The sequence below is a fragment of the uncultured Tateyamaria sp. genome, from assembly GCF_947504105.1.
In the GTDB taxonomy this organism is placed as follows: domain Bacteria; phylum Pseudomonadota; class Alphaproteobacteria; order Rhodobacterales; family Rhodobacteraceae; genus Tateyamaria.
Genome location: NZ_CANNGP010000016.1, coordinates 1 through 57671 on the forward strand (window position 1 = coordinate 1; position 57671 = coordinate 57671).

Annotated in this window: 48 protein-coding genes, 2 tRNA genes and 1 pseudogene (1 of these 51 running past the window's edge); 13 read left to right on the forward strand and 38 right to left on the reverse strand. The window is 60.0% G+C overall.

The window, feature by feature from the left end; all coding sequences use genetic code 11:
- Window positions 1–340 precede the first annotated feature (340 nt).
- Window positions 341–2161, forward strand: a complete 1821-nt coding sequence (locus Q1A75_RS11450) for a M3 family oligoendopeptidase (protein WP_299554888.1) — start codon at window positions 341–343, stop codon at window positions 2159–2161.
- 21 nt (window positions 2162–2182) lie between these two features.
- Here Q1A75_RS11450 and Q1A75_RS11455 read toward each other — a convergent pair whose 3' ends face one another.
- The 3 genes from Q1A75_RS11455 to Q1A75_RS11465 form a co-directional block, all read right to left on the reverse strand.
- The gene (locus Q1A75_RS11455; protein WP_299592340.1) at window positions 2183–3037 is read right to left on the reverse strand and encodes an alpha/beta hydrolase; all 855 of its coding nucleotides are present in this window, start codon (window positions 3035–3037) and stop codon (window positions 2183–2185) included.
- 84 nt (window positions 3038–3121) lie between these two features.
- Complete coding sequence (locus Q1A75_RS11460; protein WP_299554882.1) at window positions 3122–3391, reverse strand: DksA/TraR family C4-type zinc finger protein; 270 nt, start codon at window positions 3389–3391, stop codon at window positions 3122–3124.
- A gap of 47 nt (window positions 3392–3438) precedes the next feature.
- Window positions 3439–4440, reverse strand: coding sequence for a Gfo/Idh/MocA family oxidoreductase (locus Q1A75_RS11465; RefSeq protein ID WP_299554879.1), 1002 nt, complete (start codon window positions 4438–4440; stop codon window positions 3439–3441).
- Between the two features lie 154 nt (window positions 4441–4594).
- On the opposite strand from Q1A75_RS11465, the gene Q1A75_RS11470 reads away from it, so the two are divergent.
- Window positions 4595–4798, forward strand: coding sequence for a membrane dipeptidase (locus tag Q1A75_RS11470; protein WP_299554874.1), 204 nt, complete (start codon window positions 4595–4597; stop codon window positions 4796–4798).
- On the opposite strand, the gene Q1A75_RS11475 is transcribed toward Q1A75_RS11470, so the two are convergent.
- From Q1A75_RS11475 to Q1A75_RS11490, 4 genes are all read right to left on the reverse strand, one after another.
- Entirely contained in the window at window positions 4799–6877 is a 2079-nt protein-coding gene (locus Q1A75_RS11475; RefSeq protein ID WP_299554869.1) for an SUMF1/EgtB/PvdO family nonheme iron enzyme, read from the reverse strand.
- Complete coding sequence (locus Q1A75_RS11480) at window positions 6874–7185, reverse strand: hypothetical protein (RefSeq protein WP_299554866.1); 312 nt, start codon at window positions 7183–7185, stop codon at window positions 6874–6876. Before Q1A75_RS11480 ends, Q1A75_RS11475 begins: the two co-directional genes overlap by 4 nt.
- Window positions 7186–7334: 149 nt before the next feature.
- Window positions 7335–8231, reverse strand: coding sequence for an RNA polymerase sigma factor RpoH (gene rpoH, locus Q1A75_RS11485; RefSeq protein WP_299554863.1), 897 nt, complete (start codon window positions 8229–8231; stop codon window positions 7335–7337).
- Window positions 8232–8442: 211 nt separating this feature from the next.
- The gene (locus tag Q1A75_RS11490) at window positions 8443–9468 is read right to left on the reverse strand and encodes an RluA family pseudouridine synthase (protein ID WP_299554860.1); all 1026 of its coding nucleotides are present in this window, start codon (window positions 9466–9468) and stop codon (window positions 8443–8445) included.
- Between Q1A75_RS11490 and Q1A75_RS11495 the strand changes: the two genes are divergently transcribed.
- Window positions 9440–9769: a DUF6476 family protein gene (locus Q1A75_RS11495; protein WP_299554857.1), complete on the forward strand. Its 330-nt coding sequence runs from the start codon at window positions 9440–9442 to the stop codon at window positions 9767–9769. The genes Q1A75_RS11490 and Q1A75_RS11495 overlap by 29 nt on opposite strands.
- A gap of 51 nt (window positions 9770–9820) precedes the next feature.
- On the opposite strand, the gene Q1A75_RS11500 is transcribed toward Q1A75_RS11495, so the two are convergent.
- From Q1A75_RS11500 to Q1A75_RS11510, 3 genes are all read right to left on the reverse strand, one after another.
- Window positions 9821–11338, reverse strand: a complete 1518-nt coding sequence (locus Q1A75_RS11500; protein WP_299554854.1) for an ABC-F family ATP-binding cassette domain-containing protein — start codon at window positions 11336–11338, stop codon at window positions 9821–9823.
- Window positions 11339–11623: 285 nt separating this feature from the next.
- A tRNA-His gene (locus tag Q1A75_RS11505) sits at window positions 11624–11700 on the reverse strand.
- A 43-nt stretch (window positions 11701–11743) separates the two neighbouring features.
- Window positions 11744–12226, reverse strand: coding sequence for a GNAT family N-acetyltransferase (locus Q1A75_RS11510; protein WP_299554851.1), 483 nt, complete (start codon window positions 12224–12226; stop codon window positions 11744–11746).
- Window positions 12227–12307: 81 nt separating this feature from the next.
- Here Q1A75_RS11510 and Q1A75_RS11515 point away from each other — a divergent pair, with 81 nt between their 5' ends.
- Entirely contained in the window at window positions 12308–12496 is a 189-nt protein-coding gene (locus tag Q1A75_RS11515) for a DUF6324 family protein (protein WP_299554849.1), read from the forward strand.
- Between the two features lie 287 nt (window positions 12497–12783).
- Here the strand turns inward: Q1A75_RS11515 and Q1A75_RS11520 are convergent, their stop codons facing one another.
- The 6 genes from Q1A75_RS11520 to Q1A75_RS11545 form a co-directional block, all read right to left on the reverse strand.
- On the reverse strand, window positions 12784–14505 hold the full coding sequence (locus Q1A75_RS11520; RefSeq protein WP_299554847.1) for a flavodoxin domain-containing protein: 1722 nt from the start codon (window positions 14503–14505) through the stop codon (window positions 12784–12786).
- A gap of 15 nt (window positions 14506–14520) precedes the next feature.
- Window positions 14521–16188 (reverse strand): NirA family protein, encoded by a 1668-nt coding sequence (locus Q1A75_RS11525; RefSeq protein ID WP_299554845.1) that lies wholly within the window; start codon window positions 16186–16188, stop codon window positions 14521–14523.
- Window positions 16189–16243: 55 nt separating this feature from the next.
- Window positions 16244–16714, reverse strand: a complete 471-nt coding sequence (gene cynS / locus Q1A75_RS11530; protein ID WP_299554843.1) for a cyanase — start codon at window positions 16712–16714, stop codon at window positions 16244–16246.
- 13 nt (window positions 16715–16727) lie between these two features.
- Entirely contained in the window at window positions 16728–18431 is a 1704-nt protein-coding gene (locus Q1A75_RS11535) for a bifunctional protein-serine/threonine kinase/phosphatase (protein WP_299554840.1), read from the reverse strand.
- A 67-nt stretch (window positions 18432–18498) separates the two neighbouring features.
- Window positions 18499–19338: a formate/nitrite transporter family protein gene (locus Q1A75_RS11540; protein WP_299554837.1), complete on the reverse strand. Its 840-nt coding sequence runs from the start codon at window positions 19336–19338 to the stop codon at window positions 18499–18501.
- Between the two features lie 24 nt (window positions 19339–19362).
- The gene (locus Q1A75_RS11545; protein ID WP_299554834.1) at window positions 19363–20355 is read right to left on the reverse strand and encodes an NAD(P)-dependent oxidoreductase; all 993 of its coding nucleotides are present in this window, start codon (window positions 20353–20355) and stop codon (window positions 19363–19365) included.
- Between the two features lie 180 nt (window positions 20356–20535).
- Between Q1A75_RS11545 and Q1A75_RS11550 the strand changes: the two genes are divergently transcribed.
- Window positions 20536–21438, forward strand: a complete 903-nt coding sequence (locus tag Q1A75_RS11550; protein ID WP_299554831.1) for a LysR family transcriptional regulator — start codon at window positions 20536–20538, stop codon at window positions 21436–21438.
- A 107-nt stretch (window positions 21439–21545) separates the two neighbouring features.
- Here Q1A75_RS11550 and Q1A75_RS11555 read toward each other — a convergent pair whose 3' ends face one another.
- The 6 genes from Q1A75_RS11555 to Q1A75_RS11580 form a co-directional block, all read right to left on the reverse strand.
- On the reverse strand, window positions 21546–21797 hold the full coding sequence (locus tag Q1A75_RS11555; RefSeq protein WP_299554828.1) for a helix-turn-helix domain-containing protein: 252 nt from the start codon (window positions 21795–21797) through the stop codon (window positions 21546–21548).
- A gap of 136 nt (window positions 21798–21933) precedes the next feature.
- Entirely contained in the window at window positions 21934–22125 is a 192-nt protein-coding gene (locus tag Q1A75_RS11560) for a hypothetical protein (RefSeq protein WP_299592332.1), read from the reverse strand.
- A gap of 380 nt (window positions 22126–22505) precedes the next feature.
- Entirely contained in the window at window positions 22506–23687 is a 1182-nt protein-coding gene (locus tag Q1A75_RS11565; RefSeq protein WP_299554825.1) for an HlyD family type I secretion periplasmic adaptor subunit, read from the reverse strand.
- Window positions 23684–25918, reverse strand: a complete 2235-nt coding sequence (locus Q1A75_RS11570) for an ATP-binding cassette domain-containing protein (RefSeq protein ID WP_299554822.1) — start codon at window positions 25916–25918, stop codon at window positions 23684–23686. The genes Q1A75_RS11565 and Q1A75_RS11570 overlap by 4 nt, the downstream gene beginning before the upstream one ends.
- Window positions 25915–27252 carry a TolC family protein gene (locus Q1A75_RS11575; RefSeq protein WP_299554819.1) on the reverse strand — a complete coding sequence of 446 codons (1338 nt, stop codon included), beginning with the start codon at window positions 27250–27252 and terminating at the stop codon, window positions 25915–25917. The genes Q1A75_RS11570 and Q1A75_RS11575 overlap by 4 nt, the downstream gene beginning before the upstream one ends.
- Window positions 27253–27395: 143 nt before the next feature.
- The gene (locus tag Q1A75_RS11580) at window positions 27396–30575 is read right to left on the reverse strand and encodes an Ig-like domain-containing protein (protein WP_299554816.1); all 3180 of its coding nucleotides are present in this window, start codon (window positions 30573–30575) and stop codon (window positions 27396–27398) included.
- 219 nt (window positions 30576–30794) lie between these two features.
- Between Q1A75_RS11580 and Q1A75_RS11585 the strand changes: the two genes are divergently transcribed.
- The 7 genes from Q1A75_RS11585 (at window position 30795) to Q1A75_RS11615 (ending at window position 40597) form a co-directional block, all read left to right on the forward strand.
- Window positions 30795–31898: a DUF4147 domain-containing protein gene (locus tag Q1A75_RS11585; protein ID WP_299554813.1), complete on the forward strand. Its 1104-nt coding sequence runs from the start codon at window positions 30795–30797 to the stop codon at window positions 31896–31898.
- A gap of 309 nt (window positions 31899–32207) precedes the next feature.
- Window positions 32208–34160 (forward strand): CocE/NonD family hydrolase, encoded by a 1953-nt coding sequence (locus Q1A75_RS11590; RefSeq protein ID WP_299554810.1) that lies wholly within the window; start codon window positions 32208–32210, stop codon window positions 34158–34160.
- 137 nt (window positions 34161–34297) lie between these two features.
- Complete coding sequence (locus Q1A75_RS11595; RefSeq protein ID WP_299554807.1) at window positions 34298–35890, forward strand: ABC transporter substrate-binding protein; 1593 nt, start codon at window positions 34298–34300, stop codon at window positions 35888–35890.
- A 103-nt stretch (window positions 35891–35993) separates the two neighbouring features.
- The gene (locus Q1A75_RS11600) at window positions 35994–36950 is read left to right on the forward strand and encodes an ABC transporter permease (protein WP_299554804.1); all 957 of its coding nucleotides are present in this window, start codon (window positions 35994–35996) and stop codon (window positions 36948–36950) included.
- 124 nt (window positions 36951–37074) lie between these two features.
- Window positions 37075–37893 carry an ABC transporter permease gene (locus tag Q1A75_RS11605; protein ID WP_299202281.1) on the forward strand — a complete coding sequence of 273 codons (819 nt, stop codon included), beginning with the start codon at window positions 37075–37077 and terminating at the stop codon, window positions 37891–37893.
- Between the two features lie 70 nt (window positions 37894–37963).
- Window positions 37964–39598 carry an ABC transporter ATP-binding protein gene (locus Q1A75_RS11610; protein WP_299554800.1) on the forward strand — a complete coding sequence of 545 codons (1635 nt, stop codon included), beginning with the start codon at window positions 37964–37966 and terminating at the stop codon, window positions 39596–39598.
- A 162-nt stretch (window positions 39599–39760) separates the two neighbouring features.
- The gene (locus tag Q1A75_RS11615) at window positions 39761–40597 is read left to right on the forward strand and encodes an alkaline phosphatase family protein (RefSeq protein WP_299554797.1); all 837 of its coding nucleotides are present in this window, start codon (window positions 39761–39763) and stop codon (window positions 40595–40597) included.
- 181 nt (window positions 40598–40778) lie between these two features.
- On the opposite strand, the gene Q1A75_RS11620 is transcribed toward Q1A75_RS11615, so the two are convergent.
- From Q1A75_RS11620 to Q1A75_RS11690, 15 genes and pseudogenes are all read right to left on the reverse strand, one after another.
- Complete coding sequence (locus tag Q1A75_RS11620) at window positions 40779–41246, reverse strand: hypothetical protein (RefSeq protein ID WP_299554795.1); 468 nt, start codon at window positions 41244–41246, stop codon at window positions 40779–40781.
- Window positions 41247–41569: 323 nt separating this feature from the next.
- Window positions 41570–43468 (reverse strand): acyl-CoA synthetase, encoded by a 1899-nt coding sequence (locus Q1A75_RS11625; protein ID WP_299554897.1) that lies wholly within the window; start codon window positions 43466–43468, stop codon window positions 41570–41572.
- Between the two features lie 160 nt (window positions 43469–43628).
- Window positions 43629–45440, reverse strand: coding sequence for an ABC transporter transmembrane domain-containing protein (locus Q1A75_RS11630; protein WP_299554792.1), 1812 nt, complete (start codon window positions 45438–45440; stop codon window positions 43629–43631).
- Between the two features lie 85 nt (window positions 45441–45525).
- Window positions 45526–45599, reverse strand: a tRNA-Gly gene (locus Q1A75_RS11635).
- 63 nt (window positions 45600–45662) lie between these two features.
- A complete protein-coding gene (locus tag Q1A75_RS11640) occupies window positions 45663–46796 on the reverse strand; it encodes a Gfo/Idh/MocA family oxidoreductase (protein ID WP_299554789.1) in 1134 nt (377 codons plus the stop codon).
- On the reverse strand, window positions 46796–47851 hold the full coding sequence (locus Q1A75_RS11645) for a sugar phosphate isomerase/epimerase (RefSeq protein ID WP_299554786.1): 1056 nt from the start codon (window positions 47849–47851) through the stop codon (window positions 46796–46798). The genes Q1A75_RS11640 and Q1A75_RS11645 overlap by 1 nt, the downstream gene beginning before the upstream one ends.
- Window positions 47852–47874: 23 nt before the next feature.
- A complete protein-coding gene (locus Q1A75_RS11650) occupies window positions 47875–48927 on the reverse strand; it encodes a LacI family DNA-binding transcriptional regulator (protein WP_299554783.1) in 1053 nt (350 codons plus the stop codon).
- A gap of 6 nt (window positions 48928–48933) precedes the next feature.
- Window positions 48934–50572 (reverse strand): annotated as a pseudogene (locus tag Q1A75_RS11655) (dihydroxyacetone kinase subunit DhaK).
- Between the two features lie 14 nt (window positions 50573–50586).
- The gene (locus Q1A75_RS11660; RefSeq protein ID WP_299554780.1) at window positions 50587–51585 is read right to left on the reverse strand and encodes an ABC transporter ATP-binding protein; all 999 of its coding nucleotides are present in this window, start codon (window positions 51583–51585) and stop codon (window positions 50587–50589) included.
- Entirely contained in the window at window positions 51578–52675 is a 1098-nt protein-coding gene (locus Q1A75_RS11665) for an ABC transporter ATP-binding protein (RefSeq protein ID WP_299554777.1), read from the reverse strand. The genes Q1A75_RS11660 and Q1A75_RS11665 overlap by 8 nt, the downstream gene beginning before the upstream one ends.
- Complete coding sequence (locus Q1A75_RS11670; RefSeq protein ID WP_299554774.1) at window positions 52668–53036, reverse strand: VOC family protein; 369 nt, start codon at window positions 53034–53036, stop codon at window positions 52668–52670. The genes Q1A75_RS11665 and Q1A75_RS11670 overlap by 8 nt, the downstream gene beginning before the upstream one ends.
- Window positions 53037–53231 carry a hypothetical protein gene (locus Q1A75_RS11675; protein WP_299554772.1) on the reverse strand — a complete coding sequence of 65 codons (195 nt, stop codon included), beginning with the start codon at window positions 53229–53231 and terminating at the stop codon, window positions 53037–53039.
- Window positions 53232–53343: 112 nt separating this feature from the next.
- Window positions 53344–54282, reverse strand: a complete 939-nt coding sequence (locus tag Q1A75_RS11680; RefSeq protein ID WP_299554769.1) for a carbohydrate ABC transporter permease — start codon at window positions 54280–54282, stop codon at window positions 53344–53346.
- Window positions 54283–54397: 115 nt separating this feature from the next.
- Window positions 54398–55345: a sugar ABC transporter permease gene (locus Q1A75_RS11685; protein WP_299554766.1), complete on the reverse strand. Its 948-nt coding sequence runs from the start codon at window positions 55343–55345 to the stop codon at window positions 54398–54400.
- Between the two features lie 103 nt (window positions 55346–55448).
- Window positions 55449–56729, reverse strand: a complete 1281-nt coding sequence (locus Q1A75_RS11690; protein WP_299554894.1) for an extracellular solute-binding protein — start codon at window positions 56727–56729, stop codon at window positions 55449–55451.
- 500 nt (window positions 56730–57229) lie between these two features.
- Between Q1A75_RS11690 and Q1A75_RS11695 the strand changes: the two genes are divergently transcribed.
- Window positions 57230–57529: a hypothetical protein gene (locus Q1A75_RS11695; protein ID WP_299554763.1), complete on the forward strand. Its 300-nt coding sequence runs from the start codon at window positions 57230–57232 to the stop codon at window positions 57527–57529.
- A gap of 75 nt (window positions 57530–57604) precedes the next feature.
- Here the strand turns inward: Q1A75_RS11695 and Q1A75_RS11700 are convergent, their stop codons facing one another.
- Window positions 57605–57671, reverse strand: the final stretch of a protein-coding gene (locus tag Q1A75_RS11700) for an HTTM domain-containing protein (protein ID WP_299554760.1). Its footprint extends 1364 nt past the window's final position; only the last 67 of its 1431 coding nucleotides appear in the window; the start codon falls outside the window, past its right edge; the stop codon is at window positions 57605–57607.

The window sequence follows — 57671 nt, forward strand, 5'->3', positions numbered from 1 at the left end:
CCTGCGGGTCTGGTGGGGGGGTTGTGTTGTCCCCCACCCCCCCCCGGTCGCCCCCCCGCCCCCCCCCACCCCCAAACTCCTCTTCGGGGGGGGCCCCCCCCCCCCCCCCCGCCCCCCCCCCCCCCCCCCCCCCCGCCCCCCCCCCCCCCCCCCCCCCCCCCCCCCCCCCCCCCCCCCCCCCCCCCCCCCCCCCCCCCCCCCCCCCCCCCCCCCCCCCCCCCCCCCCCCCCCCCCCCCCCCCCCCCCCCCCGGGCGCCGCGCATAGGCGCGGCGACCCCCTTGCTCCTCCCGACGACGCCCCATACCTATGGGCGCGACACGCAACCAAAGGTGCTGACACATGTTCCAACTCCCGTTCCCCGTCCGTGATGCCAACGCAAGCACGGGGGATCAGCCCTTGGGCGACCTGCCCGAATGGAACCTCGATGACCTCTACACCGGCGAAAATGCCGCCGAACTCAAACGCGACCTCGACTGGCTGGAAGACGCATGCAAGAGCTTTGCCGCCGACTACGAAGGCAAGCTCGACCAGTTGGACGCCAAGGAACTGTTGGACTGCATCCAGCGCCAAGAGCGGATCAACCAGGTTGCCGGGCGCGTCATGTCCTATGCGGGCCTGCGCTATTACCAACTGACCACCGATGCGGGTCGGGCGAAGTTCATGTCGGACATGCAGGAGAAGATCACCAACTTCACCACCCCGCTTGTGTTCTTCACGCTCGAACTCAACCGGCTCGAAGACGACCACCTGACCGGGCTGCTCGGCCAGAACGCCGATCTCGCTCGCTACAAACCCGTGTTCGACAAGATCCGCGCGATGAAGCCCTACCAGCTCAGCGATGAGCTGGAAAAATTCCTCCACGACCTGGGCGTTGTGGGCGACGCATGGGAGCGGCTCTTTGACGAAACCATCGCGGGCCTGACCTTCGACATCGACGGCCAAGCGCTGAATATCGAGGGCACGTTGAACTTCCTCACCGACCCCGACCGCAAGAAACGCGAGACGGCGGCGCGCGAGTTGGCCGAGGTCTTCTCGGGCAACATCAAAACCTTCGCCCGCGTCCACAACACGCAGGCCAAGGAAAAGGAAATCCTCGACCGCTGGCGGGGGATGCCCACAGCCCAGACCGGGCGGCACCTCAGCAATCAGGTCGAACCGGAAGTGGTCGAAGCACTGCGCAACGCCGTCGTCGATGCCTATCCCAAACTCAGTCACCGCTATTATGAACTGAAACGCAAATGGCTGGGTCTGGAAAAGATGCAGGTCTGGGACCGCAACGCGCCGCTGCCCATGGAAGACCCCCGCATCGTCAATTGGGACGAAGCGGAAAAGACGGTGATGGACGCCTATAACGCCTTCGATACGCGCATGGGTGAGCTGGCAAACCCGTTCTTCAAGAAGGGCTGGATTGATGCAGGCGTAAAACCCGGCAAAGCCCCCGGTGCCTTCGCCCACCCCACGGTGACAGACGTGCACCCCTACGTGATGCTCAACTACCTGGGCAAACCGCGCGACGTGATGACCTTGGCGCACGAGCTTGGCCATGGCGTCCACCAGGTGCTGGCCGCCGGTCAGGGCGAAATGCTGTCCTCAACGCCCCTGACGCTGGCAGAAACCGCCTCTGTCTTTGGCGAAATGCTGACCTTCCGCAAAATGCTCGATGGCGCCAAGGACGACGCCCAGCGCAAGGTCATGCTGGCAGGCAAGGTTGAGGACATGATCAACACGGTCGTGCGCCAGATCGCCTTCTATGACTTCGAATGCAAACTGCACGAAGCGCGCCGGGGTGGCGAGCTGACCCCCGAAGACATTAATGCGCTCTGGATGAGCGTGCAGGCAGAATCCCTTGGCCCAGCCTTCGAATTCATGGACGGGTACGAAACCTTCTGGGCCTACATCCCCCACTTCGTGCACTCGCCCTTCTACGTCTACGCCTACGCCTTCGGCGACGGCCTGGTGAACGCGCTCTACTCGGTTTACGCCGAGGGCGCGGCAGGCTTTGAAGACAAGTATTTCGACATGCTGAAAGCAGGCGGCTCCAAACACCACAAGGAACTGCTTGCCCCCTTCGGCCTCGACGCCTCGGACCCGAAATTCTGGGACAAAGGGCTCAGCATGATCTCGGGCTTCATCGACGAACTCGAAGCGATGGAAGACTGACAATGCCCCGGTGGGCGGCCCTCAGCCGCCCGCCAGAAACGCCCGCATCACGCGCTCAGCACCATCAGGGTCATCGCGGTGCACCCCGTGTCCGCACCCTTCGAACATCTCAAGCGTGGCGTTGTCACCGACCGCCTGCGCAATCTCCTGCGAACAAACCGGCGGCGTGACGGGATCAAGCGCCCCGCCAAGAACAAGGGTCGGGCATGTGATGCTAGCCACCTCGCTGCGCATGTCCATGTCCTTCATTTCGTGACCAAAGAAATGGACCGCAACCTCCGGGCGCTGGATGGCGCGGTTTCGAAAGCCTGCGGCATTGGGATCATCCGTTTGGCTGTAAAGCGGTTGGCAAATCTTGGCATAAGCATCGAACCGCGCCTGTGATGGTTTGGAAAAGAAATCCCGCGCCATCTCGGCTGCTGCATCGCCCCCAAGCTGGCGCATCATCTTCATGGTTTCGTCCAGGTGGAACTGCGCAGCCGTGGACGACAGGATCAGTTTGGACGGCCCATCCAGATGACGCGCCCCGTAATGCATGGCGACCATGCCGCCAAACGATTGGCCAAAGACCACCGGGCTCTGGATGCCAAGCACGTCACAGAATGCAGCAATGTCATCGGCCCATTGATCAAGCGCCCATGTCTCGGGATCACCGGTCGACCGCCCACTGCCACGATGATCGACATAGATGACCTGAAAATCATCGGCAAAACGGTCGAAATAGGGGCGCAAGGTCGAGTGGTCGAACCCAGGTCCCCCATGGAGTACCAGCAGCGTGGCACGCTCCTGCATGCTGTCCGGGCCCGGCTCCAGCTTTGCTCCGACTGTATCAAAAAAAATCTGGGCAGTATCGAGTTGAATATACACGCGAACCATACTCTCTAATCGTTTGAAATTACAGATTGCCGCCTGCCGTGCGGCACAAAAAATCCCCTTTTCCCCGTGATACTAAATACGTTCTTACTTCAATTGGCTGTCCTTCGACCCGCGCCGGTTTATCCCGCCGCGCTGAACTCGCATGGCATCCCGCTCGGCAACACACTCCACGCACAGTTTGACCCCGGGCACGGCAATGCATCGTGCTTCCGGGATCGGTTCATCACATTCGGCACAATGGGTCAGACTGTCGCCGACAGGCGTTTTGCGGGCCTGCATCCGTGCAAGCTCGTCCGAGATCGAAGCCTCGATCTGCTCGGAAACCGCACCATCCTTGGCCCATCCCCCTGCCATGATCCCGCTCCTTCATCCGACCCGAAAGAATCCCCCAAATGGGTCGATCAAACACCGACAGTTTTGGCTTTGGAAAGGACCGCGTCAATGATGGACTGCGTCCCGCGCGCATCTTCGAGGTGCCAAGGGTATGGCGCACCATCCCGAACATGCGCCGTAAACGCCTCGACCTGCAGCACATAGTGATCCACTCCGGGAAACCGTTCCTCGGTCACCGTTGCACCGCCCGCGCCGCCATGCACGTTGCGCTGCAGCTCAAGCCGCGCCGTGGCAAAGCGCGCCGGGTTGAACGGCGCCGTCAACTTGATCACCCCTTCTGAACCAACAAAGGTCATCTCCTGAACGGGATGCATGCGCATCGAGTTGACCCAATGAGCAGAAAAGCCGGGGAACCGGGCCGACACGCGGGCCAGCACGTCCACGCCATTCTCGAAATCCACATCAGCATGGGTGATTTCGTCCGGTTCCTGACCCGTCAGCCAGCGGGTGCAGCCATAGGTGTAAACGCCAATGTCGGGAATACCGCCGCCGCCCGTCTCGGGCCGGTTCCGCACGTTGCCGGGTTCGCTCGAATTGTCATAGCCAAACAGCCCCTCAACATGGATCAAACGCCCGATGGCCCCGTCTTCGTACAAGGCGCGTGCACGCTGCCATTGGGGGTGATGCACGATCATGTAGGCCTCGGTCGCAAAACAGCCCGACGCCTCGCGCGCCTCAATCAGCGCCTCATACTCAGCGGCGGCCATCGCCATAGGCTTTTCGCACAACACAGGTTTGCCAGCCTCCAGCGCTTTCAACGACCATTCCACATGCAGGTGGTTGGGCAACGGGATATAGACGGCATCAATCGCAGGATCAGCCAGCAACGCATCATAGCTGTCATGCACACGCAGCCCCGGACAAAAGGCGGAAAAGCCCTCGGCCTTCGCCGGCGATGAGGTGGCAAGGGCCGTCAGCTCGGCCCCTTTGGCGGCATGAATGGCCGGGGCCATGTCCCGACGCGCAAAGTCGCTGGCCCCCAGAATACCCCACCTGATCGGATCCGCCATCGCCATACCCTTCCTTGTGCCGTTTGCGCTACCATACCGCGCCGCGTTTCCCGCACAAGGCAGTGCTGCCGTACTATCAGCTTGGCAGTCGGCGACTGGCATGCCGACAGCCTGCTGTGGAAACGCAGCATCGAAGAACGCGCCGACCGCAGCCATGATCGTCAAGGTGGTGGACACCGTTGGCGCCGATCACGTCTCGCTCAGGTCCGACTTCGACGGCTCGGTGAAAACCGCCTGCGACCCATCCAAGCTATCAAGCCTGACTCACGCGTTGCTCGAGGCGGGCCTAGACACCGAAACCATCGGCAAGGTCATGGGCGGCAACATGGTGCGGGTGCTGCGGGCACGCTTGAACTGATCACTCCAGATCGCGCGCCACGCGGAACCCTATGTTGGTCTGGCGGCGGTCCACGGGCACGGGCTGCCGTGTCTCGGGCGCAGCATTCTTGATCGGGTCATCAAACGACCCACCTTTGAGCGTCCCGCTCTCGCACCCATCCAGTTTGCGCGGCAGGGACAGGTTGCCCCGCCAGCAATCCGCCACCCATTCCCACAGATTACCCGCCAGATCATGCACCCCATATTCATCCGCCGGATAGGATGCCGCCAGCGCGACACCCGGGTTGCCATCATTGCAGGACAGGTTGCGCCAGCTGAATTGCGACGTGGCATCACCAAAATTGCCAAGCACACAGACCACATCTGCGTCGTTGTTCAGATCGCGGCTAAACTCCTCTTCGGCGATCCGGTGTTTCAACTGGCGTTCCAGCAGCAGCTCGAACTCAGCCTCGGTCGGCAGGCGGTAGCGCGGCCCATCGGTCTGCTCGTTCAACCAATCAACATACCCCATCGCATCCCTGCGACTGACGCAAGACACGGGATGATCGCTGCTCAGGTCACTTCCCTGGTTAAAGGCCTGTGCAGTCTTGCGCAGCTTGTCGCCTTCCTGCCAGTCAAAGCAACTGGGCCCCTCGGACGTCTTGCCATCGACAAAGGCAACGCCGGTGTCCTCCGCATAGGCCCGCAACTGGCCAATGGTGACCTCGGTGGCCGAGATAAAGAACGGCGCGACCTCCTCTGTGATCGGTGGGATCGGATCGTCCACAGGACGCGGGCCATATGCCATCGTTCCGCCCGGCACGCGGATTAACTCAGGGCACGTCTCACAGGGTCGGACACGTATATCCTGCGGCGGAAGGGGCGCCGGTGTCGCGGGCTCTATTGCAGCCCGCTCCGTACGCTCGATCGCCATCACTGTCTCGGGCAGGCTGTCCTCCTCGGACACATCCCCATCACCCTGCGGCTGCGCCAACCCGGCAAGGGCGGCAATGATCGCGCGCCGCGTGACGTCATCGGCCTGACCGGTTTCCTCCAGCCCCTGATCACGCTGGAACAGAACCAAGGCCACCTGCGTCCGCAGGTTCAAAACGCCTGTGACACCGCCAGTGTCATAGCCAAGATCAATCAGCGCCTGCTGCATCTCGGCAACGCCGTCTGACACGGGCGGATCAGGCTCGGGATCATCTCCCTCGGGGGCGAACGCAGCAGGAACGGGAAAGAAGAATGCCCCATCTGATCCGGTCAAATCCCGGATCTGCGGCGTGATCGACCGCTGCCAGCCAAAGCGCGTGCGCAGACGCGTGACCTCCTGACCCAGATAGGATTTCAACTCACCGACCGAGACGAGGTTGTCCTTGCCCAGCGCGTTTGTCGCATCCGCCGCCCCGCGCAACCCGTTCAGCAGCGCGTGGGTAAAGACCGAACCGCCCAACTGGTCTACCGCGATGGTCTGCTCATCTGCACGCCCGGCCGTGATCACATGGCGCGCAGGCCCGCCCAACTGGGCGCGGGTGATATCCGCCAGATCGGACTGCGGGGCCGACCCCACCAAACCGGAAAAGCAGCTGTCCATCAGGTACAGCACCTGATGCGCGATGATGTAGCTGTCCCAATCGGCGATATCATCCATCGACACCATGGTCGAAAACCGGCCCCTGCGGCTGGTTTTCAAGGGCAGAAAGCCGCGAGCACCCGGCCCCTGGCCCAATGTCTCTCCATGTCCGGACCAATAGAACAGGAACCGGTCATTCGGCCCGACAAGCTGGCGGAAATCATCCAGCATCAACTCTTCCAACCGGTCCTTGGTGACCTTGTCGCCGGTCAGGATATGCACGTGGTCAAAGCCCGCCTCGTCGACAAGGTAGTCCCGCATGCGCAACGGGTCCTTGGCGGTCGGCAGGTCGGTGAATTCATCAAAATCGCTGACACCAACAATCAGGGCATAGCTTTTCTGCAGTTCCCCGAACCCGGCGCGCACCAGCAACCGCTCGGTAACGGACCGGTCGTCCGGGCGTATCGTGGCCTCGTCCAGACCATTCGTTTCCGCCCAAAGCGGTGCGGCCAACAGGGCCAGACCAACCGCCAGCCGCCAGATCATTCGGCCTTGGCTGCCTGGCGCTTCTGCTCCAGCTCCTTGGCCGCAACCTCAAGCTGCGCTTTGCGATAATCGGTCCACTTGCCCAACAGGCCAAAGACTGCCGCACCCAGCGTTGTGACAGCGCCTGCCACAGCTGTGATGGCCCCCGCGATATCTCCACTGTCGCCTGGCCCTTGTGGCACAACGCCGTTTGAGGGCTCGGACAGTAAAAGAGCATCTCCTGCATCCGAACCGATCACATATGATAACAAAGCCAACCCGATCAGGCCCAGAACTACAATAACGCTCCATCGCTTAAAAAAAATCATGGCGCCCCCGCCTTTTGATGAATGAACTCAAACAATGGGCAAAGCCTACCTCAAGTTGCTCTGTTCTCAAAGCACGGCAAGAAATGGGGCCGAAACGAAAACACCCCGCCGAACCCGGCGGGGTGTCTCAATCATGTGTTTGCCAAGGATCAGGCCGGGGTCATAAGCCCCTTGGCCTTGGCGATCTCGCGCATCTTCTTTTGCAGCTTTTCAAAAGCGCGCACCTCGATCTGGCGAATACGTTCACGGCTCACGCCATACTCACCCGACAGATCCTCAAGCGTCACAGGCGCATCTGCCAGGCGGCGCTGGGTCAGGATGTCCTTTTCGCGCTCATTCAGCACGTCCAGCGCTTCGGTCAGCATCTCGCGGCGCACTTCCAACTCGTCGCGGGCCTCGTAATCGCCTGCCTGATCCGCCGTTTCGTCTTCCAGCCAATCCTGCCACTGCATGGTGCCTTCGCCTTCGGACCCGACGGTCGCGTTCAGCGACGCATCACCGCCCGACAGGCGCCGGTTCATGGAAATGACCTCGGCCTCGGTGACGCCCAGATCCGTCGCAATACGCTTGACGTTTTCCGGCCTCAGGTCGCCCTCTTCCAATGCACCAATCTTGGCCTTGGCCTTGCGCAGGTTGAAGAACAGCTTTTTCTGGGCGGATGTCGTGCCCAACTTCACCAGCGACCACGACCGCAGGATGTATTCCTGGATAGACGCGCGAATCCACCACATCGCATAGGTGGCAAGGCGGAAACCCTTTTCCGGGTCAAAGCGTTTGACGGCCTGCATCAGGCCCACATTGGCCTCTGAAATCACTTCGGCCTGTGGCAATCCATAGCCGCGATAGCCCATTGCGATCTTGGCTGCGAGCCGCAGGTGGCTTGTCACCATCCTGTGCGCGGCACCAGTGTCTTCTTTTTCGACCCAGGCTTTTGCCAGCATGTATTCCTCTTCCGGCTCGAGCAGGGGAAATTTGCGGATTTCCTGCATGTACCGGTTCAGACCACCCTCAGGCGTCGGTGCGGGAAGATTTGCATAATTAGCCATAATGTCCCTCCAGTATCCCCGTTTCATGTTTAGGGGCTTAACATTCAATATGGGACGGCGACCGCCCGCATACAAGAGGCGGGTGTCGTCGCAGGTTGAGTATGGCACGCGATCAGGGAGCTTGGCAGGGCCCGACCCGTGCAGTCACGCGCATGTGCTGTTCATTACAAAGAGATGTAAAGATGGCGTGGCCGGATGCGCAGTTCCGCGCTTAGCCGTCCAAAACAGCCAGCAGATCGGCAAAATCCTGCGGTAAAGGCGCCTCGAACCGTAACATCTGACCGGTGACGGGGTGCTCGAACCCCAAAACGGCCGCATGCAGCGCCTGACGTGCGAAGCCAGCCACAGCCGCTGCCGCAGCTTCGGACAGTGCGCCACGCGCCAGTTTGCGCTTGCCGCCATAGGTTGGATCGCCCACCAGACCATGCCCGGCATGCGCCATATGAACGCGGATCTGGTGCGTGCGCCCGGTTTCCAACCAGCATTCGACCTGCGCCAGAACGGGCGGCGTGCCGTATCGGGCCACCAGACGTGCCCGCGTCACCGCGTGACGCCCGCCCTGAAACAGCACGGCCTGCCGCTGGCGGTCGGTCTTGTGACGGGCCAACTGGGTAGTCAATTTCAACACATTGCCGCTTTCAAAGGATGCGCCGCGCACACCGCGCAGGCGCGGATCACTTGCCTCAGGCGCGCCGTAGACCAGCGCACGATAGTATCGCTCGACACTGTGGGCCGCGAACTGTGCTGCCAGCCCGTGATGCGCCGCATCGCTCTTGGCCACCACAAGCAACCCGCTTGTATCCTTGTCGATCCGGTGCACGATGCCCGGGCGCTTCATGCCACCGACACCAGACAGTTCATCGCCGCAATGGTGCATAAGCGCATTGACCAAGGTGCCCGAGGGCGAACCCGGTGCCGGATGCACCACCATCCCCGCAGGCTTGTTGACGACAATCAGATCGTCATCCTCGAATACCACGTCCAAGGGGATGTCCTCCGCCCCGATATGGCTGTCCTCGGCCGCCGCAACGGTCACCTCGACCACGGCCCCCTCTACAATGCGGGCCTTGGGATCGGTCGCAATGACACCATCGACGGTTACGGCCCCATCCGCCAACAAGCGCGCCAGACGGGTGCGAGACAGGGCCGCGCCCTCTGGCACGTCGCGGGCGATGGCCTTATCAAGACGCGCGGGCGGATCAGCCGCAATGACAAAGGAGACGGACGTGGACGACATGGACACCCCAGAAATGCCGGCCAACCTGACCTTTCTGCGGCGGCTGGTGACGGTGTTGACGATCATCATGATCGGGGGCGTTGTAACGGTGGTCGCCCTGCTTGTCATCCGGCTGAATGCCGACCCCGCACCGCTCCCCCTGCCCGATCAGGTCACGCTACCTGACGGCACCACGGCCACGGCCTTTACGGTCGGGTCCGACTGGTACGCGGTCGTGACCGCCGATGATCGCATCCTGATCTATGACCAAGTGACGGGCACGCTACGGCAGTCCATCGCCGTCGAAACGGCGGCAGACTAAAACAAGGGGCCGCGCAAGCGCCATTGAGGCGTCAGAAACGACGCAGCGCACCTAACGCGGCTGCATTTCCGAAGACAGGAAAGCCTCCGGGCCATCGACCTCCTCCAGCTTCTGACCGTGGATGCACCAGAAACGGCTGCCCACATGTCGCAGGAAACTGCGGTCATGGCTGACCAGCAGGCAGGACGTGTCATGTGCAATCAATTCGTCCTCCAAGGCCTCCTGCCCCTCGATGTCCAGATGGTTTGTCGGCTCATCCAGCAAGTAGAAATTCGGGTTTTGCAAACGCAACACCAGCATGGCCAACCGGGCCTTCTGCCCGCCGGACAAGGCGCCAATCTGGGTATCCTGCATTTGATAGCTGACACCCGCCCCCGCCAGCACGCCGCGCGCCCGTTGATCACCAATATCGAATGTACGCGTCACGGCGCGCATGGGCGTATCCCGGTCAGAAAGCTGGCTGAGATGCTGATCCGAATACGCAGCGACGGCGGACAGCGCGCATTTGATCCCCGTGTCCTCTCCTCCCAGGGCGCGGGCAATCATCCTGACCAGACGGGTCTTGCCCGTGCCATTCGTCCCGAGCAAAACAACGCGATCACCGGGTGAAATCCATTTCTTTCCTGTCTTGTACAGCAACCGCCCATCAGGTGTTTTGACGTCCACATCATCAAGCGTGATCAATGCCCTGGCGTGGGTGCCACTATTCGACAGCTTGATGTCCCCCGCACTTCTCTCGGTGTGCGCAGGTTTGGCAGCGGCTTCCATCCTGTCCGCCCGTTCGGTCAACTGCCTGGTCTTGGTCAACAAAAGGTCAGAGCCCGAGTTGATACCGACATTTTTCAGCTTCGCCGCCTGTTTGCGCAGTTGCTGGGCCTTGTTGAGATCATTGGCAAACCGGCGCGCGTCCGCAGCGTCGGTCTCCTCCAGCGCCGCGCGGGCGGCCGAATATGGGAGTGCAAAGAACCGGGATTGCTCGGGCCGCAGAAACAACGTGCAATTGGTCACCGCGTCCAGAAATGCCCGGTCGTGCGAGGTCATGATCACCGGCAGATCGCCTGGCAAAGCCGCCATCCAGTTCTGCAGCAAGGCGATGCGATGCAGGTCCAGGTGATTGGTCGGCTCGTCCAGCAGCAGCAAACCGGGCTCATTGACCCAAGCCGCCGCCAGCAGCGCCATGCGTTGCCACCCACCGCTCAGGTCTGCGAGCCACTTGTGCTGAAACTCGTACGGTACGGAAAGGTCGCCCAACACGACATCGACGCGCCAGCTTTCGTAATCGGCCTGTTCGGGTGGCAGGGCTGCCAGCACCCACTCATACATGGTGCAGGACAGCGCCTCGGGCGGCAGGTCCTGCTTCACATGTCCGATGCGCAGGCCACGGGTGCGGGTGATATCTCCGCTGGTTTGATCAAACTCGCCCGCAAGACAGGACAGCAAAGTTGACTTCCCGCTGCCGTTCCGGGCCACCAGACCGATGCGGTTGCCCTTCGAGATTGTCAGGTTGAGGTCAGAAAAAAGCGGATGGCCCAGCGTTACCGCCAAAGCGTTGGTGTTCAGGATAGCCATAGGGATCTCGGGTCACAAAAAGGATGCCGCTACGCGGCTTTGGGCAGACCGGTGAAAGGATTACCTGTGGCCAGCCCTGCAAACGAATTTACAGGGCGCAGCGGGGGCCATGCTGAAGTCGGCGGATGATACGCATGCTCAGCTTGTGCCCTCCCGTTGTTGGTTGTGATCCTGAATGCAAAGCTATGACGCCTTGCCGGGTTTGGCAAATGCTTTGCCCAGGCAGAATGCGCACCGATCAGAAACGCAGCCACGTCTCACCAAACAGCGCTATTTTCGGAAGGGTGGTACCACCGCCCCGGCTCGAACGGGGGACCTCCTGATCCACAATCAGGCGCTCTAACCAACTGAGCTACGGCGGCACTGGGGGTCAAATACCTATGCCGCCGACCGATTGCAATACCGTCAGAAGCGATAAACCCACGTCTGTTCCACCAAATCCTGACCGAAGGAATGCACAGGTTTTGACGCCACCATATCCCACCCCGTGCGGGCATAAAGGGCGCAGGCGGCCGCGTGACTTTCATGGGTCCAAAGGGTCATCCCGGCATATCCCGCGTCGCGCGCAAATGACATGCATTGATCCAGCAGCATCCGGCCCGCGCCCCTGCCCCGTGCCTCCGGAACCAGCAGAAACAGACGCAGCTTTGCGGTCGTTTCGTCATGACGTACACAAAAGATCGACCCCAGAGGCTGCCCACCCGCCTCAGCCATCCATCCGCGCTCGCAGGTCACATCATGATCTGCGTTGAACACCTCAAGGATGGACCGGACCAGCGGACCAAAGCTGTCATCGAACCCCGCTTCACGCGCATAAAGCCCGCCATGCTGATCAACCAGCCAATCGGTATCCTCGGGGCGAAACGGGCGCAGGGTGACGTCATTCATCGGGCAACCATGGCCGACCCTGGCTTGCCTTTCAATACTGATCGGGCTAGCACCCGGCTTCAACTTCCGCCGGAGATGACCATGAGCATCAACAAAGAAAGCGACATCGAAGCCAACCTGCAAATTGGCCCGACCGACGCAGGCATGGTGCGCATCTATGTCGAGGCGAAGGGCGTTGAGATTCCCATGGATTTCGACCCCGAAGAGGCCGAGGAAATCGCAGACGAGATCAAGGCGGCCGCCAAGGCTGCCGGTGCGATGAAGCGATAGGCGCTCGCGCCTCCAACGTTGGACAGGCAATCCACGGACCTACCTCGTTCGCTACGCCAATCCTAAGCTTAAGCCTGGTGTCGGCTTCGCGGGACAAACCGGGCTCGTGCAAGTACAGCAATTGCTGACGCAGCATCGCCTCGCTCTTGCAGCATCACCAATATGCGGGAACGCTATTCTTTCGCCAAAACGGTCATTGGGGCCATCTTTTATATAGGGTCCTTCGGCCTTGTGCCATCACCAATAGATCGGTGTTGCACTATTGATCTGGGAGGAGGCCCGGCCATCTAGTAGACGTCCCGTTGGTAGCGGTTCGCTTGGCGAAGGCCCGCGACATAAGCTATTGCTCCATTCGCATCTAGGCCACTATGTTCCGCAACAATATCGTGGATCACGACGTCCACATCTGCGGCCATGCGCAAGGCGTCGCCGCAAACGTAGATAACGGCGCCCCGTTCCAGCCAGTCATAGAACGTGGCACCGCTTTGTTTAATCAGATGTTGAACGTAGCATTTCCGGTCACTGTCACGCGACCACGCCAGACTAAGCTTGGTCAAAAGACCGCCTTCGTGCCACGTCTCAATTGCGTCTTGGTAGAGGTAGTCGCTGGCTTGATGCTGATCTCCAAAGAACAGCCAATTCTCGCCCTTGGCTTGGCGTGCCTCGCGTTCTTCAAGAAACGCACGGAATGGGGCAATACCCGTACCCGGGCCGATCATGATGACCGGCACGCCGTCATCGTTTGGCAGTTTGAAATGGTGGGCCTTGTGGACATAAACGCCGACAGCCCCGCCCCTTTGCAAGCGGCCACCTAAATAATTCGAAGCGACACCTTTGCCATCCCGGCCATTATGCGTGTATTGTACCTCGCCAATCGTCAGGTGCACTTCGCCGGGATGCTTTTTAGGGCTGGATGAGATTGAGTAAAGGCGCGGCTGGAGGCCGCGAAGGCCGTCTGTTAGCGCCTGGGCCGTGAGGTCCCTGGTCCGGACCAGCGCATCCAGCACATGATCGCCCTCTTGCATCTCACATCCCCAGCTTTCTGCCGTTTTGGCTGTCAGGGTCGTCAAGTCCAATACCGTGAACAGGGCTTGGCGCAACGTAGAAGGCCCGGCCTTTAGAGCTACGATCTCTGAACCAGTATGGCCTGACGCGGCCAAAATTGCCTCGACCTCTGCTATATCATTCAGTGGCCAGACCCCAAGGGCATCGCCCACCTCATAGTCCAAATCGGCACCGCCGCCGCAGAGCGAAATCTCAATATGATTGACCCGTTTCGAGGATGTCTCGCCGCTCAGACAGATGGCTTGCATGAGCGTGCCTAAAAACGGATGGGATCTGTCGAACACGGCCTTTGGCGCCTCGGCCTCCGCCAAGATGGCGCCGCCCGCCGCCGACAGGAACGCATCTGTAGTGAACACGGTGTCGCACCAAAGTGCGAAATCATCTTCATAATCCAGATCGCAGGCGACCAGATCGGCGGCTCTTGTTGCACCAAGCTCAGCCAAGCGCGCATCCAGGTCTTTTGCAGCCTGATTGAATTGTGCATAGCTGCTGTCGCCTAACCCCAGAACCGAATAGTTCAGGCTTTCCGGAAGGGGCGGACAGTCATCTGACAAAAGCGCGTCCATGAAATTTGCGGCATTGTCGGCGGGATCGCCTTCCCCACAGGTGGCTGCGATGAACAACACATGTTTTGTGGACGCCAGATCCTCAGGCATGATGGAATTTAGGTCGGCAAGATCGGCCTTGAATCCTTTGGTGGCGGATTGTTTGCGCAGCTCCCTGCTTAGCGCCTCTGCCGTTCCTGTTTGGGAGCCGAAATATACTTTGAGCGGCGTCTGTTCGATTGTCGTGCTGCCTTTGGCAATCGCATGAATGCCTGAAAACAAGCCGTTGAGATAAGCCCGTTGTGCCTCGTCAAAGGGGCTGCCTTCGGGGATAAAATCGGAGGTTGTTTTTGTGTTGTTCAACGCCTCATCGGCGAAAATGGGGCCATGTTCGGTCATGGGGCGGTCCTTGGGTCAAGACGAAGGCTGGAAAAGCTTGGAAAGTGCAGTGTCAGGCATGGCCCGCACGAAGCTGAGGAAAGTCTCAGTCCCGTCGCGACAGTTGAGATACGTGGCGATGATCCGCTCGATAACGCTGTTCAACTCAGTCGCGGGAACAGGTCCACAGAGCGGGCGGCCAATCCCTTTGTCGTAGTCGCTACCGCCGCCAATCACGACTTGGTACCCCGGAGTACCATCTGCGGTGGTTGCGCCAACAAGGCCGATATCGCCAATATAATGCTGCGCGCAGGAGTTCGGGCATCCCGTCAGATGGATGTTGATGGGGCTATCAAGTGTGAAGCGGTCTTCCAGATGGCGCACCAGCGCTATACCGTCTTCCTTGGTATGGGCAAGGCCCAGTTTGCAAGCTGTTTTACCAGTGCATGCAACCGCGCCTGCGGCAAAGGCCGTGGCGTTCGTGCTCAACCCGGCTTCAGCGAGTTCTCGTTCAATCTGTTCGGTTTGCGTTGTCGGAATATGCGGGATCAGCACGTTCTGCCAGACGGTCAGGCGGATATCGTTGCGGCCATGCCGCGATGCGATCCGGCCCAGGGCGCGCATCTGATCAGACGACAAACGTCCCATTTCCAAGGCAACTCCGGCATAGTTGAGCGCGGGGTCAGATTGCGGATGGACCCCGATATGACCCTGCCGGTTCACTGCGGGTCGGGGCAAGTCGTGCGCTGCGTTCACCAGCAGTAGCTGAAAGCCCGCCTCCATCTCTTTTAGCTTTGTCTGCGTGGCATCAATGAACCAATCCATGCCCTTGGCGTCGAGCAGGTATTTCAGCCGTGCGCGTTTGCGGTTGGTGCGGTTGGCATGTTCGACAAACACCATGAGCATCGCAAAACCGGTCATGACGGTCTGGTCCGGCGTGCAGATCATCCCCGTCTCCCGCGTCAGGTCACGGTGGCCAGAAATCCCGCCCAAACCAATGCGGCAATAGACGCCCGGTGCCACGGGCGCACCATCCGCAATCTTCACCACCTGGAACGCGATATCGTTGCTGTCGCTGACTGCAGAGATGCTGCCGCCATTGTCAAAGGAGATGTTGAATTTTCGTGGGAGGGCCCGCAGCTCGCGTTTGTTCAGGATCAGGTTCGACAACCGGCGCGTTTGCGGCGAGAGATCAATTAATTCGACCGGATCAAAGCCCGCCGTGGGTGACGCAGTCAGGTTGCGCGCTGAATCCGCGCCTGAGCCCTGGCAGGACAGCCCGGCTGAGGCTAGTGCATCCATCACCTTAAGCACATTCCTTGGCGCAATTTCCCGAATTTGAAGATTGCCGCGGGTTGTCACATGGGCATGGCTAGGACCATAGGTGTCGGCAATATCCGCAATGGCCTGCATTTGGTCGCCGCGCATTTGGCAGGCGGGCAAACGCAAGCGGATCATGTAGCCGGGGCTGGCGGGCTCCACGTTGAAGAAGCCAAGATGGCGCAGTAGGAATTGATCTAGGCCGGTGGCAATTTCGTTGCGCGCCGTCCAGCGTTCAAGCCGATCCCACATATCGAGCGGATGCAGCTTGTATTTGGCGATTTCTTCTTTGCAGAGGTCCTCTAACGGGGTGCCATAGACATGCTCGGTTGGGGCCTCACCGCCCGGGGCGGCGGTGAGTTCCAACTTTGTCAGGGCTGACATGAGGCAGGCGATCTGTTCATCAGAGAAGCCCCGACCCGTCGTTTTTGTCACTAGATCACCAGGCATTGTAAGCGAGATATTTGCCCGACATCTCGATCTTAACCCGGTCGCCTTTGTCGTGTTTCACGCGGGCCACAGACATCTCGAAATCGATAGCGGACATAATGCCGTCGCCAAATTCTTCGTGGATCAAAGCTTTCAATGTTGGGGCATAGACGCCGACAATCTCATAAAAGCGATACATGCAAGGGTCCGTTGGGACCGTCTGTTCCCAAATCTTCGTGGGGCTTTCGGCGAGCACCGCTGTTGCCTCATCGGGCAGGCCCAAGGCCTCGGTCAATGCGGCGGCTTTCTCAGGCGGAAACGCGTTCATCCCCATGCAGGCCGAATGCGTGAAGACCGCAGACATGTCTATCTTTGCGGCAATCTCGGCCCATGATAATCCCAGCTTTTTCTTGGACAGCAAGATAAGCGTAGTGACATCTTCCTTGGTCATCAGGCTGTCAGTGATGTTGAGGTCTTTCATGGATAGTGCTCCTTTAGTGGCTGAGAAGAAGAAAAATGGCGATGGCCAGCAGCGCCGAGACCGCTTGCCAGAATTGGACTGGATGTCGCTCGATCAAGGGCGAGCGGCCTTTGCGTTGGTACTGGATGCTGGGCCGTTTGAGGTCCGCCTCAAACTCGGACAGGGCATTGGGACGCTTGACGGGGTCTGGATGCAAGGCGCATCGCAGACAATGATCGAGCCATTCAGGCACCCTGTCACCTGCTTTTCGGTAAACGAGAGCCCGCCGCTCTTTGGGCGATCGTATCTTTGCGACATCGGTACCAAAGGGTAGCTTTCCGGTCATCATCTCATAACCGATCACGGCCAGTGAAAAGAGGTCCGCTTTCCAGGTTACAGCCTCGCCAGAAAAATACTCTGGCGCGGTGTATTGCGCCGTGCCAAGAATTTCCGGGGCAATATCCAACGGGCCCATTTCCTGCATCCCTGAAATATAGGCCGAGCCAAAGTCGATCAGAGTCACATGGCCATCAGCATCCAGCATGATGTTTTCAGGTCGCAGATCCTGATGCAGCATCTCACGGCGGTGAAAGGCCCGCAGGCCCTTGATGATCTGGGCAATGATGTTGCGCATTTGCTGGAGAGTGGGGGTTGGGTTGTCGATCATCCATTGCCGCAACGTTTGCCCCTCGATGAAGGTGGTAAGCGTGTAAAGCGCGCTTCGATCTGTCTGCAGCACGGGGGCGGACAGAACATTCGGATGGCTAATGCGCCGCGCGATCCATTCTTCCGTCACAAACCTTTGGATAGCCGCGTCATCTTCGCGCAACTCAGAGGCGGGAACTTTCAAGGCAAGGCGCTCGTCACCGCGTTTCGCAAGATAGATACGCGAACGATGGGTGACTTGGATCTCACGTAGAATGGTGAGGCCGTCAATCGTGTCGCCTGATACGAAATCCTTGGGCCACGGCAGTGTTGCGTTTTGACCGCTTACATCGGCAGCTTCTTCAAACGGCAGGTTCTCGAGGCGCAGTATTTGCACGGTCAGATTATCTACGGCGTGCGCTTTAGCTGCATCAATGATCTGTTGGGCTGCGACATCAAGATTGGGCGCTTGCCCTATGACCCGCACCGCGTGGCACGGGTCCCAGACGTCATGCAGACCGTCAGTTGTCATCAGGAAAACATCACCGACATGCAGAGGTTCAGCACGGTAATCGACGTCAATACTATGGTTTGCGCCCATAGCGCGCGACAAGGCTACTTGCGCGCCGTCAAGCAGAGCGTGGTGATCAAATGTCAGAGGTTCAAGCGTGGTGCCGGAGACGCGCCAGATACGGCAATCGCCGACATGAAATATATGCCCCATGCGCCCCTTCAAGACCATCGCAGAGAGCGTGCAGGTATAGCCGCGATCAATGTCATATTCACCCGCGTGACGGGTTTGCGCATGAAGCCATGCATTGATCGCAGAGATGACTTTGGTGCCAGCCGTTTTGGCTGTCCAGCTATCCGGGGTCGCCATATAGTCGGTGAGAAACGATTTGACGCAGGTTTCAGCCGCTTCCCGACTGACCTGCGAGGTGGAAATCCCGTCTGCCAATGCGACCACACATCCTTTGACGCGGCGATCAATACCATCTGGGAGCAGAGCGCCAAAGAAGTCGTCATTGCAATCCTTGGCCCCGCGCGACGAGGCTTGGCCAAGGGAGACTGACAATGAGGGGACGTGCAACATGGATGGGCTTTCAGTAGAGACAATAGCTAAGACCGCACCGGAAGATGCGGTCTTGGTTCATTTTGGCCTACTCGGCGGGTGCGCCAACAGTGTCACTTGCCTGACGGCGCGACGGGCTGGTTTTATAGTGCGTCGCATAGATCATCGTGCCAACGAAGGTCAGGCCACCGACCAGATTGCCAACTACAGTGGGGATTTCGTTGTAGAGCAGGTAATCGCCCCATGTGAAATCAGCGCCCAGCAGAATGCCGATAGGGAAGAGGAACATGTTGACGATGGAGTGTTCGAAGCCGAGGTAGAAGAAGATCAGGATGGGCATCCACATCGCCATGATTTTGCCCGAAACCGAGGTCGACATCATTGCCGCCACCACGCCAGTGGACACCATCCAGTTACACATAACGGCCCGTACGAACAGGGTGAGCAATCCGGCACCGCCCGCTTCGGCATAGCCGATGGTTCGAGCGTGGCCAATGTCCATCAGCTTGACCCCGACCGTGTTTGGCACCTCGCTGAACCCCATCGTTAGGGTAATGGCTATGAAAATCGCAGTGGTCATGGCCCCGGCGAAGTTTCCTAGGAAAACCAACCCCCAATTTCGTAAGATGGCGGGCCATGTCACACCCGGTCTGCCTGCGTACCATGCCAAGGGACAAAGGGTGAAAACGCCGGTCAGCAAATCGAAACCGAGAAGGTAGAGAATGCAAAAGCCAACGGGAAACAGCAGCGCAGCAACAAGGAAGTTGCCAGTGTTTGTGGCAATGGTGACAGCAAAGGCTGCAGCGAGTGCGAGGATAGCACCGGCCATAAAGGCCCTGACGAGCGTATCTTTGGTCGACATAAAGACCTTGGATTCACCCGCCTCGACCATCTGAGCCGCGAATTCTGCCGGTTTTACGTATGACATGTGGTGTCCTTTCTTAAGGGTAGGTTATGCAGCCACGCATTGGCTGATTTTGCGTGGTGGGGTCGCAACACCTGGGATGATCTCGACCGGGATGGCGTGTTGTTGGCGGTGTACCGGATGCGGCGTTTCGTCCGACACGCTCAGACGTACGATGGTTTTGTTGGCCAGTGCATGGCGCCGCCTCTCTGCAAGGGTAGCGTTCTGGGTGCAGCGCACTTCGCGGCGTACCAGCTTCAGGGCTTGAGGGGGCACCGTGTGGTTAAACATGACGGCAGCGGCCTGCTGCAATGCACGCATGGGCTTGAGCGTCGGCAATTCCGGGTCACCAGCGTCCCTATTAACGAAAACAATGCGCCCCGCTTTTGGCATGTCACCAAGGAGCCGCGCCTCCTTCGGAGCCTCGCCCGAGAGCACTCTGTCCACGAAGCGTTTCCGGAATGTCCGACGCTGCATCCCTCTTGTGTAAGTGGCGTTGATCCGAGGCTGCAGCTTTTCCGCAAGCGCGGCCCATCCAGCCAACGTCGGCGGTAAGAGGGCTTCAATCCGGCGACGAACGGATTGCCCCAAAATCGGCTCGGCCCCACTTGCTGAGGTTGATATAATCGCAGGCCGGAGGTTCACGCTTGAGCCGGACTGAAACTGGCAAAAGTCATGACGTTCGATGACGTTGACCAGCACAAAGCTCATAAGACTTGCTAGCAAGAAAGCGGCGTCCTCAAGATCGCACTCTGTGCCCATACCCGCAGGGTGGACACCTTCTAATCCGGCTGGCATCCAATCCCTTTGGTGAATGTCCAAGGCGTCGCGGTCTGTTCTGATGAGCGCGTTCATGTCAGAACTCATCTCCAGCATGACCACCCTGACCCGAGTTCCAGCAGCGCGCAGAAGTTCAGCTTTCCGCGCGGCAGCTTCACCACCGCCGACCAAAAGCACTTTCGCGTCCGTCACGCAGAAAAACACTGGCAATAAGGCGAACTTCTCTATGCGTGCAAAACACGTTTTTCTTTGTTTCAGCATGTCGCTTTCTGGTCCCCCGTCACCTTTTCAGGTGCTTGGAAAATAGTCGTTTGGCGCAGCTGTGCCTGATTCTAAGGCGGAACGGCCTTAAGTGATGCTGCAGTGCAGAATAGCTATTTTCAATTTGGCGTCTTCTGCTCATTTTGCACTCATGCGTTGCTGAAAATGCATCACGAAGGAATGACCATGCAGCATGAGTATCCGCTGAAAATTGTCGAGGAAATCGCACGTTCCGGCTCCATTCGGGGCGCTGCCGATATGTTGTCGATAACGCCATCGGCGCTGAACCGACGTTTGCTGAGCCTTGAAGATGAGTTAGAGACCCAACTGTTCGAACGCACCTCCCAGGGCGTTTTGCTGAACGCCGCCGGCGAGATTTTCATTACCCATGCGCGGCGACAATTGGCGGATATGAAATCGGTGCGCTCCAAGATAGCCGATCTTAAAGGGGCGCGGCGTGGGCGGGTTACAATCGCAATCGATGACAACATCGCCAATATCGAGTCATTCGCCCAAGAGGTTGCGGCCTACCAAAGTGAATTTGATGGCGTCGCCTTCGCAATCGAGCCAACGACCGCAGATGATATCGCTCAGTTCTTGATCGAATATCGGGCGGATCTTGCACTTCAACTTCACCCGCGCACCAATTCCCATGTTTCGTCTCTCTGCTCCGCGCCTGCTGGGATTGTTGTAACCGGCCGCAAAAATCACCCCGCGCTACACGATGGCCCACTTCGCTTGCATGAGATCACGCAATACCTGTGGACCTTGCCCCCCCGTGGTCCTCTGCGCAAAGCCATCGAAACGTCTGCGTCAAGTCAGGGACTCGAATATCGCGTCGGTCTTGAAGCCTCATCAGGTTTCGCGATACCCATTTTACAAGGATCTGACACGATTGGATTCGAAATTGCGATCGGCACCCCAAAACACTCATCGAGTCACATTTACCGCCGCACTCTATCCCCCCGAGACCACACGCCGTTGTTCCTTCATCTGTCACAACTCAAAGGGCGCTCGCTTTCAGTTGCAGCAGGGCGTTTTGCCGAACAGGTAAAAAAGTCTTATGCGGTTCTTGGTGTGTGACCTTAGGCAAGGCATCACATCTTAAGTGTCGTGTGGCCGTAACATCGCGTCAAGACGCGTGGCTTTGGCGGCGGCAAGGAAATCATTTGGGCGACTTGATAGCCAAGTCAGTCGGATGACCCAAACGGTCTATCCTCCTTGGAGTGCGCGCAGACGTTCACGGTATCGGACGGGGGCCCGCCCATTATTTTTCGAAATTCGCGACAAAAGGTTTCGGCGGAACCGAACCCGGAGACCTCCCAAACATCCGACAGGGAGATAGTTCCGCTTGCCAGCAATTCCGCAGCACGTGACACCCGTTCAACCTTGAGCCAGTCTAACGGGGTTGTTCCGGGTTCCTCGTGAAACCGTCGCGCCAACGTCCGCGCGCTTGTGGGCTTGTGGCAGCAGCATTGGCCATGCGTTCAATCGGCCAATCCTGGTCAATTGATGCACGAACCTGATCCTGCAATGCGGCCAACCCCAATCCAACGCTGGCTCTGGGCGAGACACAAATTATCGTCGGCCTTCGTCTCTTTGGGCTGGCAAAACCAGTCGTTGGGCCAAGGATGCGGCAACCTGCGCGCCAAAATCCTGCCGGACGATATGCAACCCCAAATCCAGCCCCGCTGCTAATCTGGTTGAGGTCAACACACGCTCGCCCTCGACAAGCAAAACATCTGGATCGACATTAATCGTGGAATACATCTGGGCAAGCTTATGGTCGTTCTTTTGCCCCTTGTTGAAAGGCTTCGCGTAAGTCGCAGGGATGATCCGGTTCAAACCCCGACTTGCGCAATATGCGGCTTACGAAATGGGCGTCTAAGCAGGCCTCCAAACTCACAATACAGCGCGGCAGACCCTCAAATGCCGAAACAAACGCAAGGCGCTTTATCTGACGTCATATGACTCGCCGCCCAGAGAGATCAAAACCTACCATATCAAAGGTGTCGTTACCGATATCGATCCCGAACGACATCAGCTCATCAAAGCTATCTTTCGCCAAATTGCCTCTTCCGTTTGCAGAAATAGGCCAAGCCCAACCTGCCGGCTGAAGCAGCCGGTACAGCCCATTTGCCGACCCGACCCTACGGCTCCCGAAACGCCTCACGCGACTTGTAAAGCGGCTTCATCAGATATTGCAGCACCGTCTTCGACCCGGTGTGCAACTCCACTTCCGCCTGCATACCCGGACGGATGGACACCGATTTCTGCCGCTCCGTCAGCGCCGACATATCCACCCGCACCGTCACCTTGTAATGTGGATCACCATCCGGCTTGCGCTCGTCCTTGAACGTATCGGCCGAGATCAGCTTCACCTCGCCCTTCAGCGCCCCATAGATGGTGTAGTCATAGGCGCTCAGTTTCACGCTGGCTTCCTGCCCCGGACGCACCCCCGCGATGTCCTTGGGCGACACCCGCGCCTCCACAAACAACTCTTCGTCCAGCGGAATGATCTGCAAGATTTCTTCACCCGGACGCACGACACCACCGATGGTCGTCACACTCAGATTGTTCACGATGCCGCGCATCGGGCTGACCAGCACGGTCCGGTTCAGCTGGTCCTGCGCCGACTTATAGGTTTGGCGCAATGTACCCAGCTCTTTCAACGTATCCGAATAAGTCTGCGCGCGTTCCAGCTCGGTCTGCGTGATGATCTCGTCCAACTTGATCCGGGCATCCGCATGCGCCTTGCGGGCGCGGGTCACTTCGATCAGCGCCACGATGTTGCGTTCCAGCAGGTCCTCCAACAGTGCCCGCTCCTTTGCTGCCTGATCCAGCACGCGCTGCGCGCCCTCGCGGCGGCTCAGAAAATCGGTCTGCCGGGCATTCAGAAGCGACCGTTCAGACGCAACAAGCCCCGGCATCTGCCGTTCCAGCCCGCCGGGCACGGCAAAGTCGAATTGCCCCGCCAACTCAGCCTCCAGCCGTAACTGACGCACGGCCAGCGCGGTGATTTGGTCCTGCAAGTCATCGGCCTGGCTTTGAAACTGCGTGCCCTGCAAACGGGCCAACACATCGCCGCGCTCGACGATATCGCCCTCGGCCACGGCCAGTTCAGCCAGAATGCCCCCTTCGAGGTTCTGAATGATCTGCGGACGCGAAGATGAAATCATCTCGCCCGACCCGCGCACGATCTCGTCCACCCACGCAAAGGCGGCCCAAAGCACAAACACCAAAACGGCGCCCGCGCTCAGCCACACAACCAGCGACGGGCCACGCATATCAGCCTCAAGCTGGCCGCTCAGATTGGTGCCCGCGATGCTCATGCGATCTTGCCCTTCAGTGGAACGGTCTTGCCGATATGGTTCAAAACGTCATCGCGTGGACCGTCCACAGTCATACGTCCGTTCTGCAGGATCAGCGTACGGTTCGTCAGCGACAGGATAGGCACCCGGTGCGTGGCGATGATGGCCGTGCGGCCATTCATCCATGTCTCCAACCGACTGACCAGAGTGCTCTCAAGCATCTGATCCAGCGCGGCGGTGGGTTCGTCCAGCAGGCAGATGGCCGGGTCCTGCAACCACAACCGTGCCCAACCAATGGATTGGCGCTGCCCGATGCTCAGGCCCTGCCCGCCATCAAGGATCTCCAGATCAAGGCCCTTGTGGTGCGCCTTCACAAACTGCCCCAGCCCCGCAAAGTCCAGCGCGTCATAGAGGCGGTCATCGTCGCGCTCCAGCAAAGTCAGGTTCAGGTTGTCGCGCAGCGTGCCCGAGAACAGGCGCACATCCTGCCCCAGATAACCGATCAACCGACGCAGGTCGCGCGGCTCGATCTGGCTCATGTCCGTGCCGTCGATCAGAACACGACCCTTGGTCGGCGCATAGACCCCCGACAGGATCTTCAAAAGCGATGACTTGCCCGCCCCGTTCGATCCCAGAACAGCCACACGCTGGCCCGGCATGACCTGCACGCCCGGAATATCCAGCGTCGGCACGCCGTCGTCTTCGTACTGAAACTGCACCTCGCGCAGCTCAAAATGGCCTTTCAGGCTGTCCCGGCGCAGATAGGTCCGACTTTCATCCACATCCTGCGGCGCCTCGGCAATGGCATCCAGCCCATCCAGCGCCGCCTTCACATTGCCCCAGCGGGCCATGGTCCCCGCCAATTGGGTCAGCGGCGCCAGTGTACGCGAGGTCAGAATACCCACAGCGATGATCGACCCGACGGTAAACTGCCCGGCAAAGACCAGATAAGTGCCCGCAATCACCGCAGCCACATAGGTCATCTGCTGCATGCCCTGCGACCAGAACGTCAGAACGGACGCCAGCCGCCGCTGTTCGGACGATTTCATCGCGCTCAGCGTCGTCAACTCCTGCCACAGACGCATCACGCGATCCTCGGCGCGCTGCGTCTTGACCGTATCCCGCTCGAATATCGCCTCGTGCAACAGGCGCGACGACTTGGCAGAGGCCCCTTGCGTCTCTTGCGTCAACCGCAGCATCCGCTTTTGCAGGAAGAACCCTGGCACCACCATCAGCACGCCGCCAAGGATCAGCACCCACACAACCGGCCCCGCGATGGACGCCACCAGCAGCAATAAAACAAAGATAAACGGAATGTCGGCAATGGTGCCGATGGTCGACGCGGTAAAGAATTCACGCACGGAGCCAAACTCGCGCATGGCTGAAAAAGTCATCGATGGCGACTGCCCGCGCACATCCGACCGCATACCCATCACACGCCGCATCAGCAACGTCAGCACCGACAGCTCGATCTGCCGCCCGGCCCCGTCCATCAGCCGTGCGCGCGCGATTTTGATGAACGCCTCAAGCAGCAGCGCCAGACATGCGCCCGCCGCCAGAACCCACAATGTCGCCTCGGACTGATGCGGGATCACGCGGTCATAGACCTGCAAGGAAAACAGCGCCACGGCGACGGCCAGCAGGTTCGCGACAAAGGATCCCAGCGCGATCTCGGCCAGCGCCTTGCGAAAGCGCGGGAACTGCCCCCAGAACCAGTGGTTGGTCACCTTGAAGGTCTTGTGCACCTCAGCCACACGTTCAAGCGGTGCCTCAGCTTTGACCAGCAAACCCGCGAAAAAGGCCGTGAATTCGGCCAGCGGCACATGCGCCCGGTTGTCCCGGCAGGTCTTGTCAAAAATGACCAGATCATCCCGGTCCTGACCGACGACAAGCACGACCTGACCGCTGGTCATGTAAGCCAGCGCGGGCCAGTGATCAGGCCCAGGCGTCTGGACCGATTGGACCTGAGCCCGCAATCCAGCCGCCTGCAAACAGGTTGCAATGGCGCTGGCCTCGACCTTGTCGCTGGCCCCCTCCCGCGATTGCAGCGACAGCGTCTCCACCATGTCGGACCGGGCCGAGGACACGCCAAGCAACCCCGCATAGGCGACCGCCATATCCGCCCGCGCATTCAGTCGGTCGGCAATCCGGTTGGTGTTGTCCGCACGCGGTGCTTCCTTGATCGGGGCTGCCTTGATCTGCGCGCGGTTTCCATTGGTGATGGTCAGGGTAAAGGGCCGCTTGTCGGTCAAATCTGCTCTCCGTCCGCAAGCACACCCTGCACGCGGGCCAGTTCGACCTGCAGCCTGATGGCTTCGTATTTCAGCAGCACTTCTGACACCTGACGCGCGGCAAAGGTCTCATAGACGCCCACCACGTCCATGACCTGCCGCTGCCCGGCCTGATATTGTTCCTGGAACAGGTCCAGGTTCGCCTTGGCCTGCGCGGTCAACCCGCGCGCCTCATCTGCCTGACGGGCGGTCGCAGCAACCTCTCCCTCAAGCCGTCGCAATGTGCGGTTGGCATCCTCATTCGCCTGTGCCACCTGTCGGCCAGCGGCTTCCTTGGCGGCCTCGATCGCCCGCAGGCGCGCGCCGGTGCCAAGGCCAAGCGACATGCCCCCCGCCGTGATCCCCGTGCCGCTGTTCTCGCCAACGGTGGCCTGCGCGTTGATGCCGGGCAATTGGCTGGCGCGATCAATCTGGGCCTGCGCGATGCTGCGCTCTTTCTCGGCTTCGGCGCGGGTGACGGACAGGGGTTGTGCAGCTGTGCCGCTGATGGTCAACGCCTCCAGTCCGCGCACATCATCCAGCGGCTGGATCGACATCGCGTTCAACTCTGCAATAGCCGTGGTCGCCGCTTCATCGCTGGCAGCGATGGCGGCCCGGATCTCAGCCAATTTCTGGCGGATCACGTTCAGGTCGGACATGTCGGACACGCCGCCCCGGACGCGCTCGGACATGATATATTCGAAATGCTCCATCTCGCGCAGGGTCGCGCGGTGGACGGCAGCACTCTCGCGCGCTTCAACGGCGTCCAGATACAGACCAAGCCCCGTGGCCACCCGGGCGTTGGTGTCTTCGGCCAGCGCCACGGCCGCCACTTCGACATCGGCCTTGGCAAAGGCGCGTTCACCCTTCTTGCGGCCATTGTCGAAAATCACCTGATCCACAACGATCTGCGTGATCACGTCACCCAAGGAGTTCAGCGATACGCGCGGTCCAATGGTCGGCAACCAGTTCTTCGATGCCGCCGACGCACGCAAGCGCGCAGCACGCAGCTCTGTTTCAGCCGCCCGTGCATTGGCGGCCAAGACTGACGTGGCAACTGTTTCATAGGCACTGCCGACAGGCAGCACGGACTGGCGCGCCAGCAGGCCCTGAACAACAGGGCTTTCGGTATTCAGTGTTTCATCATGTTTCGTGGGTGTCGCCCGCAACGCGGCTTGGGATACGGGCGCCGCAGTGTCCGCCGCACCCGTGTTCAATCGGGAAACAAAGGGCACGTCGCCCATATCCCCCGTACACCCCGCAGTCAGCGAGACGGCGGCGAAAAGCACCGCAAACTTGATACCACCTTGCCCCATAGTCCTGTCCCGTTTCGGGTTTTTATCGTTGGGTTGTGTGGGCGCGGTTACGGAACCCGGTCCGCGCCTCATATCGTTCTGGAGTGTGCTCGATTGTTTTTGTAGTTGCTCTTGCCCAGTGAAAATTTCGTTTTGTCAGTGTCCTAGACGACGCCCGTGTTGACCGCGATGTCGTCGTCCAGAATGATCGTGCCCTCGGTGCCCAGGCTGTAGACGTCATAGGACTGCCCATCGACCGTTGTTGCCCCGGTGCGCGTGGCCCCTGCGATGGTCACCGTGTCGTCGCTGCCGCCATGAATGGTCAGCGTATTGGTGCTGTCCGACAGTCCAAGCAGTTGCGCCTCGGTGATCGTCAGGTTGGCCTCTTCCGCGAATTGCAGCTCGACCGCTTCGATCTGGTAGTTGCCCAAGGCCGGGTTGCCCAGATCGACGCTTGAATTGGCACTTTCATCGTCCAGCACCACGTAGCTGCCAACGGTGTTGCCCGCCGCATCCGCGCTGCTCACCACAAGGTGCGAGCCGTCCGGCACATCGGTCTGGAACTGGAAGTTCGTTTCGCCCAGCACATCAATATCGATCTGCGTCGCGGCCACATCGGTGATCGACCCGTCCGCGTTGACCTGCGCCACGGCCAGATCCCCATCGCTTTGCTCGGTCGAGATGCCGCGGATACCATCCGCATCACGGGTAAAGCTGGCGATGACAGGACCATCAGGGGCGTCTGTATCGATGCGGACCGTGTCGCTGAGGGTTTCGGTGTTGCCCACGGCATCAGTCGCCATGACAGTGATCGCCGCGTCATATTCTCCGCTGGGAATGGCCGATGGCGGAATATCCAGCGACCAGTTTCCGGCCGCATCTACGGTTGCCGCCAGAACGGTGCCATTGAAATCGACCATGACGGTCGAGCCGGGCTCGACCTGTCCGCCAAGGTTGATGCCCTCGCGCGCCTCAGCCCCGCTGACCACATCGTCAGCGGTCACGTTGTCCTGGATATCAAGCTGGTTGACCAGCGTGTCGACCCGCACGGTGTCCGACACCGTGGCCACGTTGCCCGCAAGGTCGGTCGCGGTGACAGATACGCTGGTTGTGTACTCGCCCTCGGGAATTTGCGAGGCCGCGAAGGGCGCTTGCCAGTTCCCGTTGGCATCCACGATGGCCTGCACCGTCTGGCTGCCCAAGGTGACTGTCACGGTCGATCCGGGCTCCGTCGTGCCGTTGACGACAACCCCATCGGCCCGTTCAGCACCGGAAATCACGTTGTCGCCTTCGATCACATCCGCCGCGACAGACAGGTTGTCGACACGTGTATCCACGTGCACCGTATCCGTCACCGTGGCCGTGTTTCCGGCTGCATCGGTTGTGGTTGCCGTGATCTGCGCATCGTAGGTGCCTTGTTGCACTTCGGTCGCGTTGAAGAACGCCTGCCAGACACCGTTGGTGCCTGCGACGGCCTGATGCGTGACACCGTGCAACGTCACGTTGACCAGCGCACCGGGATCAGCAGTGCCAGACAGGACCACCCCGTCGCTCACCTCTGCGCCGTTGATAATGTCATCCCCTTCAACCGGACCGTCGAGCGTCAGAACACTTGCCTGCGTGTCGACATTCACCGATTGGGTCACGCTGCTGGTGTTGCCCGCAGCATCCGTCGCGGTCGCCACCATGTCTGATGTATATGTGCCCGGGGGCACCTGCCCCGGCGCAAAGGTCGCTGTCCACGTCCCATCGGCAGCCACAACGGCACTGGTGGTCACACCTCCCAGCTCCACCACAACGGTGGATCCGGGCTCAACCACGCCCGTGACGACCAGGCCCGAGGCCGCTTCGGCTGCATTGATCGTGCCGTCGCCACCTGCGGTCGAGGTGTAGCCAAGCGCATTGACCAACGTATCAACAGTGACCGACCCGGTGGCCGTCGCACTGTTCCCGGCAGCATCCGTTGCCACAGCCGTCACAGCCACTTCAGTTTCGCCAGAGGGAATTTCAGACGCAGTGAACACCGCCGACCACTGTCCTGCCGCATCCACAGTCGCGCTGCGGGTGACACTTCCAAAGGTTACCTCGACCGTCGATCCGGGCTGCGCCGTGCCGGTCAGCGTAACGCCATCCGCGGCCTCAGCCGCGTTGATGGTGCCGTCCGTTTCAACGGTCGCCGTCTCCATCGTGACCGAAGCAACCGTATCGACAACGAGGGTATCGTTCACAGTCGTGCTGTTGCCGAACGCATCCGTCGCCACGATGCTGACACCCGTCGAATACTCACCGTCAGCAAGCGTGCCGGGCTGCCACGTGGCCTCCCATGTGCCAGTGTCAGCCACGGTGACGGTGCGTGTTACACCACCGATGGTGATCACCAGCGTTGCGCCCGCCTCGGCTGTCCCTTCAAGCGTCACCCCACCCGACAACTCCGCGTCGTTCACAATGTGACCGACAGAGTCGACACCTTCAGTCACAGCAACCTCCGGCGGCGTGGTATCAATGACAAAGGTCGGACCAGCGAGGGTCGTCGTAGCGCCGCTTCCGTGCGTGAACACGACAGACGTGTCCACCGTTCCATCCGCAGGGAAGGTGCCATCCACAAAGTCCACCGACCAGGTGCCGTCATCCGCGATGATGACGGTCTGAACCTGACCGCCAGCCGTCACATCAACCGTATCTCCTGGCTCGCCGGTGCCAGAGACCGTGAAGCGGTGGGTCGATGTATCGTCACCGCCCACATTTGTGGATGTACCCACATTGTCTACGGTGGGATCAGCAGGTGTGGGGGTGGATGTATCGCGACCACTGTCATCGCCGCCACCTCCACCGCCGACAACCGCAGCGCCACCGATCACGGCCGCAGCTGCTGCCGCGCCTCCGCCAAGCAAGCCGCCACCGCCAAGAAGCGCGGCCCCAAGCATCGACACTTCATCTTCACCCGTCGCAGCGGCCTGTGCCACTTCCGTACGGCCCAGATAGATCAGATCATCCGATGGGCTCCACTTACCCCATTGTTCGGTCGGCCCGAACTGTGCGTAGAGCGCTCCGTCGGTGGTTTCAACAAATGCGACCTCGTTCAGATAACCATCAGCCGAGATGAACAGCCGGTTCGCATCGCCAACATCATTGAAATAGTTTTCAAGAGTGATTTGGCGCCCATCAACAAGGGTGATGATCAGATCATCACCGCTGCGCTGCTGCCCCGCCAGATCGACCTGCCGCAGATTGAAGGAAACTTCCTGCCCGCTTGTCAGTGAAACCTTTGTACCGCCGTCAATCGGCACGGTACCACGCTGCAATGCGCCCGCACCATCGCGGACGACGAAATCAATCGCCTTCATTTCAACACCACCACTCTCGCCCCAAACCGCTTTCTTGCGGTTCTTTCAGTTAACGCGTCGCCGACCTTGTTTGCCGTGCTGACCACTTGTTGTTCGGCTCTGATACGCGAATCATGATTCTAGGGCTAGAGTCTTTTTGCTCCGGGATCACAATTTGCAGTGATTCCGGGTAGATATTGTGATGATTCGGACTCACCCATCGCTGCAACGAGGTCCCCAATGCCCAAGACACCCGATCTTCTCACCCTTTGGCGTACGGGTGTGAATGCCGTAGGTGGCGATGCCGCCGTACATCGCACGATCGAAGCAGGACAGGTCCTGCGCAGGCCGGACAGGATCATCGCGGTCGGTAAGGCTGCAGCCGCAATGGCGGCGGCAGCCGTACGAGCTTGGCCAGATGTGCCCTGCCTGATTGTCACGAAATACGGCCACGCCGACACCGCACCAAAGAGCGCGCAGGTCATCGAGGCCGCTCATCCGGTACCGGATGCTGCGTCGGTACAGGCGGGACAGGCGTTAATCGACGCCGTCCATGCCTGCGCACGTGACAGCCACCTTCTCATGCTGGTCTCGGGCGGCGCTTCGGCGCTGGCCGAAGTGCCCGAGGGCGACATGACCCTCGATGCCCTCAAGGCCGAGACGCAGGCCCTTCTGTCTTCCGGAACTCCGATAGGAGACATGAATGCCCATCGCACATCACGGTCGCAGATCAAGGGCGGCAAGCTGCTGACGGGTTTCCAGGGCGCGCAAGTCACGACACTGGCGCTGTCGGATGTTGAAGGCGACAGCCTCGCCACCATCGGATCAGGCATTGGTGATGCACCCGCGGATCCAAGCTTTGCCTTCGTCCCGCACATCATCGCCAGCAATGCCATTGCACGGGACGCGGTGGCTGCAGCCAGCCCAGTGCCGGTGCTGACAAACCGTGAAACGCTGTACGCTGACATTGCAGACCTCGCACCGCGCCTCGGCCAGATGTTGCGAGATGCGGCACCCGGCCTGCACATTTTCGGCGGTGAGCCTGTTGTTCAACTGCCCGACAATCCGGGACAAGGCGGGCGCAACATGGCACTGGGTCTCGCGCTGGCCCGAGAGATCGCCGGGACCCAAGGGCTGCACATCCTCGTGGCAGGCACAGACGGCACGGACGGCCCCACCGACGCGGCAGGTGCCCTGATCGACGGCACCACATGGGCAGACAGCGGCGCAGACGCACTTGCGCGGGCCGACGCCTATCCCTGGCTGAAAGACCGCGGCGCCCTTGTCATCACTGGCCCTACGGGCACGAATGTCATGGACCTGCTCATCGCATACAAGGCGTGATCCAAAGGCCGCTGCGCGACGACATATTTTCAGGGGGCGCTGCCCCCGGCCTGCGGCCTCCCCCGAGGTATTTTCAGCCAGAAGAAGAAAGGGGAAGGCGTCCGGCCCTCCCCTCATGAAGAAAGGTGACCCCTTCTCCTGGCACGGCCATCGGCGCCTCCGCCTGTACCGTATGCGCAACATGATCTGTTCAGGTTAACAATCTCTTTCTTCTGGCCCAAAATACCTCGGGGGTGAGCGCGTCAGCGCGAGGGGGCTGGCCCCCTCTGCCGCTTGACAGTCTCGCATGGCGCGGCTCACCGTGCGTCCATGAAAAACGCACTCCGCGAGATCGAAGAGCAACCTGATCTGGGCATCACCCTCGCCGATGGGACCCGCCTGTCCGCCCGGATGTGGTGCCCGGTTGACGCCGTTGACGATCCGGTCTCGGTGATCCTCGAATACCTGCCCTACCGCAAACGCGATGGGACCTGCGCCCGCGACGCGCTCACACATCCCTACTTCGCCCAGCGCGGCTATGCCTGCCTGCGCGTCGATATGCGAGGCAATGGCGACAGCCACGGGGTGATGGAGGACGAATATACGCAGCAGGAGCTTGACGACGCGGTCGAGGTGATCACGTGGGCGGTGGCCCAGCCGTGGTGCAATGGCAATGTTGGCATGATGGGGATCAGTTGGGGCGGCTTCAACAGTCTTCAGGTCGCAGCGATGGCGCCGGAGCCGCTGAAGGCCATCATCACGCTCTGCTCGACCGTCGACCGCTTTGCGGATGACATCCATTACAAGGGCGGCTGCCTTCTGAACGAAAACCTCGGCTGGGGCGCCACGATGTGGAGCTATTCATCCCGCGCCCCCGACCCGGCCCTGCGGCCCGACTGGCGCGAGATGTGGCTGGAGCGGCTCGAAAACGAACCCTTCCTGCCCAGCACATGGCTGCGTCACCAGACACGGGACGACTATTGGAAGCACGGCTCGGTCTGCGAGAGCTACGACACGATCAAGGCCAAGGTGCTGGCCGTCGGCGGCTGGGGCGATGCCTACAAGAACGCCGTGCCGCAGATCGTGCAGAACCTGCCCGGCGCCAAGGGCATCATTGGCCCATGGGTGCACAAGTACCCGCATTTCGCCGTGCCCGAACCGCGGATCGGTTTCCTGCAAGAGGCGCTGCGGTGGTGGGATCGCTGGCTGAAAGGCGCGGACACCGGGGTCGAGGACGACCCAGACCTGCGCACGTACCTCATGGACGGCGTTCGACCCGCCACGTGGTACACCAACCGGCCCGGACGATGGCTTGCGGACCCGCAAACTGAAACACAGCATTGGCACATGACCGACGCCGGCCTCGGTCCGGAGCAAGGCACCATCCAGCGCGAGATCGCATCGCCTCAAGACACCGGCGCAGACGCTGGGGAATACTGCGCCATCTGGCTGGGCCCGGAACTACCCGGAGATCAGAGGCGCGATGACGCGCTGAGCGCAAGATTTGACAGCGCGCCGCTGGGTGCAGAACTCGCAATTACGGGCGCCCCGGTCATTCGCCTGAACCTGAGCGCTGACAAGCCCGTTGCCCATATCACTGTGCGGCTGAACCACATACATCCCGATGGTGCCTCTATGCGGATCACTTATGGCCTTCTCAACCTCGCAGACCACCTGGGCGGACCATTGGTGCCCGGGCAGCGGGAAGCGGTTCGGCTCAATCTGGATCACATTGCGTATTCTGTACCGGCAGGCCACCGCATGCGCGTTTCTGTGTCCACGGCCTATTGGCCCCTGATTTGGCCTGCCCCCGAAGCGGCCACCGTCACGCTGCACGCAGGCTCACTGTCGATTGACGCATTGACGGACGCCGACACATGCCACGTCGAACCACCCGATGCTGCAGCACCCTGGCAAACCGAGGAACTTCGCCCCGAAGCTCACACCCGCCGTCAGGAAACCGATATGGTCACAGGCGTCACCTCTCTGATCATCAAAGACGACTTCGGCAAGGTCCGCGATCTGGATCACGGCCTGATCCACGGCTCTATCGCCCGCGAACGGTGGGACATCCATCCCGATGATCCCTTGTCTGCAAGGGGTACTTGCCACTGGACGGACGAAATCGAACGTGACGATATACACTTACGCACCGAAGCGCGGTGCGAGATGTGGTCCGACGCCACCCACTTTCACCTCAATGCAAAACTGGACGCGTTCGAGAACGATATACGTGTCTACCAACGCGAGATAACCGACAAGGTTCCGCGGCGGAACCTATAGGCGCTGCATGCCGCTGACGCTCACAATGCTGAAAACATTCCCGGATTACCCCTTGCGGGGTGTCATCAAATGGGTACGCTAACGGCGCAAACAAGAAACGCGCCGCCAAGGCGCAGGGGACCAACCGGGAGAAATTGATGTCAAATGAACTGGAACACCTGTCAGCCAAGGTGGCGGCAGGCAAGATGACGCGACGTGAATTCATGGCGCGCGCCGCAGCCCTTGGTGTCACGGCGGCCGTTGCATCCTCGATGCTCGCCACCGAAGCCAAGGCCGCACCGGTCGCGGGCGGTACATTCAAGATGGGTATTCAGGGTGGTGAATCCACCAACAGCCAGGACCCCGCCACGTGGGCTTCCGATGTCCCGCTTGCTGGCGGTTTCCTGTGGGGTGAACCCCTGGTCGAACTGGTCGCCGACGGCAGCCTCAAGGGGCTGGTCGCCGAAAGCTGGGAAGGCTCGGACGACGCCACAATCTGGCGGTTCAAGATCCGCAGCGGCGTCGCATTCTCGAACGGCGCGGCGGTCACCGCCGACGACGTGCTCAAAACAATGGAACGCCACTCGAACGAGGAATCCAAATCGGGCGCGCTCGGCATCGTGCAGGGCATCGAAAGCATGCGTACAGATGGCGACGTGTTCGAAGTGACGCTGGGCGTCGGCAACGCCGACCTGCCCTACCTGATGGCGGACTATCACCTGATCATCCAACCCGGCGGCGGCTTTGACGACCCGGCAGCGGCCATCGGCACAGGCCCCTACACGCTCGAAACGGATGAACCCGGCGTACGCATGACCTTCGCCCGCAAGGCGGACTACTGGGGCGGCGACCAGACACAAGTGGCCCACTACGACGCAGTCGAAATCATCGTGCTGAACGATGCCACCGCGCGCACGGCAGCCCTGCAATCGGGTCAGGTCGACGCCATCAACCGCGTGGAACCCAAGATCGCCAAACTGCTGGACCGTGCCCCGACCGTCAACGTACTGTCGACCCAGGGACGCGGCCACTACGTCTTTATCATGCACGTGGACACGGCGCCGTTCGACGAAAACGAACTGCGTCTGGCCCTGAAACACGCGCTCAATCGCGAGGAAATGGTCGAAAAGATCCTGCAAGGCTATGGATCTGTCGGGAACGACATGCCGATCAACGCGGCCTATCCTTTCTTTGACGAAACGATCCCACAGCGCAGCTTTGATCTGGAAAAAGCGGCAGAGCACTACAAGAAGTCCGGCCACGATGGGTCGCACATCATCCTGCGCACCGCCGATGGGGCCTTCCCGGGCGCGGTCGATGCCGCAGCCCTGTTCCAGCAGTCCTGCCAGGCGGCAGGCATCCCGCTGGAAATCAAGCGCGAACCGAATGACGGCTACTGGTCCGAGGTCTGGAACGTACAGCCCTTCTGCTGTTCCTACTGGGGCGGTCGCCCGGTGCAGGACCAGATGTACACCACGGCCTACCTGTCCACGGCAGACTGGAACGACACGCGCTGGAAGCGCCCGGAATTCGACGCCATGCTTCTGGAAGCCCGCGCCGAGATCGACGAAGGCAAGCGGAAAGAGATCTATTCCAAGATGGGTCGCATGATGAACGAAGAGGGCGGCGTGATGGTGCCCATGTTCAACGACTTCGTGGATGCGGTCTCCGCATCGGTCCAGGGGTGGGAACCAAACCCCAACGGCCCGCAGATGTACTGGAAAACCGGCAAGTACACCTGGAAAGCCTAAGTCCACATCACACCGCGCCCGCACACAAACGGGCGCGGTTTTTCAATTCACGACCCTGCGCACGCCCTGACCGGGCGGCATCGGTCCCATCAGGACCCGCCTCATGCACCCCATTCAAAAACTTGTCGCAGAGCGCCTCGCCCTTGGTGTGTTGTTGCTGTTCGCGGCCTCCGCCCTGATCTTCGGTCTGACCGAGATTCTGCCCGGCGACGCGGCACAGGCCATTCTGGGCCAATCCGCCACGCCCGAAAGCCTCGCCAACCTGCGCGAGGAAATGGGGCTGAACCGCCCCGCCGTCACCCGCTATGTCGAATGGCTGGGCGGCATCGTGACCGGGGATATGGGCGTGGCGCTGACCAACAAGCTGCCCATCGGTGAACAGATCGCACGCCGCATGTCCTCGACCCTGTTCCTTGCCTTCTGGGCGGCCATCATCTCGGTCCCGCTGGCGATCCTGCTGGGCCTCATCGCTGTGCGCTTCCAGAACCGCTGGCCGGACAAGCTGATCTCGGGCATCACGCTCGCCTCGATCTCGCTGCCCGAATTCATGATCGCCTACATCCTCGTGTTCTTCTTCGCGGTGAAACTCTTCTGGGCGCCCTCGTTCGCCTCAGTATCACCCGGCATGCCACTGCTCGATCAGTTGCACGCCATCTCTCTGCCCGTCGCAGTGCTGACGATGGTGGTGCTGGCGCATATGATGCGCATGACACGCGCCGCCATCCTGAACGTGATGCAATCGGCCTATATCGAAACGGCCGAACTCAAGGGCCTGACCACGTTCAAGGTCATCTACCGCCACGCTTTCCCCAACGCCATCGCCCCCATCGTCAACGTGGTGATGATCAATCTCGCCTACCTCGTGGTGGGTGTCGTCGTGGTCGAAGTGGTCTTTGCCTATCCCGGCATGGGCCAATACCTTGTGGACGCGGTGGTCAAACGGGACGTACCGGTCGTGCTGGCCTGCGGTGTGATCTTCGCCGCCGTCTACATCATTCTTAACATTGTCGCTGACGTGGTGAGTATTCTCGCCAACCCGCGTTTGAGGCACCCAAAATGAGTTTTGTGCAACAAAACTCATTTCGTGTGGATGAGAGTCTTTGCAAAGCAAAGGCGCGGTCCAGCACCCGGTTATATTTTGCGGTGCAAAACCAAGAACACAATCAAACGATGGGATCCAACCCATGCTAAAAAACATCCCCCTCTCCGCCGCCATCGGCCTTCTGATCACCGGCACCTACTTCCTCGCAGCACTCTTCGCACCGCTCATCGCCCCCTACGGCATGGCCGAAACCGTGGGTGATGTGTGGGAGCCCTCCTCCGCCGCCCACTGGCTTGGCACCGACCAGATTGGCCGCGACCTGCTCACCCGCATGATCTTTGGCGGGCAAACGACAATCTTCATCGCCACCGCCGCCACCATCCTCAGCTTCACCACGGGCTCCGTCCTTGGCTTCCTGGCCGCCGTCTCCGGCGGCTGGGTCGATCAGGTCATGTCCCGCCTCGTCGATCTCTTCATGTCGATCCCGTCGCTCATCCTCGCGCTGGTCATCCTGTCGAGTATCGAGGCCACGGTGCTCACCCTGATCGTCATCATGGGCCTTCTGGACTCCACACGGGTCTACCGCCTCGCCCGCGCGGTGGCCGTAGACATAAGCGTCATGGACTACGTGGAGGCCGCCCGGCTCAGGGGCGAAAAACTCGGCTGGATCATCTTCCGGGAAATCCTGCCCAACGCGCTCTCACCGCTGGTGGCCGAAATGGGCCTGCGCTTCATCTTCATGGTGCTCTTCATCTCCACCCTGTCCTTCCTGGGCATCGGCGTGCAGCCCCCGCTGGCGGACTGGGGCGGCATCGTGAAAGAGAACAAGGAAGGGATCAATTTCGGCATCGGCGCCGCACTCTACCCGGCCGTCGCCATCGCCACGCTTGCCATCAGCGTGAACCTCATCGCCGACTGGATCCTGAACCGCACCACCTCACTCAAAGGGGGCCGCGGATGACCCAAACCCGTCCTTTCTTCTGGCCCAAAATACCTCGGGGTCCGGGGCAGAGCCCCGGAGATACGCCAACATGACAACACCACTGCTCAAAGTCCGCGGCCTCAAGATCGGCGCCACCGTCTATCCGCCCGGCGAAAAACCCCACGACATTGAAATCGTGCACGGCGTCGACTTCGATGTCGAACCCGGCAAGGTGCTCGGCCTGATCGGTGAATCCGGCGCAGGCAAATCCACCATCGGCCTCGCCTCCATGGCCTATGGTCGCGGCGGCGTGAAACTCACCGCAGGCTCTGTCGAAGTGAACGGGCGCGACGTCCTGCAAGCACCGCTCAGGGACATTCGCAAGCTGCGCGGGGCTGAAGTGACATATGTCAGCCAATCGGCTGCCGCCTCGTTCAACCCGGCCAAGCAGATCATGGAACAGGTGATCGAGGCGGCCGTGGGTCAGGGCAAGTTCACAAAAGCCAAGGCACAGGCCCGCGCCGTCGAACTCTTCATCAAGCTGGGCCTGCCCGACCCCGACACCATCGGCAACCGCTACCCGCACCAGGTCTCTGGCGGGCAACTGCAACGCTGCATGACGGCGCTCGCACTTTGTCCGGAACCCGACCTCGTGGTGTTCGACGAACCCACCACGGCCCTCGACGTCACGACCCAGATCGACGTGCTGAAAGCGATCAAGGACGCGATCCGCGACACCGGGGTGGCCGCCCTCTACATCACCCATGACCTCGCCGTGGTCGTACAGGTCAGCGACCACATCATGGTGCTGCGGCATGGGCAAATGGTCGAATACGGCACGACCGACCAGATCATCAACACGCCCCAGGAAGAGTACACAAAGGCGCTCGTTTCCGTCCGCTCCATCGAACACGAGGAAAAGCAACCCACCGAACCGGTCCTGCGGGTCGAAAACATCACCGCCCGCTACAAAGGCACCAATTTCGACGTCCTGCACAATGTCAGCGTCGACATCAGCCCCGGCCAGACGCTGGCCGTTGTGGGCGAATCCGGCTCCGGCAAATCCACGCTCGCCCGGGTGATCACCGGCCTCTTGCCCCCAACGGCAGGCAAGATCACCTTCGCAGGCCGCGCCCTCAGCCCGGATCAACCCTCCCGCAGCATCGAAGACCTGCGCGAGTTGCAGATGATCTACCAGATGGCGGATACGGCCATGAACCCACGCCAGACAGTGGGCACGATCATCGGGCGTCCGCTCGAATTCTATTTCGGCCTCAAAGGCGCAGAGAAGCAGAAACGCATCCAGGAACTGCTGGACGAGATTGAACTGGGCAAGGGCTTCCAGGACCGCTACCCGGCAGAGCTTTCCGGCGGACAGAAACAACGGATCTGCATCGCCCGCGCCCTCGCGGCCAAGCCCAAGCTGATCATCTGTGACGAGGTGACATCGGCACTCGACCCGCTGGTGGCCGACGGCATCCTGAAACTACTGCTCGACCTGCAAAGGATCGAGGATGTCGCCTATCTCTTCATCACGCATGACCTCGCCACGGTGCGAGCTATCTCGGACAGCATCGCAGTCATGTATCAGGGCAAGGTCCAGCGCTACGGCACCAAGTCCGAAGTGCTGACACCCCCCTATGACGACTACACCGATCTGCTGCTCAGTTCCGTGCCCGAAATGAAACTCGGCTGGCTCGAAGACGTCATCGCCAACCGCAAGATGGAAAGCGCAGGCAACTGAAGGACAGCCCAAAAGGGACGGTGGGCGGGGCGTCTTTGCCATAGGCAAAGCGCGTCCGACCCGTCCCAAACGCCAAATCCAAAACCAAGATTGCGAAACTGCGGCATGGTCCAAACGGCGCCGCACGCCTAAGGTTGCAGCCAGCAACTGGATACAGGGCCCATGACCAAGAAACTCCTGCTCATCATCCTTGACGGCGTACCGCTGCGCAACTTCCGCCGCCTCTTCGGCAATCTCGAAGGGTGGGTGGACAGCGGCGACGCCCAGACATGGACACACCGCAGCGTCATCCCGTCAATCTCCGCCTCCTGCTATGCGTCGATCCACACCGGGGTCACGCCCGCCGAACATGGCTGCACCGGCAACGGCAACGTGTTCCGCCTGACCCACCCGGACGTGTTCGGACAGGTCCGCAAAGCAGGCGGCACCACGGGGGCCGTCGCCCATTCCTTCTGGTCCGAGTTTTTCAACCGCGCGCCCTTCGATTTTGTCCGCGACATCGAATATGATGAACCCGACAGCACGACAATCAACCATGGCCGGTTCCACAGCATGACGGGCTACGGGGCCAACAACCAGATGACGCCATCGGACGTGGACCTCTTCGGCACACTCACCAACCTCTGCGCCCGGTTCGACCTGACCTACGGCATGCTGCACACATGCACGCTCGACAGCATGGGGCACCGGTTCTTCCACGATTGTCAGGAAATGGATCAGGCCTGCTTCGTCATGGACGAGATGCTGGCCCCCTCCATCCCGCGCTGGCGCGACATGGGATACGAGGTGATCGTGACCGCCGACCACGGGCAGGATGACCGCGGGCACCATGGCGGGCGCAGCCCGCTACAACAGGAAACAGCGCTCTATTATTTCGGAGAGGCCAAGGGCCCCGACACAGGCACCGTGATCGACCAGTTGCAACTGGCCCCCACAATCCTTCATCGCCTCGGTGCCGACATCCCCGACACGATGAGGGGCAAACCTTTCCTGAGTTGAATCCAAGCCGCGCAAGTGGTGCCCGTGGGGTGCCGCTCTATCGCCCTTTCAGCGCACTTTATCGTGGTCATTTGCCTATGACAGGTCCACAGCGCGCCGACGGAAACATAGCGGCAGCCCGCCGGGACGGGCCGCCACTGGCACGGCGCCTTCGGCTTGATTCCGTGCCCAGGTCCTCAGTTCAGGCCGTCGCCTTGTAATCTGCAAAGACGTCGATCAAGGCAGATGCCTGCTGCATCCCCTGCACCCGACGCTGCAGCTCCCCCTGCCCGTCAAACAGCAACAACGTCACATGCGGTGAATTGAACCGCCGGGCAAAGGCTGCGCCCTCGGGCGTCTTGATATCGGCAACCAGATACACCAATCCGCAATCGTCAAAATCACGCAGCGCCTTCCGGGTCTGTTTCTGCAAAGCCGTGCAAGTGGGGCATTGCGGGTCATGGACCTGCACAATCGCCAGATCGCCCTTGCCCACGCGGGTCAGATCATGCTCAGCGGCATAGGTCCGGAACGAACTCACTCCCCAAAAACCACCGCCCAGAACCACGGCCGAAGCAGCCGCACCACCTCCCATCACCGACCGGCGTGACAACCCACTTTTCTCCGGCTTCGATGGTGCCGCCTTCACACGCTTTTTCGACTTCGGCATCTCGTCCCCTTTTTTGACATCTCTTGGCAGAACGATAGGACAGAACAAACAGGCATGCGGTCACGTCTGCGTCAGGTCTGGACCCGTTTGTGAACATAGGGTTAACGCGTGCCGCCAAAGGTTAACGACAAGGTATTTGTAAATCGCAGGTTAACAGGCCCCGACGGGCAAAATGCGCAATTTCCCGGCGAAAATGTGCGGAATGCCCCAAATGGTCGAAAATCACGGGAAATACAGGGGTCCAAATATCGCAAAAGGCGCGGCAAACTTCGCAGTTCCGCGCCTTTCACGTTGTCAAACCGCACCGCACGGTGCGTTAGGATTTACTGGGCTGCCATCGCCTCGGACGCCATGTCCCAGGGTCGGATGAAGTCGCCCAAAACGGTCTGGATCGCCGTCTCGCCCTCGCCATTGGCAGCAACCTGCGCGACCAAACCACGCTTCTTGTCATCCGTCACGGCCACAACCTGCGCCTTCAGTCCCGCCTCAGTCAGCGCCGCGTTGTAGACACGCGTGATCGCCTCTTTGCGCAGGTCCGGTTTGAAGATCTTGCCAACAGCCGTCTTGGGCAACTCGTCCATGATGGTCATGTGCTTGGGCTGTGCCGCCCGCTCGTGGACATGTTCCTTGCAGAACGCCATCAGCTCATCCGGTGTCACCGTCGCACCGTCAACCAGCTCGACATAGGCGCATGGCAGCTCACCCGAATGCTGGTCAGGCTGACCAATCGCACCGGCAAAGGCGACGGCCTCATGACCCAACAGCGCTTCTTCGATCTCGGCTGGATCGATGTTGTGACCACCACGAATGATCAGGTCCTTGGCGCGGCCCGTGATCCACAAATACCCGTCTTCGTCAAAACGGCCCAGATCGCCCGTCCGCAGGTATTTTTCGTTGTAATACAAGTCTTTGTTCTTGTCGGCCTCGGTATAGGTGTTGCCGGCCCAGACGCCCGGATTGCTCACACAAATCTCGCCAATCTCATCCACACCGGCCTCGATCGGACCATCGGGCGTGCCCTTATAGATCTTGACGTCCGTATAGGGGAACGGGATGCCAACAGAGCCAATTTTCTTCTCGCCGTCGATGGGGTTGCCCGACACAAGGCAGGTTGCCTCGGTCATGCCGTAGCCCTCAACGATCTCCACGCCTGCAGCGCTTTCATAGCGTTTGAACAGCTCTTGCGGCAGCGGGGCCGAACCCGAGAATGTCGATTTCACGGTGCCGATATCCGCATCAATCGGACGCTGCATCATGGCCGCAATGGCCGTGGGCACCGACGCGATAAAGGTGATTTTCCACCGCTCGGTCAGCTTCCAGATATTGTCGAAGACGCCCTCACCCCGGTAGCCTTGCGGCGTGGGGAAGATGCAGTGCGCACCGGACGCAACCGCGCCCAGCAGCAACACGTGTGCGGCCATGACGTGGAAAAGTGGCAATGGTGCCAGTATGTTATCCTCAGCCGACAGCAGAACGGTCGCACCGACCCATCCGTTGTAGACCATGCCGGAGTACTTATGCTGCGCGACCTTCGGCATGCCGGTTGTGCCGCCGGTGTGGAAGTAGCACGCAACGCGGTCTTCCTGCACATCCTCGAACTGCAACGTTGTCGGATGTTTGGCGCATTCTTCGTTGAAGTTCAGATAAGTGACACCCGAAGCCTTCTCGAACTTCGGACGGATCAGCGGGATGATAAAGGATTTCAGACCGGATACATGGCCCAGCAGATCGACCTCGAACACGGTCTTGACGTTGGGTGCCAGCTTCACCGCTTCGGTGGTTTTCTCCGCCACATCCGTCTTTGGAAACGCGCGCAGGGTGACCACGGCCTTGGCATCCGTCTCGCGCAGGATGGCACCGATCTGTTCGGCGTCCAGAAGCGGGTTGATCGGGTTCACGATACCGGCTGTCGCACCGCCCAAAAGCGTCACAACCGTCTCTGTTGCATTGGGGAGGACATAGGCGACCACGTCGGTCGGGCCAATTCCATGCTTGCGCAGCATGTTGGCGCATTGCGCAGTGCGGCCCTGAAGCTGTGTCCATGTCAGCGTCTCGGCTTTGGACTTGGGGTCCGAAAAGATCTGGTAGCTGATGGCATTGTGACTGGGGTATTTTTCGGCCGTTCTGCTCAACATACCGAAAAGGGTTTTGGCGACATCACGCTCTTCCCAGGGCATCTCGTTCTGAATGGCGTCGCGGTCCGCGATCCCGGCAAATGGCATGGTCATCCTCCCTGTAGCGCCATATCTTTTTGCTACGGCGCAATAATTCCTCCGCACCAAGATGCGGTGGATTGCCGCGATGATCAAGCATTGCAAGGGGGCCGGAACAGCTCGGACGCGGCGTCAGATGCGGTGACCTAAGGTCACGAACATGCTTGTGCTATTCGGCCGCAACCCCGTCGGTGAACTGTAAACGTGCCAACCGAGCATAAAGCCCATCTTCAGCCACCAACTGATGGTGCGGCCCCTGCGCCACGATGCGGCCCTGATCCAGCACGATGATCCGGTCGGCCATTTTGACCGTTGCAAGGCGGTGCGCCACGATCAGCGTGGTTCGCCCCTGCGCCAGGGTATCCACGGCGTTCTGAACCGCGCGTTCACTTTCCGCATCCAGTGCGCTTGTCGCTTCGTCCAGCAACAGAACAGGTGCATCGCGCAGAATGGCCCGCGCGATGGCGATGCGTTGCTTTTGACCACCGGACAGCATGACACCGCGCTCGCCCAGGGGACTGTCATAGCCCTGCGGCAAAGCCGAAATGAAGTCATGTGCAGCCGCTGCCGTCGCTGCCGCCACAATCTCGGCCTGCGTCGCACCGGGGCGCCCGAAGGCGATGTTCTCGGCCGCCGATGCCGCAAAGATGATCGGATCCTGTGGCACGAGCGCAATGTGCTGGCGGAACGCCTCGCGTTCCATCTGTGCCACATCGGTACCATCCAGCAAAATACGTCCTTCCTGAGGATCATAGAAACGCAGGAGCATCTGGATGATAGTTGTTTTACCAGCGCCAGACGGGCCGACAAAAGCAACTGTTTCGCCCGGTTGAATGTCCAGCGAAACACCATCGAGCGCATGGATCGCCGGGCGCGCAGGATAGGAGAAGCGCACTGCATCAAAGGTGATATGGCCGGAGACGGGCGGTGACAGCTGTGCTGGTTGCTTGACATCTTGCACGGCGTCTTTTGTATGCAGCAGCTCCACCAACCGCTCCGTCGCACCCGCGGCCCGCTGCAGCTCTCCGATTATCTCGGACAAGGCAGCGACGGCACCGGCGACCATCACGGCATATATGACGAACTGGATCAGGGCGCCCATGGTCATCGCTTCTGACCGCACATCGTTTGCTCCGATCCAGAGCACGCCGACGATACCGACGAACACCAGGAAGATAACGATTGCAGTCATCAAGGCGCGGGTCGCGATCCGTCTACGCGCTGATCCAAAACTTTGTTCGGTCACATCGGAAAACATGCCTCGGCTGGCCGCTTCATGGGTGAATGCCTGTACGGTTTGTACCGCGCTCAACTGCTCGGACGCGCGACCCGAGGACGCGGCAATCCAGTCCTGGTTTTCGCGGCTCAGGACCCGCAACCGGCGCCCGAGTACGAGGATCGGGATGATGACGGCAGGAACGATCAATAGAACAAGACCGGTTAACTTGGCCGACGTCAGAAGCATCAAAACCAGCCCGCCAATGAAAATCAGCAGGTTGCGCAGGGCAATCGATACCGACGACCCAATAACGCTGAGGATCAGGGTTGTGTCCGTTGTGATCCGGCTCAACACCTCGCCCGTCATGATATTTTCATAGAAACTGGGCGACATGCCGATCACGCGGTTGAACACCGCCTTGCGGATGTCTGCCACGACCCGCTCGCCCAGGCGGGTCACCAGCATGTAGCGTACCGCTGTTCCTACGGCCAAAAGGCCGGCGATACCAATCGCTGCAAGAAAGTAGAGATCAAGGATCTCGGATTGTTCGGTGTTGAAATTGTCCACCACGCGACGCACCGCAAGCGGTAGTGCCAGCGACACGATTGCCGTCGACACCAGCGCGGCGATGGCGGCAAGCATCAGCTTCCAATAGGGTAGAACGAATGGCCACAAAGCACGTAAAGCGCCAAGCTCTTTGGACTTTTCGCGTTCTGGCGTGCCTGTCTTGGGGGGCACTGGTGTGGTCGTCTGATCAGCCATGCGGTCTCCGGCAACATATGCAGTGCGCACATGCCCGCACCCGAGCGGTCAGGTCAAGTGGACAGGGTAGCGCATGGGAGGGGGTTGGAGCGGGCGGCGGGAATCGAACCCGCGTCATTAGCTTGGAAGGCTAAGGTCTTACCACTACACAACGCCCGCAGCTCCGGGTGTTGAGATATGCCAAGGGCCGGGGCGGGTCAAGCCGCCCCTGTACCCGTTTTGTCAGTGGTCCAATTTCACCCATGCCGCATTGCGGGCCGAGGATTTGACGCAGGCCGATACGAACTGCACGCCCCTCAGCCCATCATGTATCGTCGGATACACCACATCCTCCGGCACTACCTCGCCCGCCTTGACGGCGGCGATGGCAGTAGCAGCCTCGGTATAGATATTGGCGAACCCTTCCAGATAGCCTTCTGGATGCCCTGGCGGGATGCGTGAGACGCGCGCGGCAGCATCCCCTGCCCCGGCCCCGTTGCGGGTGATCAGCCGCTTGGGTTCACCAAAGGGTGTGTGCCACAGGTAGTTCGGATCCTCTTGCGCCCATTCAAGACCGCCCTTGTCGCCGTAGACCCGGATGCGAAGCGCATTCTCGTTCCCCGGGGCCACTTGGCTGCACCACAGCATCCCCTTGGCTCCGCCATCGAACCGCAACATAACATGACCGTTGTCGTCGACCTGCCGACCTGGCACGAAAGCTTCCAGATCTGCAGCCAGACTGTCGACCTCCAAACCTGTAACAAAGCAAGCAAGGTTGAATGCGTGGGTGCCGATGTCACCGGTAGACCCGCCCGCACCGGACCGTGCCGGATCGGTGCGCCATTCTGCTTGCTTGAAATCCTGTTCGACCGTTAGCCAGTCCTGCGGATACTCGACCTGCACCACACGGATGGTCCCAATGTCCCCATTCGCCACCATCTCGCGCGCCTGACGCACCATGGGATAGCCGGTGTAGTTGTGGGTCAGGATGAACAGCGCGTCGCTGTCTTCAGCGGCCTTCACCAATTTCTTGGCATCCGCCAAAGTCGATGTCAGCGGCTTGTCACAGATCACGTGAATACCGCACTTCAAAAACTCACGCGCCGCTGCATAGTGCACGTGGTTCGGTGTCACGATACTGACGGCGTCAATTCCGTCCTTCCGCCGCGCCTCACGCTGGGCCATCTGTTTGTAGTTGTCATAGATGCGCGGCAGACCAAGAGCCGCACCGCTGGCCTGAGACTTTTCCGGCGTCGAACTCAGCGCACCGGCCACAAGTTCGAACCGGTCGTCAATCCGACTGGCGATGCGGTGTACCCCGCCAATAAAGGCGTCGTTGCCGCCGCCAACCATACCCAGCTTGATACGGTCTGCCATCAGTCGATCCCCAGCATCTTGCGGTTGGCTGCCTGGTCTGTGCCACCATCGGCAAAGTCGTCAAAAGCACGTTCGGTTACGCGGATAATATGATCGGACACGAACTGGGCCCCCTCGCGCGCCCCGTCCTCGGGATGCTTCAGGCAGCATTCCCATTCCACCACAGCCCAACCATCAAAGTCGTTGGCTGCCATCTTGGAAAACACTGCTGCGAAGTCGACCTGCCCGTCACCGAGCGACCGGAATCGACCCGCGCGGTCGACCCAGCTTTGATATCCGGAATACACGCCCTGCCGTCCCGTCGGATTGAACTCGGCATCCTTGACATGGAACATCCGGATACGATCTTTGTAAGTGTCTATATTATCAAGGTAATCAAGGCACTGCAGGACATAGTGGCTCGGGTCATAGAGCATGTTGCAACGTGCGTGATTGTCCACACGCTCAAGGAACATCTCGAAGGTCACACCATCATGCAGGTCTTCGCCCGGGTGAATTTCATAGCAGATATCGACCCCGTTTTCCTCGGCATGATCAAGGATCGGACGCCAGCGCGCCGCAAGCTCGTCAAAGGCGGTCTCGACCAGGTCAGCAGGGCGTTGAGGCCATGGATAGATATAAGGCCATGCCAGCGCGCCAGAGAACGTGGCATGTGCACCGATGCCCATATTGGCCGAGGCCGAGATCGCCTGTTTCACCTGATCCACGGCCCATGCCTGCCGCGCCTTGGGGTTGCCGCGCACAGATTCAGCGGCGAACCCGTCAAACGCTTCGTCATAAGCCGGGTGCACTGCAACCAACTGCCCCTGAAGGTGGGTGGACAGCTCGGTCACCTCGACCCCGTTTTCGGCGGCCTGCCCCTTGAACGTCTCGCAATAATCCTTGCTTTCTGCCGCCGTGGCCAAATCGATCAAACGCCCGTCCCAACTGGGAACCTGCACGCCTTTGTAGCCGCAATCGGCGGCCCACTTGGTGATGGCATCCCAAGAATTAAACGGCGCGTCATCGCCTGCAAACTGCGCCAGAAACAGCGCCGGACCCTTGATGGTTTTCATGGTGTGTCCTCCCTTCATGCCGCTCAGGTGGTTGGCATGTTTTCCTTCAAATAGATGTCGATACGGATGCGTTCCTGAGTGTGGTCGATGGGTTGCCGGTCCGCAGTCGCCTTCATCAACCGCACGGCTGACCGCACAAGGTGACCCGTATCCTGGGATATGATGGCATCGAATACGTCATTGTTCAAAGCGGTGCGCGAGGTAGCGGTGAGTTCGTGCGCAATGACCACAAGGCCGGGATGCGGATTGTCGCCAAGATATTGGATCAGGCCCGGATTGCCTGCCGCAGATGAGTATATTCCGCACAGATCGGGGTAGGACGTAAAAACCTCGGGCAGCATCTTGCGGATCAGTTCGGGGTCGTCCCGCCCCTCGATCGATGCAACGACATCAAGTTCGGGAAACTGTTCCGACATGACGGCATCAAAACCCTTGCGGCGCTCAAGGTGATCACGGGCCAGTCGTGATCCGGTGATCACCAACACACGCCCCCCCTGTCTGGCAAAGCGCCCCATAAGGTGCGCGGCTGTTCTACCGGCGGCAACATTGTCAACGCCGATAAAGTGATCGCGCTCGGAACTGGGCAGATCCGCAACCAGGGCGACAACGACGATCCCCCGCGCACGTGCGCGCTTGACGGCGTCACGGACCGAGGGGGTTTCCGGCCCGAATACGGCCACCCCGTCCGTCTGGCTTGCATCCACATCGTCCAGTGTCTGAACGATGGCTTGCGGATCGAAAGGGGCGACACGCACGGTATCCAGGGTTGTCCTTTGGTGGCGCAGTTTCATCGCCTGCTCGGCGACATGATGATCCAACGCCACCACGAACTCATTGGCCGTATCCGGCAGGATGAACAGAAGGTTATAGACCCGACCACGCGCAAGATTGGCAGCCGCCGTGTCGCGGACATAGCCAAGCTCTGCGATCGCGTTGTTGACCTTTTCGATGGTCACAGATCGGACGCCGGGACGCGCATTCAAGACGCGATCTACCGTCGCCAGCGACACACCCGCCACACGGGCGATGTCGTTGACCGTCGGCTTGATCACTGTCTTGGCGTCCTGCTTGTTCAACCCCGCCTACCCTTTCATGGCCTTGGCCAACCCTTCAAAGACCAGCGCAACCGCCTCGGCCCCCGGATCATTGTGCCCCTTCAAATTCTCCGAGGGCACATACGCGGCACGTCCGGCTTTTGCACGGTGAATTTGCGCGGTGTTGTCTGCCCCCTTGCGAGCTGCAGCAGCGGATGCACCCATACCGTCAGACAGCGCGGCCAGCGCGGGTGCCAGCGCGTCAATCATTGTCCGGTCCCCCACCTGCGCGCCGCCCACATCACTCACACGCGTCAGACCTTCGGCCAAGGCCTTGTGTAGGGGCGCACCACCAGCACAGGCATCCCCCGCAGCGTTGAAGTAGATGGCAAGGATCACGCCCGACGACCCGCCCATGGTCTGGCTCAGTTCGTTTCCTAGCGCCGGAAACAGTTGAGTGAGATCGGCAAGCGGCATCGCGTCCAACCGGGCTTTGAGCGCACGTGCCGCCGTTGCGAGTGTGCTGCCGGTATCTCCATCGCCGGATTTGGCGTCTAGTTCGTTCAGAGTACTCTCGGCCGCGATCAGGACGTCGGCGACTTGGGCAATGGTGTCGCGGGTCTGCGCATTGGCGGAGGGGATCGGTTCAATTGGGGTAAGGCCATCCGGCAGAGGCGTCACCGGAACGTCCACCAGCGCCTGCATCCCGGGCCATGCCGCCATCGGGACGGGGACTGCCAATGCCTCAAGTTCCTCATTCGTTGCGGGCAGGATCGACACGGAAAAGCCGTGCATATCAAGAGATGTCATCATCGACGCTGGCCCGACCACATGGCTTGCGATGCCCGCTTGCACCAGCCCGTGGCACAATACGGACATCTCAAGCGGCGTCGTCGAACCAAGGTTGTTGACCAACGCAACAGATGAGCCATCGGGTGCATGATCGCGCAATTTCGTCAGAACCAGATCCATTGCCTGCGCCGCACCGGAGAAATCAACCTGCTCGACACCGGGCTCACCATGAATGCCCAAGCCCAACTCCGCCTTTCCAGAGGGAATGCGATTTTCCTTGGGCAAACCCGGCACGGTGCACGTGTCGAGGCTGGTGCCGATGGACGCGACATTCTTGATGATCCGTCGCGCGGCAGCGGCCACATCTTCAAGCGGTCTACCCGCATCGGCCATGGCGCCCGCAATCTTATGAACAAACAGGGTGCCCGCCACACCGCGCGGCTGCGGCAGATCAGGCAGGGCAATATCGTCATCCACTACAACCATCTCTACCTTGCGGCCCAGCGCGCGGGCGCGTTCGGCGGCCAAACCAAAGTTCAGACGATCGCCGGTGTAGTTCTTGACGATCAGCAGGCAGCCGGCCTCTCCTGTCACGGCAAGAATACCTGCAAGCACCGCTTCGACCGATGGTGATGCAAAGACTTCTCCACAAACTGCGGCGGTCAACATGCCGGGCCCGACAAATCCAGCATGGGCCGGTTCATGGCCTGACCCGCCACCCGAGATCAGTGCGACCCGATCCCGCACCCAGTCAGACCGGTAGACCGGTAGACCGGTAGACCACCTTGATATGCGGATACCCGTCGAGCCTTGTCAAAGCCCCGCCCGAGCAGGCCAGCAGGCCATCGATGGCCTCCTTGACCAAATCTTCTTTTGCGTTGACGAATTGTGCCATGTGCTTCTCCTTTCTCAGGTGATCCGCGCGCCCACCGCGTCAAAGAAAACGGGGTTTTCCGGAGCGATCTGTATTGTTTCGCCCGCGTTCAGAGATGTGTGCGGGTCGGTCAGGGTGATGACATCATGGTTCGCAACTTTCAAATGCAACCGTGTCTGGTCACCCAGATGTTCCACACGGACAACCTGAGCGTCGCGGCCTGCCCCATGCCGGATATTTTCCGGTCGCAGTCCCACTTGATGCGCGCCCGCCGGGGCATCCTCGCCCAGCAAACCGACGGGAAGAAGATTGATGCGCGGCTGCCCCAAACGGGCCGCAACATAGGCCGTGCGCGGGTTTTCGTAGATGTCGCGCGGGGTGCCGAATTGCACCAAGCGGCCCTCATCCAGTACACCCACATGGGTGGCCATGGTCATCGCCTCGATCTGGTCATGGGTGACATAGAGCAAGGTCGCAGCAAGTTCCGCATGGATGCGCTTCAATTCAACCCGCAGGTCGGCACGCAGCTTGGCATCAAGTGAACTAAGAGGTTCATCCATCAGGTAAACTTGCGGATCACGCACCAGTGCCCGCCCGATGGACACCCGTTGCATCTCGCCCCCTGACAACTCGGTTGCCTTGTTGTCGAGCTTGTGCGGGATGTGCAGTACCTCGGCCACTTCCTGCACCTTGCGCGCGACTTCGTCTTCGGGCGTTTTCAGGATCGGTGAGCGCAGCGGGAAAGCGAGGTTGTCGCGCACCGTCATGTGCGGATAGAGCGAGTATTGCTGAAATACCATCGCCACGTCGCGTTGTGCCGGCGTCAGACCGGTGACCGACACACCACCAATTTTGATGTCCCCGCTGTCCGGTTTTTCGAGGCCAGCGATCAAGCGCAATGTGGTTGTTTTGCCAGCACCTGTTGGTCCCAAAAGCACGACGAACGCGCCATCAGGAATGATCAGATTCATGTCCATCACCGCTTGCGTCGTCTTGAAGGCCTTGGACACGGCTTGCAGTTGCACCTCAGCCATGGGCGAGCACTCCTTCGTTCAGTTCCGAGCGCAGAGCGCGACCAGACGTCTTGTCGAACAGGGTCACGGTCTGACCGTTGAACCCAAGGCCAACGGTTTCCCCTACTGTCGCAGGTTGGTCCGACGCAATGCGCGCCTTGACCTCACCATTTGGCGTATCGAGGGTCACGATTTGCGTTGTTCCAAGGTATTCTGTAGCCAACACCTTGCCCCGGTAGTCGCCATCGGAAAACAGTTGGATATGTTCTGGCCGGACGCCAAAGACGAGATCACCCGCAGCCCCTTCGCGCAATGCGGGGATGTCCATCGGCTGATTGTTCAGGCGTATCTGGGCGTCACCCACTCCGATTTTTCCGTTGAAATTCAAGAAGTTCATGGCCGGTGAACCGATGAAATCCGCGACAAACATGGTTGCGGGCATGTCGTAGATGTCCTGCGGTTTGCCGAACTGTTCGACCACGGCGTTATTCATGACGACGATCTTGTCGCCCATCTGCATGGCCTCAAGCTGATCGTGGGTGACATAGACAGTGGTGGCCCCCATACGGTCGTGCAGGGCGCGCAGTTCTTCGGCCATGTGTTCGCGGAACTCTGCATCGAGCGCTCCGAGTGGTTCATCCATCATGAAGGCTTTCGGCTCGCGCACGATGGCACGGCCAAGCGCCACGCGTTGGCGGTCACCGCCCGACAACCCGCCCACCGGCTTCTTGAGTATGTTCTTGATCCCGAGGATCGTCGCGACCTCGTCAACCTTCGCACGCACCTGCGCGCGCGGCATGCCCTGGCTGACCAGCGGGTAGCTGAGGTTCTTGTAGACGTTCATGTGCGGATAGAGCGCAAACATCTGGAAAACAAAGGCGATGTCGCGCTCGGATGGGGGCCGTTGACCAATCTCTTCGCCGTCGAGGTAGATCTCTCCGCTCGTTGGCAACTCGAGGCCGGCGATCATGCGCAGGGTCGTGGTCTTGCCGCAGCCAGACGGGCCCAGCAACATGAAGAACTCTCCGTCTTCGATGGTGAAAGAGCTTTCCCGAACCGCGACGAAATCGCCGAATTCCTTTCGGACATTTTTGATAACGATTTCAGCCATTTGTAATTACCTCTCCGATACGCAGGAGGTTGCCATCCGGGTCCCAGAGCGTGGCTTCACGCATGCCCGACGGCTTGTTTTCGGCGGGAAGGAAGCGGGGAAATCCAGCCATGGCAGGCAGGCCCAAACCCGCCAGAAGATCGGACACCTCATCGACTTTTTGCGGCCGGATATATGCGCCATGGTCGCAGTCTTCGGGGCGGTGCGTGGCGTTGTGGAAGAAGTGCAGCTCGACCCTGTCGCGATTGATGAGCAGGTATCCATCGTCCTTGTACCAGGTGGCAAATCCCCAGCCGGAATAGAAGGCTTCGGTCGCGCCAAGGTCACGTGAGGGCATAATCGGGCAGACTTGTTCGAGCATCTATTCCCCCTCTGGGAAGTGGCTGACGATGATGAACATGACCGTGCCCACGAGCGTTGTGATGAAGGAATAGGTGAAAGCCCAGAGTACGAAAGGCTGCATCAGCATGAAAACGCCTAGGGCGATGATGATGGTCGCCAGCGCCTCCCATGGGCCACGGCGCAGGCGCATGAGGCCGGTGAAGAACCCTCTCATGATATTATGCCCTCCGATTGCTGAAAACGGGGGGGTGATATTCGTACATCATCCGTACACCCCCTGTGCACCCCGCAGGTGCACCAAGATGTCGTGGCTTGGAATGGGCGGATCATTTGCGCACCGCTCCGAATGTGATCCCGCGCAGCAGGTGTTTGCGCAGCAGGATGGTGAAGATCATCACGGGCAGCAGGAAGATCGTGGCCCCCGCCGCAACCGCGGGCCAGTCAAGGCCGCCGACGCCGATGATGGTCGGGATGAAGGGTGGTGCCGTTTGGGCCGTGGCCGAGGTCAGCAGCACCGCGAAGGCGTATTCGTTCCACGCAAAGATCAGGCAGAAGATGGCGGTGGAAGCAATGCCCGTCGCGGCCTGCGGCAGGACCACTTTGTAGAACGCTTGAAACCGGGTGTAGCCATCGATCAGCGTCGCCTCTTCGTACTCGCGCGGGATTTCGTCGATGAACCCTTTGAGCAGCCAGACAGCGAGCGAGATGTTCACAGCCGTATAGAGCAGGATCATGCCCAGATGCGTGTCCGACAGGCCGAGATTGCGGTACATCAGGAAGATCGGGATCGCGACGGCAATGGGCGGCATCATCCTTGTACTTAGGATGAAGAAAAGCAGATCGTCGGCCAGTGGTATCTTGAACCGGCTGAACGCGTAGGCCGCAAGCGTGCCAAGGAAAATCGACAGGAAGGTCGACCCGAAGCCGATGATGACCGAGTTCAGGAACCTCTCGCCGAATTTCGAGGGGCCGACAATGACCATGTCGTATTCGCGCACGATCTCGTCTGCCCAGTTTTGCGGCGGGTTGGCTTCGAGAAAGTCCTGGGTTTGCCGCGTGCGGGTGGTGAAGAGGTTCACGTAGCCTTCGAGCGTGGGTTCGAACACGACTTTGGGCGGGTAGCTGATGGCATCGCTGGGCGACTTGAACCCGGTGAGCATGATCCACGCCAGCGGGATCATCGTGATCAGGGCGTAGAGGATGACCAGCGATCCGGCGAACCATTTCGACCGCGTGCTGGGTTCGGTGACGGAATAGGCGCTCATGATGTGCGGTCCGGTTGGGGTGTCGGGGTCGGGAGGGGGGCTGCCTGCCCCGCGGTGCTGGCGCACCGCCGCCCGAGAGATCTTTTGGCAAGATGAGAGAGCCTGGTGGACACGATCAACGCTCCTTCACCTTGTTGAGGGCTTTGACGTAGATGCTGGCGAGGCCGAACACCGTGACGAAGAGGATGATGGCATAGGCGCTAGCGTAGCCTGTGCGCCACTTCTCGAATGCCTCGCGCTTGAGGTTGATCGACGTGAGTTCGGTTGTTGAACCCGGCCCACCACCGGTCAATTGGACCACGAGGTCGAACATCTTGAAGTTCTCGATCCCACGGAACAGCACTGCGAGCATCAGGAAGGGCAGCACCATGGGGATGGTGATGGTAAAGAACTGGCGCAGTTTCGAAGCGCGGTCGACCTCGGCCGCTTCGTAGATGTAATCGGGGATGGAGCGGAGCCCCGCAAGGCAGATCAGCATCACGAAGGGCGTCCACATCCATGTGTCCACGATGACGATGGACCATGGGGCCAGTTGGACGGAGCCGAGCATTTCGAAGCTGCTGGGTTCTTTGCCGGTGAAGAAGGCGATGATGTAGTTGAAGAGCCCGATTTGTGGCTGGTACAGGAACTTCCAGAAATTTCCGACCACCGCAGGCGACAGCATCATGGGCAGCACGATGATCGTGGTCCAGAGGTCGTTGCCCTTGAATTTCTTGTTGATGAGCCACGCCAGCGTGAACCCGATCAGCACCTGCAGCGCGATGGTCCAGAACAGGAAGTGCGCGGTGGCCTGCATGTTCAGCCAGATGTCACTGTCGGTCAGGATCCGCTCGTAATTGCGCAGACCGATGAATTCCGGTTCGCGGTTCAGACGGTTGGCTTTGTAGTTGGTAAAGCTGAGCTGGATCGTCCAGATCAAAGGAAAGATGTTGATTGCCAGCAGCAGGAAGATCGTAGGAGCGACAAAGATCCACGCGATGGCGCGGTCGCTCAATCCCTTGATCTTGCGCGCCACTTTCTGGGGTGTGACCTTGGCCGCGCGATTGGCGATGGTGTCTGTCATCTGGCAAACCTGTCCTGTGGGGTGGGCCCGTGGGCCCACCCATGGAAGTGTCAAAGACTACGGGAAGAGAGAGGGTGGGCTGTATCGCCCACCCGGGGATGGCTTAGAGTTTGCCTTCGTCTTCGAACACTTCGGTCCAATCCTCGATCAGCTTGTCGAGTGCTTCTTGTGCAGTGCCCTGGTCGGCGACCACGTAGTCGTGGACGCGCTTCTGCATGGCCAGCAGGAGTTCGGCATAAGCTGGCTCTTGCCAGAAGTCCTGTACCGCGCCCATCGCTTCGAGGAAGTCACCGGCAAACGGCGCGCTGTCCTTGAAGCCCGGGTCGTTCAGGACCGAGTTGTGGGCCGAGTAGCCGCCCAGCTCCCACCATTTGGCCTGCACATCCGGGTTGGCGAACCACTTGATGTACTCAAGCGCTGCGTCCTGCTTGTCCGAGTAGGCCACGACCGAGATTCCCTGCCCGCCCAATGTCGAACCGGCCTGGTTCTGCGGTGGGTTCACGAAGAAGTCGATCTTGTCCCCGCCCGTGTTCGGGTCAGCGTAGAGGCCAGGGAAGAACGCGAACCAGTTCATCGCCATGGCGACCTGACCGGATTTGAACGCGTCGAGCGATTCACCCATGTAGGAGTTGGTGTAGCCCGGCGGCGTCGCGGTTTCGTAGAATTCTTTGTAGAATTCCAGCGCCTCAACGGCTTCGGGAGAGTTCACCGCCCCCTCCATATCGTAGGAGCCGGGGGTGTTTTCGTATTTAAAACCCCATGGATAGAGCGCGGAGGTCACACCCATTGTGATACCTTCGGACCCACGTTCGGTGAAGATGGACGCGCCATAGACGGTCTTGCCATCAATCTCGCGGCCTTGGAAGAACTGGGCGATTTCCAGCATTTCCTTTTGGCTTTGCGGCTCACCCAGATCGCGGCCTGTCGCTTCTTTGAAGGCGGCCTGGATTTCAGGATCAGCGAACCAGTCCTTGCGATAGAACCAGCCGTTGGCATCGCCCATGGCAGGCAGCGCGTAGTAGTTCGGCGTGCCCTTGGGCCATGTGGAATAGGCGTAGACGGTCGCGGGCGCGAAGTCGTCCATGCTGATGCTTTCAGCATCGAAGAAGTCGTTCAGCTTGACGTAGTGGCCGTTTTCGGCGCCGCCGCCGATCCACTGACTGTCGCCGATCAGCAGGTCGCAAAGCTTACCGCCGGAGTTCAGTTCATTCAGCATCCGATCGGCGAAATTGGGCCACGGGATAAATTCGAAATTCATGCTGTGGCCAGACTGGGCCTCGAATTCCTTGCTGAGTTCTACCAATGCGTTGGCTGGATCCCAGGCGGCCCAGCACAGTGTCAAATCCTCTGCCATGGCCATGGTTGGCACGCTGACAGACGTCATCAAGGCCGCTCCTACGGCGGCTGAAGTCATTTTTTTCATATGATCCTCCCTATGGGTCATCGTTGTGCGGTGACCCTACGGAAACGCTATTTGAGGGACGTACATCATGTCAATGAATTTTTGAGGTGCGTTCATCATTTTCGCCGCGAGACACCATTATATATATGAATAACAATGATAAAAGCTGTCCAAGGGATGTATGTCCGTTAACGACCTGCTTATCGCGTCGACGTGGAGATGTGCGGTTGGGCGACTCACTTTCCTAGGGGACATGTGTATATTAGCGGCGGAAGCGGGAGCCGTTGCCTGGATGGTTGAACGCGGATTTTACCGTGTATGATCTTGTGATGCTTGGGGACCATTCAATGTGCATCGCCTCGTGTCGAATGCCCTGTAAACCTGCGCCCCGCTGCAGGGGTTTTGGAATAAAAATGCACCCCGGCTCGTAGACCTTTCGAGAACAGCGCTTGGCCTGTTCGAAAAACCGAAAGGAGAAGACGATGATGAAGATTGTTTCCGTTGCCCTCAGCACCGGCATCGCCTTGAGCACGTTATCTACTCCGACGATGGCCCATGACCTGGATGATGCGCTTCGTATCATCGGAAAGGTCTTTACCGTGCATCATAGGAACCGCGTCCTGGTCTGTGACGCTGACGACGATGATGGCGGGCGCAGATGTTACTACGTGCGTCGTGGATATAGCGCCTACAACGACAATGACGACGACGATGGTCATTGGCGCAGGTACAGCGATGATGATGATGACGATGGGGGACGCTGGGGCGACGATGACGACTGATCCGACCACCAGAAACCGTAAAAGGGCCCGAGTGATCAGTTCGGGCCCTTTCCTTTTGCCATAGGCGACATGCGACTAGTGCGTTTCAGCCAGTCTATGCCCCTGCAATGGAAGAAACGGAAAGGCATCGGGCATCTGGCCT

Excerpts from the sequence above, each read along its gene's own strand:
- Q1A75_RS11450 (WP_299554888.1), top strand. The coding sequence starts at position 341 with ATGTTCCAACTCCCGTTCCCCGTCCGTGATGCCAACGCAAGCACGGGG.
- Q1A75_RS11455 (WP_299592340.1), bottom strand. The coding sequence starts at position 3,037 with ATGGTTCGCGTGTATATTCAACTCGATACTGCCCAGATTTTTTTTGAT.
- Q1A75_RS11460 (WP_299554882.1), bottom strand. The coding sequence starts at position 3,391 with ATGGCAGGGGGATGGGCCAAGGATGGTGCGGTTTCCGAGCAGATCGAG.
- Q1A75_RS11465 (WP_299554879.1), bottom strand. The coding sequence starts at position 4,440 with ATGGCGGATCCGATCAGGTGGGGTATTCTGGGGGCCAGCGACTTTGCG.
- Q1A75_RS11470 (WP_299554874.1), top strand. The coding sequence starts at position 4,595 with ATGATCGTCAAGGTGGTGGACACCGTTGGCGCCGATCACGTCTCGCTC.
- Q1A75_RS11475 (WP_299554869.1), bottom strand. The coding sequence starts at position 6,877 with ATGATCTGGCGGCTGGCGGTTGGTCTGGCCCTGTTGGCCGCACCGCTT.
- Q1A75_RS11480 (WP_299554866.1), bottom strand. The coding sequence starts at position 7,185 with ATGATTTTTTTTAAGCGATGGAGCGTTATTGTAGTTCTGGGCCTGATC.
- rpoH (WP_299554863.1), bottom strand. The coding sequence starts at position 8,231 with ATGGCTAATTATGCAAATCTTCCCGCACCGACGCCTGAGGGTGGTCTG.
- Q1A75_RS11495 (WP_299554857.1), top strand. The coding sequence starts at position 9,440 with ATGACAAAGGAGACGGACGTGGACGACATGGACACCCCAGAAATGCCG.
- Q1A75_RS11490 (WP_299554860.1), bottom strand. The coding sequence starts at position 9,468 with ATGTCGTCCACGTCCGTCTCCTTTGTCATTGCGGCTGATCCGCCCGCG.
- Q1A75_RS11500 (WP_299554854.1), bottom strand. The coding sequence starts at position 11,338 with ATGGCTATCCTGAACACCAACGCTTTGGCGGTAACGCTGGGCCATCCG.
- Q1A75_RS11510 (WP_299554851.1), bottom strand. The coding sequence starts at position 12,226 with ATGAATGACGTCACCCTGCGCCCGTTTCGCCCCGAGGATACCGATTGG.
- Q1A75_RS11515 (WP_299554849.1), top strand. The coding sequence starts at position 12,308 with ATGAGCATCAACAAAGAAAGCGACATCGAAGCCAACCTGCAAATTGGC.
- Q1A75_RS11520 (WP_299554847.1), bottom strand. The coding sequence starts at position 14,505 with ATGACCGAACATGGCCCCATTTTCGCCGATGAGGCGTTGAACAACACA.
- Q1A75_RS11525 (WP_299554845.1), bottom strand. The coding sequence starts at position 16,188 with ATGTCAGCCCTGACAAAGTTGGAACTCACCGCCGCCCCGGGCGGTGAG.
- cynS (WP_299554843.1), bottom strand. The coding sequence starts at position 16,714 with ATGAAAGACCTCAACATCACTGACAGCCTGATGACCAAGGAAGATGTC.
- Q1A75_RS11535 (WP_299554840.1), bottom strand. The coding sequence starts at position 18,431 with ATGTTGCACGTCCCCTCATTGTCAGTCTCCCTTGGCCAAGCCTCGTCG.
- Q1A75_RS11540 (WP_299554837.1), bottom strand. The coding sequence starts at position 19,338 with ATGTCATACGTAAAACCGGCAGAATTCGCGGCTCAGATGGTCGAGGCG.
- Q1A75_RS11545 (WP_299554834.1), bottom strand. The coding sequence starts at position 20,355 with ATGCTGAAACAAAGAAAAACGTGTTTTGCACGCATAGAGAAGTTCGCC.
- Q1A75_RS11550 (WP_299554831.1), top strand. The coding sequence starts at position 20,536 with ATGACCATGCAGCATGAGTATCCGCTGAAAATTGTCGAGGAAATCGCA.
- Q1A75_RS11560 (WP_299592332.1), bottom strand. The coding sequence starts at position 22,125 with ATGTATTCCACGATTAATGTCGATCCAGATGTTTTGCTTGTCGAGGGC.
- Q1A75_RS11565 (WP_299554825.1), bottom strand. The coding sequence starts at position 23,687 with ATGAGCATCGCGGGCACCAATCTGAGCGGCCAGCTTGAGGCTGATATG.
- Q1A75_RS11575 (WP_299554819.1), bottom strand. The coding sequence starts at position 27,252 with ATGGGGCAAGGTGGTATCAAGTTTGCGGTGCTTTTCGCCGCCGTCTCG.
- Q1A75_RS11580 (WP_299554816.1), bottom strand. The coding sequence starts at position 30,575 with ATGAAGGCGATTGATTTCGTCGTCCGCGATGGTGCGGGCGCATTGCAG.
- Q1A75_RS11585 (WP_299554813.1), top strand. The coding sequence starts at position 30,795 with ATGCCCAAGACACCCGATCTTCTCACCCTTTGGCGTACGGGTGTGAAT.
- Q1A75_RS11590 (WP_299554810.1), top strand. The coding sequence starts at position 32,208 with ATGAAAAACGCACTCCGCGAGATCGAAGAGCAACCTGATCTGGGCATC.
- Q1A75_RS11595 (WP_299554807.1), top strand. The coding sequence starts at position 34,298 with ATGTCAAATGAACTGGAACACCTGTCAGCCAAGGTGGCGGCAGGCAAG.
- Q1A75_RS11600 (WP_299554804.1), top strand. The coding sequence starts at position 35,994 with ATGCACCCCATTCAAAAACTTGTCGCAGAGCGCCTCGCCCTTGGTGTG.
- Q1A75_RS11605 (WP_299202281.1), top strand. The coding sequence starts at position 37,075 with ATGCTAAAAAACATCCCCCTCTCCGCCGCCATCGGCCTTCTGATCACC.
- Q1A75_RS11610 (WP_299554800.1), top strand. The coding sequence starts at position 37,964 with ATGACAACACCACTGCTCAAAGTCCGCGGCCTCAAGATCGGCGCCACC.
- Q1A75_RS11615 (WP_299554797.1), top strand. The coding sequence starts at position 39,761 with ATGACCAAGAAACTCCTGCTCATCATCCTTGACGGCGTACCGCTGCGC.
- Q1A75_RS11620 (WP_299554795.1), bottom strand. The coding sequence starts at position 41,246 with ATGCCGAAGTCGAAAAAGCGTGTGAAGGCGGCACCATCGAAGCCGGAG.
- Q1A75_RS11625 (WP_299554897.1), bottom strand. The coding sequence starts at position 43,468 with ATGCCATTTGCCGGGATCGCGGACCGCGACGCCATTCAGAACGAGATG.
- Q1A75_RS11630 (WP_299554792.1), bottom strand. The coding sequence starts at position 45,440 with ATGGCTGATCAGACGACCACACCAGTGCCCCCCAAGACAGGCACGCCA.
- Q1A75_RS11640 (WP_299554789.1), bottom strand. The coding sequence starts at position 46,796 with ATGGCAGACCGTATCAAGCTGGGTATGGTTGGCGGCGGCAACGACGCC.
- Q1A75_RS11645 (WP_299554786.1), bottom strand. The coding sequence starts at position 47,851 with ATGAAAACCATCAAGGGTCCGGCGCTGTTTCTGGCGCAGTTTGCAGGC.
- Q1A75_RS11660 (WP_299554780.1), bottom strand. The coding sequence starts at position 51,585 with ATGGCTGAGGTGCAACTGCAAGCCGTGTCCAAGGCCTTCAAGACGACG.
- Q1A75_RS11665 (WP_299554777.1), bottom strand. The coding sequence starts at position 52,675 with ATGGCTGAAATCGTTATCAAAAATGTCCGAAAGGAATTCGGCGATTTC.
- Q1A75_RS11670 (WP_299554774.1), bottom strand. The coding sequence starts at position 53,036 with ATGCTCGAACAAGTCTGCCCGATTATGCCCTCACGTGACCTTGGCGCG.
- Q1A75_RS11675 (WP_299554772.1), bottom strand. The coding sequence starts at position 53,231 with ATGAGAGGGTTCTTCACCGGCCTCATGCGCCTGCGCCGTGGCCCATGG.
- Q1A75_RS11680 (WP_299554769.1), bottom strand. The coding sequence starts at position 54,282 with ATGAGCGCCTATTCCGTCACCGAACCCAGCACGCGGTCGAAATGGTTC.
- Q1A75_RS11685 (WP_299554766.1), bottom strand. The coding sequence starts at position 55,345 with ATGACAGACACCATCGCCAATCGCGCGGCCAAGGTCACACCCCAGAAA.
- Q1A75_RS11690 (WP_299554894.1), bottom strand. The coding sequence starts at position 56,729 with ATGACGTCTGTCAGCGTGCCAACCATGGCCATGGCAGAGGATTTGACA.
- Q1A75_RS11695 (WP_299554763.1), top strand. The coding sequence starts at position 57,230 with ATGATGAAGATTGTTTCCGTTGCCCTCAGCACCGGCATCGCCTTGAGC.